The sequence below is a fragment of the Thermoleptolyngbya sp. PKUAC-SCTB121 genome, assembly GCF_016919485.1.
GTDB lineage: Bacteria > Cyanobacteriota > Cyanobacteriia > Elainellales > Elainellaceae > Thermoleptolyngbya > Thermoleptolyngbya sichuanensis.
The window spans coordinates 2,492,501-2,550,171 of record NZ_CP070366.1; the positions used below are offsets into that span (position 1 = coordinate 2,492,501).

General features: G+C 54.3%; 33 protein-coding genes, 2 rRNA genes and 1 CRISPR repeat array (2 of these 36 running past the window's edge). Of the genes, 10 read left to right on the forward strand and 25 right to left on the reverse strand.

Annotated features, from left to right (window positions below):
- Both JTM80_RS10485 and rrf read left to right on the forward strand, forming a co-directional pair.
- Window positions 1-2,505 (forward strand): 23S ribosomal RNA (locus JTM80_RS10485) (it extends 372 nt beyond the left edge of the window).
- Between the two features lie 132 nt (window positions 2,506-2,637).
- Window positions 2,638-2,754: ribosomal RNA gene (rrf, locus tag JTM80_RS10490) — 5S ribosomal RNA — on the forward strand.
- Window positions 2,755-2,822: 68 nt separating this feature from the next.
- Here rrf and JTM80_RS10495 read toward each other — a convergent pair.
- From JTM80_RS10495 to JTM80_RS22995, 12 genes are all read right to left on the reverse strand, one after another.
- A protein-coding gene (locus tag JTM80_RS10495; protein ID WP_205370190.1) for an IS630 family transposase occupies window positions 2,823-3,706 on the reverse strand; the annotation gives its coding sequence in 2 pieces (ribosomal slippage) (window positions 2,823-3,377 and window positions 3,380-3,706; 882 coding nt in all).
- A 66-nt stretch (window positions 3,707-3,772) separates the two neighbouring features.
- A CRISPR array of direct repeats spans window positions 3,773-25,959; the repeat unit is 35 nt; unit sequence GTGCTCAACGCCTTACGGCATCAGAGGTTTGGCAC.
- Window positions 25,960-26,207: 248 nt separating this feature from the next.
- Window positions 26,208-26,501: a CRISPR-associated endonuclease Cas2 gene (gene cas2, locus JTM80_RS10500; protein ID WP_205371142.1), complete on the reverse strand. Its 294-nt coding sequence runs from the start codon at window positions 26,499-26,501 to the stop codon at window positions 26,208-26,210.
- Window positions 26,502-26,510: 9 nt separating this feature from the next.
- On the reverse strand, window positions 26,511-28,187 hold the full coding sequence (locus JTM80_RS10505) for a type I-MYXAN CRISPR-associated endonuclease Cas4/Cas1 (protein ID WP_225906820.1): 1,677 nt from the start codon (window positions 28,185-28,187) through the stop codon (window positions 26,511-26,513).
- A 468-nt stretch (window positions 28,188-28,655) separates the two neighbouring features.
- On the reverse strand, window positions 28,656-29,363 hold the full coding sequence (gene cas5 / locus JTM80_RS10510) for a CRISPR-associated protein Cas5 (protein ID WP_205371144.1): 708 nt from the start codon (window positions 29,361-29,363) through the stop codon (window positions 28,656-28,658).
- On the reverse strand, window positions 29,363-30,223 hold the full coding sequence (gene cas7i / locus JTM80_RS10515; RefSeq protein WP_205371337.1) for a type I-B CRISPR-associated protein Cas7/Cst2/DevR: 861 nt from the start codon (window positions 30,221-30,223) through the stop codon (window positions 29,363-29,365). Before cas7i ends, cas5 begins: the two co-directional genes overlap by 1 nt.
- A gap of 351 nt (window positions 30,224-30,574) precedes the next feature.
- Complete coding sequence (locus JTM80_RS10520) at window positions 30,575-30,961, reverse strand: endonuclease domain-containing protein (protein ID WP_205371146.1); 387 nt, start codon at window positions 30,959-30,961, stop codon at window positions 30,575-30,577.
- 28 nt (window positions 30,962-30,989) lie between these two features.
- Window positions 30,990-32,504 carry a type I-MYXAN CRISPR-associated Cas8a1/Cmx1 gene (gene cas8a1, locus JTM80_RS10525; protein WP_205371148.1) on the reverse strand — a complete coding sequence of 505 codons (1,515 nt, stop codon included), beginning with the start codon at window positions 32,502-32,504 and terminating at the stop codon, window positions 30,990-30,992.
- Window positions 32,505-32,515: 11 nt separating this feature from the next.
- A complete protein-coding gene (cas3, locus tag JTM80_RS10530; RefSeq protein WP_205371149.1) occupies window positions 32,516-34,804 on the reverse strand; it encodes a CRISPR-associated helicase Cas3' in 2,289 nt (762 codons plus the stop codon).
- On the reverse strand, window positions 34,794-35,450 hold the full coding sequence (gene cas6, locus JTM80_RS10535; protein WP_205371150.1) for a type I-MYXAN CRISPR-associated protein Cas6/Cmx6: 657 nt from the start codon (window positions 35,448-35,450) through the stop codon (window positions 34,794-34,796). The genes cas3 and cas6 overlap by 11 nt, the downstream gene beginning before the upstream one ends.
- Window positions 35,451-35,467: 17 nt before the next feature.
- A complete protein-coding gene (locus JTM80_RS10540) occupies window positions 35,468-36,469 on the reverse strand; it encodes a YafY family protein (RefSeq protein WP_205371151.1) in 1,002 nt (333 codons plus the stop codon).
- Window positions 36,470-36,870: 401 nt separating this feature from the next.
- Complete coding sequence (locus JTM80_RS10545) at window positions 36,871-37,824, reverse strand: hypothetical protein (protein WP_205371152.1); 954 nt, start codon at window positions 37,822-37,824, stop codon at window positions 36,871-36,873.
- A gap of 124 nt (window positions 37,825-37,948) precedes the next feature.
- Window positions 37,949-38,083: a hypothetical protein gene (locus JTM80_RS22995; RefSeq protein WP_255548906.1), complete on the reverse strand. Its 135-nt coding sequence runs from the start codon at window positions 38,081-38,083 to the stop codon at window positions 37,949-37,951.
- 1,011 nt (window positions 38,084-39,094) lie between these two features.
- Here JTM80_RS22995 and JTM80_RS10550 point away from each other — a divergent pair.
- Entirely contained in the window at window positions 39,095-39,403 is a 309-nt protein-coding gene (locus JTM80_RS10550; protein WP_172354991.1) for a transposase family protein, read from the forward strand.
- Window positions 39,375-39,830, forward strand: a complete 456-nt coding sequence (locus JTM80_RS10555) for a transposase (protein WP_205371153.1) — start codon at window positions 39,375-39,377, stop codon at window positions 39,828-39,830. The genes JTM80_RS10550 and JTM80_RS10555 overlap by 29 nt, the downstream gene beginning before the upstream one ends.
- Window positions 39,831-39,868: 38 nt before the next feature.
- Here the strand turns inward: JTM80_RS10555 and JTM80_RS10560 are convergent, their stop codons facing one another.
- The 3 genes from JTM80_RS10560 to lipB form a co-directional block, all read right to left on the reverse strand.
- Complete coding sequence (locus JTM80_RS10560) at window positions 39,869-40,282, reverse strand: hypothetical protein (RefSeq protein WP_205371154.1); 414 nt, start codon at window positions 40,280-40,282, stop codon at window positions 39,869-39,871.
- A 467-nt stretch (window positions 40,283-40,749) separates the two neighbouring features.
- Window positions 40,750-42,063, reverse strand: coding sequence for an NF041680 family putative transposase (locus JTM80_RS10565; protein ID WP_205370910.1), 1,314 nt, complete (start codon window positions 42,061-42,063; stop codon window positions 40,750-40,752).
- Between the two features lie 312 nt (window positions 42,064-42,375).
- Window positions 42,376-43,077: a lipoyl(octanoyl) transferase LipB gene (gene lipB, locus JTM80_RS10570; RefSeq protein ID WP_205371155.1), complete on the reverse strand. Its 702-nt coding sequence runs from the start codon at window positions 43,075-43,077 to the stop codon at window positions 42,376-42,378.
- Window positions 43,078-43,241: 164 nt separating this feature from the next.
- Between lipB and hpf the strand changes: the two genes are divergently transcribed.
- Window positions 43,242-43,907, forward strand: a complete 666-nt coding sequence (gene hpf / locus JTM80_RS10575) for a ribosome hibernation-promoting factor, HPF/YfiA family (RefSeq protein ID WP_172354982.1) — start codon at window positions 43,242-43,244, stop codon at window positions 43,905-43,907.
- 1,068 nt (window positions 43,908-44,975) lie between these two features.
- Window positions 44,976-46,421, forward strand: a complete 1,446-nt coding sequence (locus JTM80_RS10580; protein ID WP_172354979.1) for a sugar transferase — start codon at window positions 44,976-44,978, stop codon at window positions 46,419-46,421.
- 247 nt (window positions 46,422-46,668) lie between these two features.
- Here JTM80_RS10580 and JTM80_RS10585 read toward each other — a convergent pair whose 3' ends face one another.
- Window positions 46,669-47,043: a hypothetical protein gene (locus JTM80_RS10585; protein ID WP_205371156.1), complete on the reverse strand. Its 375-nt coding sequence runs from the start codon at window positions 47,041-47,043 to the stop codon at window positions 46,669-46,671.
- Between the two features lie 60 nt (window positions 47,044-47,103).
- Here JTM80_RS10585 and JTM80_RS10590 point away from each other — a divergent pair, with 60 nt between their 5' ends.
- The gene (locus JTM80_RS10590) at window positions 47,104-47,319 is read left to right on the forward strand and encodes a hypothetical protein (protein ID WP_172354975.1); all 216 of its coding nucleotides are present in this window, start codon (window positions 47,104-47,106) and stop codon (window positions 47,317-47,319) included.
- Here JTM80_RS10590 and JTM80_RS23000 read toward each other — a convergent pair.
- The 6 genes from JTM80_RS23000 to JTM80_RS10620 all read right to left on the reverse strand — a co-directional run bounded on the left by JTM80_RS23000 (window position 47,260) and on the right by JTM80_RS10620 (window position 53,158).
- Window positions 47,260-47,769: a hypothetical protein gene (locus tag JTM80_RS23000; RefSeq protein ID WP_205371158.1), complete on the reverse strand. Its 510-nt coding sequence runs from the start codon at window positions 47,767-47,769 to the stop codon at window positions 47,260-47,262. The two genes, JTM80_RS10590 and JTM80_RS23000, sit on opposite strands and share 60 nt — an antisense overlap.
- Window positions 47,770-47,970: 201 nt before the next feature.
- Window positions 47,971-48,957, reverse strand: a complete 987-nt coding sequence (secF, locus tag JTM80_RS10600) for a protein translocase subunit SecF (protein WP_172354973.1) — start codon at window positions 48,955-48,957, stop codon at window positions 47,971-47,973.
- 76 nt (window positions 48,958-49,033) lie between these two features.
- A complete protein-coding gene (secD, locus tag JTM80_RS10605; protein ID WP_172354971.1) occupies window positions 49,034-50,446 on the reverse strand; it encodes a protein translocase subunit SecD in 1,413 nt (470 codons plus the stop codon).
- Between the two features lie 92 nt (window positions 50,447-50,538).
- Complete coding sequence (locus JTM80_RS10610; RefSeq protein ID WP_205371159.1) at window positions 50,539-51,645, reverse strand: glycerate kinase; 1,107 nt, start codon at window positions 51,643-51,645, stop codon at window positions 50,539-50,541.
- A gap of 61 nt (window positions 51,646-51,706) precedes the next feature.
- Window positions 51,707-52,057 carry a DUF565 domain-containing protein gene (locus JTM80_RS10615; protein ID WP_172354967.1) on the reverse strand — a complete coding sequence of 117 codons (351 nt, stop codon included), beginning with the start codon at window positions 52,055-52,057 and terminating at the stop codon, window positions 51,707-51,709.
- Between the two features lie 183 nt (window positions 52,058-52,240).
- A complete protein-coding gene (locus JTM80_RS10620; protein ID WP_172358863.1) occupies window positions 52,241-53,158 on the reverse strand; it encodes an NAD(+) kinase in 918 nt (305 codons plus the stop codon).
- A 573-nt stretch (window positions 53,159-53,731) separates the two neighbouring features.
- On the opposite strand from JTM80_RS10620, the gene JTM80_RS10625 reads away from it, so the two are divergent.
- Genes JTM80_RS10625 through JTM80_RS10635 form a run of 3 tightly spaced genes read left to right on the forward strand, consistent with a single transcriptional unit; the run spans window position 53,732 to window position 55,540 of the window.
- Window positions 53,732-54,481, forward strand: a complete 750-nt coding sequence (locus tag JTM80_RS10625; RefSeq protein WP_255548907.1) for a DUF2993 domain-containing protein — start codon at window positions 53,732-53,734, stop codon at window positions 54,479-54,481.
- 23 nt (window positions 54,482-54,504) lie between these two features.
- On the forward strand, window positions 54,505-55,155 hold the full coding sequence (locus JTM80_RS10630; RefSeq protein WP_205371161.1) for a MotA/TolQ/ExbB proton channel family protein: 651 nt from the start codon (window positions 54,505-54,507) through the stop codon (window positions 55,153-55,155).
- Window positions 55,139-55,540 carry a biopolymer transporter ExbD gene (locus JTM80_RS10635; RefSeq protein WP_172354963.1) on the forward strand — a complete coding sequence of 134 codons (402 nt, stop codon included), beginning with the start codon at window positions 55,139-55,141 and terminating at the stop codon, window positions 55,538-55,540. Before JTM80_RS10630 ends, JTM80_RS10635 begins: the two co-directional genes overlap by 17 nt.
- 34 nt (window positions 55,541-55,574) lie before the next feature.
- Here JTM80_RS10635 and JTM80_RS10640 read toward each other — a convergent pair whose 3' ends face one another.
- The 3 genes from JTM80_RS10640 to JTM80_RS23005 form a co-directional block, all read right to left on the reverse strand.
- A complete protein-coding gene (locus JTM80_RS10640; RefSeq protein WP_172354961.1) occupies window positions 55,575-56,519 on the reverse strand; it encodes a glycosyltransferase family 2 protein in 945 nt (314 codons plus the stop codon).
- A gap of 245 nt (window positions 56,520-56,764) precedes the next feature.
- The gene (locus JTM80_RS10645; protein ID WP_172354959.1) at window positions 56,765-57,298 is read right to left on the reverse strand and encodes a DUF4330 domain-containing protein; all 534 of its coding nucleotides are present in this window, start codon (window positions 57,296-57,298) and stop codon (window positions 56,765-56,767) included.
- Window positions 57,299-57,552: 254 nt separating this feature from the next.
- Window positions 57,553-57,671: the 3' portion of a hypothetical protein gene (locus JTM80_RS23005; RefSeq protein WP_255548908.1), read on the reverse strand. 10 nt of this gene lie beyond the right edge of the window; 119 of the gene's 129 nt are visible here — the last part of the coding sequence; the start codon falls outside the window, past its right edge; its stop codon occupies window positions 57,553-57,555.

Here is a 57,671-nt window from a genome sequence, read left to right on the forward strand (position 1 = left end):
GGATACAAGCTGAATCCCGAGTAGCCCGGAGCACGTGGAATTCCGGGTGAATCATCGAGGACCACCTCGAAAGGCTAAATACTCCTGTGTGACCGATAGTGAACCAGTACCGCGAGGGAACGGTGAAAAGAACCCCGGGAGGGGAGTGAAATAGAACATGAAACCATGAGCCTACAAGCAATCGAAGCCCGATTAAACGGGTGACGGTGTGCCTGTTGAAGAATGAGCCGGCGACTTATAGGGTGTGGCAGATTAAGCCGAAAATGGCGAAGTCACAGCGAAAGCGAGTCTGAAGAGGGCGAGAGTCACACTTTATAGACCCGAACCCGGGTGATCTAACCATGTCCAGGATGAAGCTTGGGTAACACCAAGTGGAGGTCCGAACCGACCGATGTTGAAAAATCGGCGGATGAGGTGTGGTTAGGGGTGAAATGCCAATCGAACCCGGAGCTAGCTGGTTCTCCCCGAAATGTGTTGAGGCGCAGCGGTCGTGATTATAGTCTGGGGGTAAAGCACTGGTTCGGTGCGGGCTGCGAGAGCGGTACCAAATCGAGCCAAACTCTGAATACCAGATGCACACACGGCCAGTGAGACGGTGGGGGATAAGCTTCATCGTCAAGAGGGAAACAGCCCAGACCACCAGCTAAGGTCCCCAAATCACGGTTGAGTGATAAAGGAGGTGGGAGTGCATAGACAACCAGGAGGTTTGCCTAGAAGCAGCCATCCTTAAAAGAGTGCGTAATAGCTCACTGGTCAAGCGCTCCTGCGCCGAAAATGAACGGGGCTAAACCGTGTACCGAAGCTGTGGGATTTGTATACAAATCGGTAGGGGAGCGTTCTGTAGTAGTGAGAAGCATTAGCGAAAGCAGGTGTGGACGAATCAGAAGTGAGAATGTCGGCTTGAGTAGCGCAAACATTGGTGAGAATCCAATGCCCTGAAATCCCAAGGGTTCCTCCGGAAGGCTCGTCCGCGGAGGGTTAGTCGGGACCTAAGGCGAGGCCAAATGGCGTAGTCGATGGACAACGGGTTAACATTCCCGTACCGATAGTGGATTGTGGCGGGGGACGGAGAAGGCTAACACAGCCAGAGGTTGGTTACTGGTTCAAGCGTCCGAGGCGATGAGGAGCGGTGAAAACGTTCCGAGTTGAGGCGTGAGTACGAGGAGATACGTCTCCGAAGTGTGTGATGTCACGCTTCCAAGAAAAGCTCTAAACACGTTAACTGCATATTGCCCGTACCCTAAACCGACACAGGTGGGATGGTTGAGAATACTCAGGGGCGCGAGATAACTCTCTCTAAGGAACTCGGCAAAATGGCCCCGTAACTTCGGAAGAAGGGGTGCCACCGAGAGGTGGTCGCAGTGAAGAGTCCCAGGCGACTGTTTACCAAAAACACAGGTCTCCGCTAAGTCGCAAGACGATGTATGGGGGCTGACGCCTGCCCAGTGCCGGAAGGTTAAGGAAGTCGGTCAGCGCAAGCGAAGCTGGCGACCGAAGCCCCGGTGAACGGCGGCCGTAACTATAACGGTCCTAAGGTAGCGAAATTCCTTGTCGGGTAAGTTCCGACCCGCACGAAAGGCGTAACGATCTGGGAGCTGTCTCGGAGAGAGGCTCGGCGAAATAGGATTGTCTGTGAAGATACGGACTACCTGCACCTGGACAGAAAGACCCTATGAAGCTTTACTGTAGCCTGGTATTGGGTTCGGGCTTTGACTGCGCAGGATAGGTGGGAGACTGTGAAGCAATCCTTGTGGGGGTTGCTGAGTCAACGGTGAGATACCACTCTGTCAGAGCTAGAATTCTAACTGAATGCCGTTATCCGGCTTTGGGACCGTATCAGGTGGGCAGTTTGACTGGGGCGGTCGCCTCCTAAAAGGTAACGGAGGCGCGCAAAGGTTCTCTCAGGCTGGTTGGAAATCAGCCGTAGAGTGTAAAGGCAGAAGAGAGCTTGACTGCGAGAGCTACAACTCGAGCAGGGTGGAAACACGGCCTTAGTGATCCGACGGCGCTGAGTGGAAGGGCCGTCGCTCAACGGATAAAAGTTACTCTAGGGATAACAGGCTGATCTCCCCCAAGAGTTCACATCGACGGGGAGGTTTGGCACCTCGATGTCGGCTCATCGCAACCTGGGGCGGTAGTACGTCCCAAGGGTTGGGCTGTTCGCCCATTAAAGCGGTACGTGAGCTGGGTTCAGAACGTCGTGAGACAGTTCGGTCCATATCCGGTGCAGGCGCAAGAGTATTGAGAGGATTCTTCCTTAGTACGAGAGGACCGGGAAGAACGCACCGCTGGTGTACCTGTTATCGTGCCAACGGTAGACGCAGGGTAGCCAAGTGCGGAGTGGATAACCGCTGAAAGCATCTAAGTGGGAAGCCCACCTCAAGATGAGTACTCTCATGGCAAAAGCCAGTAAGGTCACCCGCAGAACACGGGTTAATAGGCTCTAGATGGAAGTGCAGTGATGTATGAAGTCGAGGAGTACTAACAGACCGAGGGCTTGACCTCTGTTTCGTGTCTTGAATTTAAGTGTGTGTCTAGACGATTTTCTATGCAGCCTTCTGGGTTCCCTCTTTTAGCGGGGTCTTCTGGAAAGAAGATTTCTCGCGTGGAAGAGAGTCTAGACAGCCCAATGAGTTTCCTGGTGCCTATGGCGGTGTGGAACCACGCTCATCCATCCCGAACTGAGTTGTGAAACGCACCTGCGGCGAAGATAGTTGGTGGGTAGCTGCCTGCAAAAATAGCTCGGTGCCAGGGCGATAATACAACCCCCCTCGGATGTAATCACCCGAGGGGGTGTTTGTTTAAATTACCCTGTTATAGCCCTACGCAGTCACGTTAGGGCATTCTCTAAAAGCAGCATCAACACAATCGCGAAAGTTATCAAACTCATCCCAGCGTTGCCGCATCCAATTCTTCAGCACAAACCACCAATGCTCAATCTCGTTCAAGTCTGGGGAATAAGGGGGTAAATACCAAATCTCACACCCTGCTTGAGCCACGATCTCTTCAATGGTTTGAGAATGATGGAAACTGGCATTGTCAATCACAATCACATCTCCCGCTCGCAGTTGGGGGACTAAGCACTCCTCCAACCCCCTCTCCACTAAATCCCGGTTGCACGAGCCAGCAAAGGTCATTGGCGCAAAGAGGCTGTTCTCTCGTAAGGCCGCAATCCAACTGACTCGTTCGGTGCGTTTTCCTGATTTAAGCCCATAGAAGCGGTCTCCAACCTCGCAGTAGCCGTAGGGATACACGTCTCGATGATCAATGCCTGCTTCATCGACATAGACAACCTGATGCGGCAGCTTACTCCTCAAGCGCTCTTGAAACTCCTGTCGCTTCAGGTCGTCTCGTTCCCGATAGCCATAGGTCTTTTTTTTCGACTAAACCCAATCTTTCGCAAGGCTCGACTGATGTCCTGCTGTGTCACATTATCCCCCCACAGGGTTGCCAGTCTCGCTTGGGTCTGATCCCCATGCTGCTTGACAAACTCACGAAAGCGCGACCAGTCGGTAATCTTATGCCGATTTCCTCGCTGAAACCCAGTCATCGCTCGGCAATCTCCCGTTTCTTTTTCCCGTTTCAACCACAGGTCTAAGGTATTGCGACTGATGTTGAACATTCGACAGACATCAACTTTGCGGTGACCTTGTTTCACGGCTTCAATCGCTTTGCAACGCAAGTCGTAGCTGTAGGGGGCGGGCATAGGTGTTCCTAAACTCTCCTGATGGCTCTATGATAACGTCCTAACCCAAATACGTAGTGCTATAGAGTGCTCAATGCCTTACGGCATCAGAGGTTTGGCACGCATCCACCACATCCGTCTCTTCGATCGAGACAATGTGCTCAACGCCTTACGGCATCAGAGGTTTGGCACCACTTTCCCGACGCACTCCGTTACGCTTGGTACTCGCAGTGCTCAACGCCTTACGGCATCAGAGGTTTGGCACTTCACTACTGGCACAGTGACAGTGGTCGATTGGCAGTGCTCAACGCCTTACGGCATCAGAGGTTTGGCACAGGGCTGCAACGGTAAAGATAATCGCCCCCGGATGTGCTCAACGCCTTACGGCATCAGAGGTTTGGCACCACCACAACTATGAGGCTCATGGAATCTTTAATCAGTGCTCAACGCCTTACGGCATCAGAGGTTTGGCACGTAGTTAACGGAGTTCGCAAACGCAGCCTTGTGCTAGTGCTCAACGCCTTACGGCATCAGAGGTTTGGCACAAGTTCTCGCCCATTCCGCATCATGCCTGGGGCGCAGTGCTCAACGCCTTACGGCATCAGAGGTTTGGCACCGGTTAGATGGAGCAAAATGAGTTCAAACTCAATTGAGTGCTCAACGCCTTACGGCATCAGAGGTTTGGCACACTCTGGAGGAACGCGCCAAAGAGCAGGTTCTCTCCAGTGCTCAACGCCTTACGGCATCAGAGGTTTGGCACCCAACCTATCAATAAAAGGATCGTTGTTTGCGCCAAGTGCTCAACGCCTTACGGCATCAGAGGTTTGGCACCTATCGACCCGTTTGGATTGGCAAACCTACTGGCTGTGCTCAACGCCTTACGGCATCAGAGGTTTGGCACGTAACCTTTTCTGGGGCAAAGTAATCGTGGCAATACGTGCTCAACGCCTTACGGCATCAGAGGTTTGGCACCCGCTGTCCCCGCCCAGGATGGAATGCCCAAATCTTTCACGTGCTCAACGCCTTACGGCATCAGAGGTTTGGCACAGTAGAAGCCCCCAGCGTAGTCGTCGGATATATTGTGCTCAACGCCTTACGGCATCAGAGGTTTGGCACGAGTCGGAACTGAGCGCTGACTTCCTCGAACGCTGTACGTGCTCAACGCCTTACGGCATCAGAGGTTTGGCACGCACCTGCACCTGAGAATCGAGTAACACGGATCCAGTGTGCTCAACGCCTTACGGCATCAGAGGTTTGGCACTTCAGCGGTTCGTTTCCCAAGTCAGTCGGTGCCAAGTGCTCAACGCCTTACGGCATCAGAGGTTTGGCACCCACTTGCGTGCTTGCAAGTAGTCGGGTTCAGATAGCCGGTGCTCAACGCCTTACGGCATCAGAGGTTTGGCACCGACTCTCTCTTTGTACGTCGATACATTGATGCTCGTGCTCAACGCCTTACGGCATCAGAGGTTTGGCACTTCGCCCTTGGTCGCCTGATAGTCCTCATACCAGTCCTCGTGCTCAACGCCTTACGGCATCAGAGGTTTGGCACTTGGCAGCGTCTTCAATCTCAGCAAGCACCAAGCGTCCCAAGTGCTCAACGCCTTACGGCATCAGAGGTTTGGCACGGACGCAGACGGTGGAATGGTCGCTGCTGGTGACTTGTGCTCAACGCCTTACGGCATCAGAGGTTTGGCACGCCAGTTTGGGTTGAGTGGTGGTGGTGGTGAGAGCGTACTCAACGCCTTACGGCATCAGAGGTTTGGCACATCATCATATCGGGTACCTCAATCACTACACTCTCACGTGCTCAACGCCTTACGGCATCAGAGGTTTGGCACAAAGATTGATTCCACCTAGATAGCCCAGTACCAATGTGCTCAACGCCTTACGGCATCAGAGGTTTGGCACCCCAGTAATCGCAATCTCCAGGATTCCAGATAGCGGTGCTCCACGCCTTACGGCATCAGAGGTTTGGCACCCAACCTGTAGGTGCATTCTTCGGTAGTATTCACAGTGCTCCACGCCTTACGGCATCAGAGGTTTGGCACTCCGTATCACCCCAAGACGGTTCGCTGGAGTCGCAGTGCTCAACGCCTTACGGCATCAGAGGTTTGGCACGATTCGGGGATTGAAGGGAGCTGAACAGGAAGTGGGTGCTCAACGCCTTACGGCATCAGAGGTTTGGCACAGCACCGTGATCTCTGCGGGGATTTCGGTGAATACGTGCTCAACGCCTTACGGCATCAGAGGTTTGGCACCGTTGAAGGGCGTCGACAATTACGGTGATCGCGGGTGCTCAACGCCTTACGGCATCAGAGGTTTGGCACTGGAGAAGCTGGTGTTGCGATCGCCGGAACCGCCGGTGCTCAACGCCTTACGGCATCAGAGGTTTGGCACACAGATACAGATACAGAAACAGAAACAGATCCAGAAGGTGCTCAACGCCTTACGGCATCAGAGGTTTGGCACCGATCCGAGATCGCACGAGATAGGGTCGCACTTCCGGTGCTCAACGCCTTACGGCATCAGAGGTTTGGCACTACTAAGTTAGATAGGGTAAATAAGTCCTTATTAAGTGCTCAACGCCTTACGGCATCAGAGGTTTGGCACCCCTGTCTTTAATTCGATCGATGACGAGTTTTTGTAGTGCTCAACGCCTTACGGCATCAGAGGTTTGGCACCTTGAGCAACGGCTAAATAGGCGAATCACGACTAGAAGTGCTCAACGCCTTACGGCATCAGAGGTTTGGCACAAGGCGATCGCCCAACGCAAAGGAGTGGCGATCGCGTGCTCAACGCCTTACGGCATCAGAGGTTTGGCACCCGCTACAACTATCAGTGCGGAATGCATATCCATGTGACCAGGAAGTGCTCAACGCCTTACGGCATCAGAGGTTTGGCACTGACACAAATAAACCCTCCAGCGCAAAAGACTCGGTGGTGCTCAACGCCTTACGGCATCAGAGGTTTGGCACTTCTCTTCTTCAGCATGATTTAAATGCTGAATAGTTCGTGCTCAACGCCTTACGGCATCAGAGGTTTGGCACATGTGAGCAACCGGCAGATAACCGTGCATCCGGTTGGGTGCTCAACGCCTTACGGCATCAGAGGTTTGGCACCCGTGATTTGCGCGGCTGCCGAATGCGCCGCTTGCGCGTGCTCAACGCCTTACGGCATCAGAGGTTTGGCACTAAACCAACTTGACGATCTTCAGCAGGATCAAGATAGTGCTCAACGCCTTACGGCATCAGAGGTTTGGCACACCTGGCAAAGAACTCAGCCGGGTGGATTGCGTTTTCGCCGTGCTCAACGCCTTACGGCATCAGAGGTTTGGCACGCTGCCCTCTAAAAAGAACTCCCCCACTTGGTCAGGCAGTGCTCAACGCCTTACGGCATCAGAGGTTTGGCACAAGCTTTGCAGTACCAAACCCAAAAATTGTCAAACTGTGCTCAACGCCTTACGGCATCAGAGGTTTGGCACTTCTAGTCGTGATTCGCCTATTTAGCCGTTGCTCAAGAGTGCTCAACGCCTTACGGCATCAGAGGTTTGGCACGGGGCGATCGCCCCTAGTATCGTCTCAATTTACGAGTGCTCAACGCCTTACGGCATCAGAGGTTTGGCACGTTTTCGCCCACAACAGCGAAAGCGCACGAACAGTAGTGCTCAACGCCTTACGGCATCAGAGGTTTGGCACTTGTAAAATACCTTCATTAATATAAAGTTTGACTGTTTGTGCTCAACGCCTTACGGCATCAGAGGTTTGGCACTCCTGTTTGTCAGCGTCCTTTTGCTGAACGTGCTGCGTGCTCAACGCCTTACGGCATCAGAGGTTTGGCACCGTCTAAAAGAGTGGTTGGACGTGCGGGGGGAAACTTGTGCTCAACGCCTTACGGCATCAGAGGTTTGGCACCCCGCGCTTTTTCTATTCCTAGTTTGAGATGGAGCGTGCTCAACGCCTTACGGCATCAGAGGTTTGGCACATCGTCACGAAATTCGACAAGAGCGCATAATCCGTACGTGCTCAACGCCTTACGGCATCAGAGGTTTGGCACGAGTACTTCCTATCTTTAGGAAGTAAGAATGGATTGTGCTCAACGCCTTACGGCATCAGAGGTTTGGCACTACAGAATCCCGGAGCCATGCGCCGCGTCGCCATCGTGCTCAACGCCTTACGGCATCAGAGGTTTGGCACTCGGGTGTCGGCGCCAACAGCGCGGTTTGTGGCGACGTGCTCAACGCCTTACGGCATCAGAGGTTTGGCACCGCCCTACGGTTACCAGCCTAGGCGGTTCATTCTTGTGCTCAACGCCTTACGGCATCAGAGGTTTGGCACGGGCGAGCTTGCTCCGTAGAGCTGTTCGTCAGTAAATTCGGGGTGCTCAACGCCTTACGGCATCAGAGGTTTGGCACCCGTACTTTAGATAGACATACAGTTCAATAGGGGAAGTGCTCAACGCCTTACGGCATCAGAGGTTTGGCACTAGATAATCTATTAATTCTTTTTTTAAGTTTTTCAAGTGCTCAACGCCTTACGGCATCAGAGGTTTGGCACCTGATGATGACGTGCTTTACCAGGTTGATCTAGAAGCAGTGCTCAACGCCTTACGGCATCAGAGGTTTGGCACTAGGTTTCAGCCAAGGCAGCGGAATAGGTGCGCGAATGTGCTCAACGCCTTACGGCATCAGAGGTTTGGCACTCGAGAAAGAAAACGTGACGGCAAACGCGAGTTATGTGCTCAACGCCTTACGGCATCAGAGGTTTGGCACAGCGCGGGCTGTGTTTAAGTTAACTACCCATTCTTGTGCTCAACGCCTTACGGCATCAGAGGTTTGGCACCGCTAGTGCTGCCAACCTTTCGCCGCGACGATTCGTGCTCAACGCCTTACGGCATCAGAGGTTTGGCACGAGCTTGATCTGAAGTTTCCCCCCGCACGTCCAACGTGCTCAACGCCTTACGGCATCAGAGGTTTGGCACAAACGACCCGCAGAAAAGCTTAATGCAGATCCTGCAAGGTGCTCAACGCCTTACGGCATCAGAGGTTTGGCACTTGGTCTCAGGAACAACCGCAGAAGGACTGACAGGAAGTGCTCAACGCCTTACGGCATCAGAGGTTTGGCACGACCCGGTTGGATTTTGTAGTCGAAAGCGTGTATAGTGTGCTCAACGCCTTACGGCATCAGAGGTTTGGCACCGAAGGCGAGTTGCTCCTCTAGCAGGCTCTGAACGTGCTCAACGCCTTACGGCATCAGAGGTTTGGCACGGCAAACCAAATCAACATCCTGACTGCTCCGGTCAGTGCTCAACGCCTTACGGCATCAGAGGTTTGGCACTGGCAAACACAAACTACGATATTTTTCTATTCAATAAGTGCTCAACGCCTTACGGCATCAGAGGTTTGGCACCGGTTTGTGCAGGTGATTTGTACAGGGCGATCGCCGTGCTCAACGCCTTACGGCATCAGAGGTTTGGCACTTTAGCAGCGGCTTGCGTTTCCTTGGATGCGCGTTGCGTGCTCAACGCCTTACGGCATCAGAGGTTTGGCACTGACAGCCGAACCCAGTCGACAAAGGATTCGCCTTCTATGTGCTCAACGCCTTACGGCATCAGAGGTTTGGCACCGCCTGTGCGAACGCGCTGCTGTTGATCGATGACGGGTGCTCAACGCCTTACGGCATCAGAGGTTTGGCACGCGAGCTATTCTCAAGGCTTCTGAAAGCCTGCCTATGTGCTCAACGCCTTACGGCATCAGAGGTTTGGCACCCTAACCCGTAGGGCGGATCAGCTCGTCCCATCCGGCAGTGCTCAACGCCTTACGGCATCAGAGGTTTGGCACCGTCTAGACCACGCGGCACGTTGAGCGATCGCCCTGCCTCCCAGTGCTCAACGCCTTACGGCATCAGAGGTTTGGCACAGGCGCGGTTTGACGCCTGTGGACAAAGTGCCGCGAGTGCTCAACGCCTTACGGCATCAGAGGTTTGGCACCTGCAATGGTGGCGGCGACCGCTGCTGCTGCTGGACAAGTGCTCAACGCCTTACGGCATCAGAGGTTTGGCACTGTCGCCAGGTCGATTGTGTAGTCTGTCGTGGGGGGTGCTCAACGCCTTACGGCATCAGAGGTTTGGCACCTCTTAGGTAATCTTTCAACCAAGGTAACTGTTCCTGTGCTCAACGCCTTACGGCATCAGAGGTTTGGCACGCGACCCCGACAATTTAGCTTTTGCCTGGACGCCGAGTGCTCAACGCCTTACGGCATCAGAGGTTTGGCACATCGCCAAATCGTTCTTGCCGTTCTTGCTCATGTGTGCTCAACGCCTTACGGCATCAGAGGTTTGGCACTCAACCAAGGGAGTTGCTCCTCATAATTTAATCTTGCGTGCTCAACGCCTTACGGCATCAGAGGTTTGGCACAGCAGTCCAAACTGGCGCATTGCGCCGCCCGCCCGACCGTGCTCAACGCCTTACGGCATCAGAGGTTTGGCACATCCCTTCAAGGACGTCAGGCTGCAAGTGCGTGGCAAGTGCTCAACGCCTTACGGCATCAGAGGTTTGGCACCCTGGATCTACAGTCCTTTCCAGACCAAGCGAGAAAAAGTGCTCAACGCCTTACGGCATCAGAGGTTTGGCACATTAAGAACTGGGACAAGCGTCAATTCTCTTCTGATTGTGCTCAACGCCTTACGGCATCAGAGGTTTGGCACCAACCGTCGTCGATATCGACGGCCAAAACTTCGGGTGCTCAACGCCTTACGGCATCAGAGGTTTGGCACGCTCCGCTTTGGAAAATGAAATATGGAATTTTTTGTAGTGCTCAACGCCTTACGGCATCAGAGGTTTGGCACTTTAGGGTCTAAATCGGCTCTAAGAGAGCCTTTTTTTTGTGCTCAACGCCTTACGGCATCAGAGGTTTGGCACGCTGCTTTCCATTCAACGCACTCCCAGTCGTCAGGGTGCTCAACGCCTTACGGCATCAGAGGTTTGGCACCACTGAGCCCATCCCTCAGGGATTACAGCGTTGCTGTGCTCAACGCCTTACGGCATCAGAGGTTTGGCACGTCCCTGCCACTTTTTGCAGTTGAATCTTGTCTTTGTGCTCAACGCCTTACGGCATCAGAGGTTTGGCACCGCAAACAGCTCAAACTGCCAAGCGGAGCTGTGGTCTAGTGCTCAACGCCTTACGGCATCAGAGGTTTGGCACTCTTTTTGCGAGGCTTGCGAGGCTTGCTGTTTCCAGTGTGCTCAACGCCTTACGGCATCAGAGGTTTGGCACCCAACTATTTGAACGACGAAAAAAACAACCCAACCGGTGCTCAACGCCTTACGGCATCAGAGGTTTGGCACAACCGTCGCCTCCAGTTGCAGCGTCCGACCAGCTTGTGCTCAACGCCTTACGGCATCAGAGGTTTGGCACTCGTGACGAAACTCGGAATAAAATCGGAACCATTTGTGCTCAACGCCTTACGGCATCAGAGGTTTGGCACCCAGTGCCGCCAGGTCAATTCGTCCGCGCACGGGCAGTGCTCAACGCCTTACGGCATCAGAGGTTTGGCACTCTCGCAAACACTTAATTTCCTTCAAATGCTATCAGTGCTCAACGCCTTACGGCATCAGAGGTTTGGCACCGACTCTGGCCGCGAATTATCAGCTTTGACAGGAGTGCTCAACGCCTTACGGCATCAGAGGTTTGGCACATTGCGCCGACCTTGACCAGCGCTCCCGCCAACCCGTGCTCAACGCCTTACGGCATCAGAGGTTTGGCACTCTCCTCCCTCCGGCTACCTTGCTGGCGGGACGGTGTGCTCAACGCCTTACGGCATCAGAGGTTTGGCACGCCCCACCCGGCGAGGGAGCTCCCTCGCTCTCCAAAGGGTGCTCAACGCCTTACGGCATCAGAGGTTTGGCACCTTTTATTTCGATCGCCTTGCCAGGAGTAATACAAGCAAGTGCTCAACGCCTTACGGCATCAGAGGTTTGGCACTTTTGAGCGAGGCATTTCAGCAGCAGCAATAAAAGGTGCTCAACGCCTTACGGCATCAGAGGTTTGGCACTCACGACGCTGCAGCAGTTCGCGGATTTCGTCGGTCTTGTGCTCAACGCCTTACGGCATCAGAGGTTTGGCACCGCACCACTAACCCAGGAAGCTTGTCGCTATACTCGTGCTCAACGCCTTACGGCATCAGAGGTTTGGCACCTCTTCGGTCAAAGATTTCTCGAAGGTGTGCCGGCTGTGCTCAACGCCTTACGGCATCAGAGGTTTGGCACTCCAACTTTTCGTATCCTGGCTTAGCCAGCCAGCCAAGTGCTCAACGCCTTACGGCATCAGAGGTTTGGCACAGGCTCCCGCAGAGCAGCCCGTGCTGCGCTTAAAGTGCTCAACGCCTTACGGCATCAGAGGTTTGGCACCATGAAAAAATCACCGCTTTTAGCAACGCTGTTGTTGTGCTCAACGCCTTACGGCATCAGAGGTTTGGCACCCAAGCCACGGGAAAAAGCCCGCGACGAAGCCAGCCAAGTGCTCAACGCCTTACGGCATCAGAGGTTTGGCACCGTCAGCATGATCTAATGGAAGATGCGTTCTACCAGTGCTCAACGCCTTACGGCATCAGAGGTTTGGCACCCGTAATGTCTTTGCCTTCGTAGGTAAGCGAAAAGTGCTCAACGCCTTACGGCATCAGAGGTTTGGCACCCAACAGCGCAACAGAGGGAAGTGACTACCACAAAGTGCTCAACGCCTTACGGCATCAGAGGTTTGGCACTTGCCAAGCGGTACGGCTGGACTGATGGACTGCCTGAGTGCTCAACGCCTTACGGCATCAGAGGTTTGGCACATCGAGTCCGTTTGCCGCAACGATTCGACAGACTGCGTGTGCTCAACGCCTTACGGCATCAGAGGTTTGGCACGGGCGGCCTTTTGCCGCAAGCGATCGCCCGTCTAAGTGCTCAACGCCTTACGGCATCAGAGGTTTGGCACGTTGATCCCCAGTTCAGCCGCCCGCGCCTGAATTTGTGCTCAACGCCTTACGGCATCAGAGGTTTGGCACATAAAGACTTATTTTACCTATCTAACTTAGTATGAGTGCTCAACGCCTTACGGCATCAGAGGTTTGGCACGATGCGTCTGGCGCCTTCCTCGACCTAATGAAGCGGTGCTCAACGCCTTACGGCATCAGAGGTTTGGCACCGGAGTGGGTGCAGTTGTCGTCAACATAGGGAAATCGGTGCTCAACGCCTTACGGCATCAGAGGTTTGGCACTTCCTCATAATTTAATTTGGTCATTTTGTTTCCCTTTGTGCTCAACGCCTTACGGCATCAGAGGTTTGGCACGTTACCGAAGTAAGGTTAGTTAGCCAATAGGAGGTGTGCTCAACGCCTTACGGCATCAGAGGTTTGGCACGGGTTCGTTTATTTCCCGCAATTTCAACGGCGTAAAAGATATGTGCTCAACGCCTTACGGCATCAGAGGTTTGGCACCAGAGCGATCGCGTCACGCTGGCGGCCAATGAACTGTGCTCAACGCCTTACGGCATCAGAGGTTTGGCACCATATTTGTTTATTTACCATTGAATGCTAGTAAGATGTGCTCAACGCCTTACGGCATCAGAGGTTTGGCACTGGGGGCGGGGGGACGGTCAACGGAAAGACTCCGGAATTTTTCGTGCTCAACGCCTTACGGCATCAGAGGTTTGGCACCCCGCTTAACCCTCCTCCTCCCCAGACTGGGTTTAGTGCTCAACGCCTTACGGCATCAGAGGTTTGGCACCGCCAGCGCGAAAGACTCAATTCACCGAATTCCCGGTGCTCAACGCCTTACGGCATCAGAGGTTTGGCACCCCGGCAATCTTGTGATCGCAGTAGTCGGGATCGATGTGCTCAACGCCTTACGGCATCAGAGGTTTGGCACGCAGGCAGTAGCAACAATCGAATCGCAATGGAAGGGCGGTGCTCAACGCCTTACGGCATCAGAGGTTTGGCACCTTGCGCTTTTGTGTCCTCGATTTCGATTTCTTCTACGTGCTCAACGCCTTACGGCATCAGAGGTTTGGCACAATCTCCTTTAGATAGTCCTTTAACCAAGGGAGTTGCTCCTGTGCTCAACGCCTTACGGCATCAGAGGTTTGGCACAGACTACTAGTGATATCCATAATGACGAACGACCCAAGTGCTCAACGCCTTACGGCATCAGAGGTTTGGCACCCACCCGGCGAGGGAGCTCCCTCGCTCTCCAAAGGGTGCTCAACGCCTTACGGCATCAGAGGTTTGGCACGATCGATCAGGGCTTTTGCGACTATGCGTTTTTCGTGTGCTCAACGCCTTACGGCATCAGAGGTTTGGCACCCTCAATTAGCGGAGCGCAGCCATAGCGGATCGCGTCGTGCTCAACGCCTTACGGCATCAGAGGTTTGGCACATCCCCATTCCTCCTCTGCTTCTTCAATAATGTTTCGTGCTCAACGCCTTACGGCATCAGAGGTTTGGCACATCAGGGAACTGGTGTCCTCTACAGTGGCAACCGTAGGTGCTCAACGCCTTACGGCATCAGAGGTTTGGCACGCCCGAAACCCTAAACTTAAACGTGGGGGGAGCAGTGCTCAACGCCTTACGGCATCAGAGGTTTGGCACGCCCACCCAAAGCCCCCCCAGCTTTCGGGCAAATCGTGCTCAACGCCTTACGGCATCAGAGGTTTGGCACTCTTAGCTGAATAAACCGCGGTCAGAGTAACGAAAGTAGGTGCTCAACGCCTTACGGCATCAGAGGTTTGGCACCTGAGCGTAGGCGCGATCGCCGGATTCCTCCGCTAGTGCTCAACGCCTTACGGCATCAGAGGTTTGGCACAATCGCCCGATTGAACCCAGACTAGCCCCATTCCGGTGCTCAACGCCTTACGGCATCAGAGGTTTGGCACCCTCGATTTGCTGGATTTCTTCGACAGTTCCCACGATCTGTGCTCAACGCCTTACGGCATCAGAGGTTTGGCACCCCCTTAATTTTGAATTCAGGCATGGCAGTGCTTAGTGCTCAACGCCTTACGGCATCAGAGGTTTGGCACGCCTACGTTTACGGTGATCGATACCGAAATCGTCCCGTGCTCAACGCCTTACGGCATCAGAGGTTTGGCACTATTCATGGCGGTGTTGATCTCGGAACCGTTTTCCGCAGTGCTCAACGCCTTACGGCATCAGAGGTTTGGCACCCTATGCCCCCACGACAGACTACGCGATTGACGTAAGTGCTCAACGCCTTACGGCATCAGAGGTTTGGCACTATCTAACGTGACCGGGTGGTACGCTGCACTGCCTTGTGCTCAACGCCTTACGGCATCAGAGGTTTGGCACTTGGTTTGTGACATACTCCCGACGCTCATGCTTCGGTGCTCAACGCCTTACGGCATCAGAGGTTTGGCACTCGTTCTGCTAGTAGCTGTTTTTGTCTTGTGTATCTGTGCTCAACGCCTTACGGCATCAGAGGTTTGGCACTCGACAACCTGCGTCCAGCTTTGTCTAGAGCCGGAAGTGCTCAACGCCTTACGGCATCAGAGGTTTGGCACTCGCCCTACGGTGGAGCGGTGGAAGCCGTCCGCAATGTGCTCAACGCCTTACGGCATCAGAGGTTTGGCACACGAAGTTGCTTCATAAGTCTTTTTCTAACGCTAGTATGTGCTCAACGCCTTACGGCATCAGAGGTTTGGCACCGCAAACGTCTCCCTGGAAATCATTTCGTCATCTCTGCTGTGCTCAACGCCTTACGGCATCAGAGGTTTGGCACGAGGGCGATCGCCGCTTTGATGCCGCCTGCCTTCGTGCTCAACGCCTTACGGCATCAGAGGTTTGGCACGCGGCCCTCCAGGCCTGGGTGGCACGGCGTCCCGGGTGCTCAACGCCTTACGGCATCAGAGGTTTGGCACGAGACCAGAAATTCGCCGTAGTACGCCGTCAATTGCTGACTCGTGCTCAACGCCTTACGGCATCAGAGGTTTGGCACCAGAGGCTGCCCAGTGCGCTTGTCCTCAATCGCCTGTGCTCAACGCCTTACGGCATCAGAGGTTTGGCACGCGGGTGTTGGCATCGACTGAAACGCGCTCATGTCGTGCTCAACGCCTTACGGCATCAGAGGTTTGGCACACTCCCCAGGGCGTACAGACCGTCCTGCCCGTGGCTGTGCTCAACGCCTTACGGCATCAGAGGTTTGGCACCGGCGCTGCCTGCTGGACTACTACCCCTATGCGGTCACGCCGGTGCTCAACGCCTTACGGCATCAGAGGTTTGGCACAGCTCTATTTCCCGAACGTGACCCGCCAGGCTGCGCCGTGCTCAACGCCTTACGGCATCAGAGGTTTGGCACCTCCCCATCCACGACAGGTTGACGCCTAGCTCTTTGTGCTCAACGCCTTACGGCATCAGAGGTTTGGCACAACTCCCGTTTGCTTCCAGGTTCTGCTTTTCCACCAGGGTGCTCAACGCCTTACGGCATCAGAGGTTTGGCACTTGCCGAAAAGGTCGGCAAAATGTCGGTCAAATCCCGGTGCTCAACGCCTTACGGCATCAGAGGTTTGGCACCTTATTCAGCGCGTCCTGCGCCCCGTAGCCTTCCGGCAGTGCTCAACGCCTTACGGCATCAGAGGTTTGGCACCGTCGCGGGCTTTTTCCCGTGGCTTGGCATTCTGGTAGGGTGCTCAACGCCTTACGGCATCAGAGGTTTGGCACTTGGGAAGAACTGCCAGACGGGCGGCTACGGGTGTGCTCAACGCCTTACGGCATCAGAGGTTTGGCACAAACCCTCGTCCCGGCCCTCGTGCTGCCTTGACGGGTGCTCAACGCCTTACGGCATCAGAGGTTTGGCACCGTCATAGATCGATCGCCGGGGCAGTAGCCGCAGCGGTGCTCAACGCCTTACGGCATCAGAGGTTTGGCACGCTTCGGCTTCGGTAAGCCAGTCCTCGATAATGCTGTGCTCAACGCCTTACGGCATCAGAGGTTTGGCACTCAACCGTCGCAAGCTGCCCGGACGCAAGTTCTTTGAGTTCGTGCTCAACGCCTTACGGCATCAGAGGTTTGGCACTTTAACTCCAAGCTGTCAAAGCTAGAATTCAAAGGGTGCTCAACGCCTTACGGCATCAGAGGTTTGGCACGCTTGCTGGTGGGGCGCAAGTTTGGTTTTGAGCTGGTGCTCAACGCCTTACGGCATCAGAGGTTTGGCACGTAAACGCCAAGGTGCTGGTCGATATCGTGCCGTTCGTGCTCAACGCCTTACGGCATCAGAGGTTTGGCACTAGTGTGTATATTATTGCTGCTTTATTTTTACTTTCGTGCTCAACGCCTTACGGCATCAGAGGTTTGGCACTGTCCGTTTTCGTCCGGAGGACGCCAGACAGCCGGGTGCTCAACGCCTTACGGCATCAGAGGTTTGGCACCTATTTTTGACCAGTACAGTGTGGAGCAACTGAACCGGTGCTCAACGCCTTACGGCATCAGAGGTTTGGCACCGGGGAGTTGATACACTCCCCAGTCTCCTCCGGGCAAGCGGTGCTCAACGCCTTACGGCATCAGAGGTTTGGCACCGTTCCCAATCGTGAAAGTAAGGCAAGTTATGACCGTGCTCAACGCCTTACGGCATCAGAGGTTTGGCACCCCGTGGATGCGGCCGCCGGGGCCAGATGCCCCGGGTGCTCAACGCCTTACGGCATCAGAGGTTTGGCACCGCGATCAATTTTGTGCTGGCGCAGCCGCACAAACTCGTGCTCAACGCCTTACGGCATCAGAGGTTTGGCACCGCCCGGTCTACATTGATCTAGTGTGCCGCGGCAGGTGCTCAACGCCTTACGGCATCAGAGGTTTGGCACTGGAAGCAAACGGGAGTTTCCAAGTCGCACTGGCCGATTGTGCTCAACGCCTTACGGCATCAGAGGTTTGGCACACCTTGGAGGTGAGACAGGCGTTAACTAACGCATGTCTATTTCCGTGCTCAACGCCTTACGGCATCAGAGGTTTGGCACGGCTTATAACGAACCCTTTCGCCGGGGCGAATGGCTTTGTGCTCAACGCCTTACGGCATCAGAGGTTTGGCACACCAACCACTTAATTTCTCTACTCAAATGGTATCAGTGCTCAACGCCTTACGGCATCAGAGGTTTGGCACGCCTTTTGCCGCAAGCGATCGCCCGTGTGACAATTGTGCTCAACGCCTTACGGCATCAGAGGTTTGGCACTCAGCGCCATTGCGCGCACGTTTTCCGCCTGCGCCAGGTGCTCAACGCCTTACGGCATCAGAGGTTTGGCACTTTTGGCTTGACGCTGAGTGTAAGCAGCCCCGCCAGGTGCTCAACGCCTTACGGCATCAGAGGTTTGGCACGCGATCGCCCTTGTCGGCAGCACCGGCACGAACACGTGCTCAACGCCTTACGGCATCAGAGGTTTGGCACACCCAAACTGTATCTGTCCGGCTCCCAGAGACGCGGTGCTCAACGCCTTACGGCATCAGAGGTTTGGCACTTGAGGATCAGCACATCCTCAAAGCTCAGCCCATCCTCGTGCTCAACGCCTTACGGCATCAGAGGTTTGGCACGACTTGAGAAAGAGAAAGCGCTGAATAGATTTATTGTGCTCAACGCCTTACGGCATCAGAGGTTTGGCACAAGACCTCCATTATTGTTTGACGCCTGATCCTGATGTGCTCAACGCCTTACGGCATCAGAGGTTTGGCACCGACCCGCAGGTCGCAACTTACGCCGCTGGCGACGAGTGCTCAACGCCTTACGGCATCAGAGGTTTGGCACTCCACCCGCCAGTTGCCACGGGGATCTAGTCCTTGGTGCTCAACGCCTTACGGCATCAGAGGTTTGGCACATGAAGCATTATCAGCCACGCCGTACTGCACCCACTGATCTTGTGCTCAACGCCTTACGGCATCAGAGGTTTGGCACTTGGGACTGCTTGGATTCCTCGACCCAACATCCGGTGCTCAACGCCTTACGGCATCAGAGGTTTGGCACCACCAAAACGACCCCAACGCATTTCAATCAACCAGTGCTCAACGCCTTACGGCATCAGAGGTTTGGCACTGGGAGTGCAGTTCTAGCTGTTTTTGTCTTGTGAAGCTGTGCTCAACGCCTTACGGCATCAGAGGTTTGGCACGCGTTGCGCCGCAAAGTTTTGCCTGGTTTTGAGCTCGTGCTCAACGCCTTACGGCATCAGAGGTTTGGCACTTTTTCGCAGGAGCTTGTGCTGTGCCGCGTTTTCCCAGTGCTCAACGCCTTACGGCATCAGAGGTTTGGCACCTTTTTGAACATAAGCGCGATCGCGCTTATTGGCGTGCTCAACGCCTTACGGCATCAGAGGTTTGGCACGTGCGGTTGCCCCACGTCCTGAACCCCGTTCCAAATGGTGCTCAACGCCTTACGGCATCAGAGGTTTGGCACCTTGCCGGACAACGGCGTCTCCAGCTGCACCAGCAGTGCTCAACGCCTTACGGCATCAGAGGTTTGGCACTACTCGCTCTTTGAACGCGATGTCTTCCCGCTGGCGGTGCTCAACGCCTTACGGCATCAGAGGTTTGGCACGGAGCTGGTCAACTATGCGGTCGGCGTCAACCTGGATGTGCTCAACGCCTTACGGCATCAGAGGTTTGGCACCTGTGTTATTTTAAACTAGGGCACTAGCCTAACCTAGTGTGCTCAACGCCTTACGGCATCAGAGGTTTGGCACTCCTTGGCGCTTGATCCCAGCGTATTAATAAAAGAGTGCTCAACGCCTTACGGCATCAGAGGTTTGGCACGAAGACTGGCAGACTTTGAAAGCCAAATTCAGAACGTGCTCAACGCCTTACGGCATCAGAGGTTTGGCACGCAAGAGTTTGACGTCTTGATTTGATGCAGAACCTGGTGCTCAACGCCTTACGGCATCAGAGGTTTGGCACTAGCCTGGTAGAACCTAAATTCTATCGTGGGATATCTACAACTGTGCTCAACGCCTTACGGCATCAGAGGTTTGGCACCGAGACTATTATGAACAAGGAAACCATAGAAATCTAGCCTGTGCTCAACGCCTTACGGCATCAGAGGTTTGGCACATTTATCTCTATTGATAAAATCTGTTTTACGTATGTGCTCAACGCCTTACGGCATCAGAGGTTTGGCACGGGGCCGTGACAGGAGCGATCGGGGCTGTGGCTGCCCGGTGCTCAACGCCTTACGGCATCAGAGGTTTGGCACTGCAGCCGCGGCAATCGGTTGGGCCGAGCTTTTGAGTGCTCAACGCCTTACGGCATCAGAGGTTTGGCACGACCGATAGCCTAGGATTTCGGGGCTCAGAAAATAGTGCTCAACGCCTTACGGCATCAGAGGTTTGGCACCTCCTTGGCGCTTGATCCCAGCGTATTAATAATAGACTGTGCTCAACGCCTTACGGCATCAGAGGTTTGGCACCCATGCCCACCGTCAATGTGTGCTGAAATCGCATCCGTGCTCAACGCCTTACGGCATCAGAGGTTTGGCACTGATTTGGTGGTTTGAAAAAGAACCGCACTATTCAAGTGCTCAACGCCTTACGGCATCAGAGGTTTGGCACGGGGACTTGTTCAGCTCTTCAAACGCTGCGCCAAATTGTGCTCAACGCCTTACGGCATCAGAGGTTTGGCACTTTTCATTGGCCGGGATTTCCGCCAGCGCCCCCTTTAAAGTGCTCAACGCCTTACGGCATCAGAGGTTTGGCACTGACGCGATCGCAATTGACGAAAACGCCGCCGAAAAGTGCTCAACGCCTTACGGCATCAGAGGTTTGGCACTGAACGGTTGTATTGGGACTGCTTGGATTCCTCGACGTGCTCAACGCCTTACGGCATCAGAGGTTTGGCACGAGCCACGTTCTTATCTCTATCTAGGATAGGTTTAGTGCTCAACGCCTTACGGCATCAGAGGTTTGGCACACTAACTTCTGGCTGCCTTCAACCTTGAAGATCAGTCGTGCTCAACGCCTTACGGCATCAGAGGTTTGGCACGTGCCCTCGATTTCGATTTCGATTTTGATTTTCTTCGTGCTCAACGCCTTACGGCATCAGAGGTTTGGCACTTGAGTTCCAGCGGCGGGCTGGCGAAAAGGGCGGGGTGTGCTCAACGCCTTACGGCATCAGAGGTTTGGCACTGGACAAGGATGAACGCCAATGGCACTAGCCCCGCCAGGTGCTCAACGCCTTACGGCATCAGAGGTTTGGCACCTCTGCTGCAATGGCGATCGCCACGCCAATAAAAAGTGCTCAACGCCTTACGGCATCAGAGGTTTGGCACAAAACATGACCAAAGCGGACGAATGGCTTCGCCAGGTGCTCAACGCCTTACGGCATCAGAGGTTTGGCACCTCTGCTGCAATGGCGATCGCCACGCCAATAAAAAGTGCTCAACGCCTTACGGCATCAGAGGTTTGGCACAAAACATGACCAAAGCGGACGAATGGCTTCAAATCGTGCTCAACGCCTTACGGCATCAGAGGTTTGGCACAGGACGCTGACAAACAGGATTTGCAAAAATCCTTTGTGCTCAACGCCTTACGGCATCAGAGGTTTGGCACGTTATTGGATCTGTGTTTGATGTAAAATCTACATCGTGCTCAACGCCTTACGGCATCAGAGGTTTGGCACCAGAATCCCTGCACCTAGTGGACTGCCGATCGGCTGTGCTCAACGCCTTACGGCATCAGAGGTTTGGCACCTGTCCGACCCTAGGCATCCAGTAGAGGAAGTTGCGTGCTCAACGCCTTACGGCATCAGAGGTTTGGCACGGCGAGTTGCTCCTCTAGCAGGCTCCGGATCATTGTGTGCTCAACGCCTTACGGCATCAGAGGTTTGGCACAGTAGCGGCCGGAGCTAATCTGTCAGCCCCTACCGCGTGCTCAACGCCTTACGGCATCAGAGGTTTGGCACAATCAAACGGAGCGAAACGATTATGGCAAGCGCAATGTGCTCAACGCCTTACGGCATCAGAGGTTTGGCACGCATCCTCGACGCTTGCGCCGCCCCCGAAGCAAATGTGCTCAACGCCTTACGGCATCAGAGGTTTGGCACCTCGCCACCTTAATCGACATTGCGACCCGCAACGAGTGCTCAACGCCTTACGGCATCAGAGGTTTGGCACCGATCAAGTCTGCAAAACTGACTGGGAGAGTCCGGGAATGTGCTCAACGCCTTACGGCATCAGAGGTTTGGCACCACTAACAATCATGGCGATCGCACTTCCAACCATGTGCTCAACGCCTTACGGCATCAGAGGTTTGGCACTCTTCATTCTCGGCGTCCATCATCAATCCTTTAATCAGTGCTCAACGCCTTACGGCATCAGAGGTTTGGCACCACAGTCATCAAGCGATCGCCCAGTTTGCCGGTAGCGCGTGCTCAACGCCTTACGGCATCAGAGGTTTGGCACGCTGCGGCTGAAGGGGTTGGCGACGCCGGTAACAGGTGCTCAACGCCTTACGGCATCAGAGGTTTGGCACTTTTTTGCTTTTAGAGAAAGTATCGTATGAACAGGTTAGTGCTCAACGCCTTACGGCATCAGAGGTTTGGCACGCGATCGCCCTTGCCAGCAAAGCCGACCCGCCCAGTGCTCAACGCCTTACGGCATCAGAGGTTTGGCACTCACGATTCCGCAGGCCTTGGACGCAGTGCTGGATGTGCTCAACGCCTTACGGCATCAGAGGTTTGGCACTCTGTCCGCACCACGCAAGGACGAGAACAGGCAAGTGCTCAACGCCTTACGGCATCAGAGGTTTGGCACCCGGGGAGGGAATCGCCAAGATTACCAACGTCATGGGTGCTCAACGCCTTACGGCATCAGAGGTTTGGCACTTGGCACCTTTTCTCGGTTTGCAAAGAACTCTCGCAGGTGTGGCGGGTGCTCAACGCCTTACGGCATCAGAGGTTTGGCACTTGAGCTTGTAAACAAAAACGTTGTAGTCCTGGATGTGCTCAACGCCTTACGGCATCAGAGGTTTGGCACCACTGAAGGCAGTTCCACTAAATCGCTCTCCTAGTGTGCTCAACGCCTTACGGCATCAGAGGTTTGGCACGGCATTCAAGGCTTTCAAGGCTTTCAACCTTTCCATGTGCTCAACGCCTTACGGCATCAGAGGTTTGGCACCAAGGGCGGCTCGATCGGCAGATCTTAGAGAGCTGGTGCTCAACGCCTTACGGCATCAGAGGTTTGGCACCCATCCTTGCTGTTGTGGTGTCCAACAGGAATAGGGTGCTCAACGCCTTACGGCATCAGAGGTTTGGCACACAGGGACAGGCAGTGATGACCGCGATCGCTTGGAGTGCTCAACGCCTTACGGCATCAGAGGTTTGGCACGTTCCGTCGTATTCCTGCGCTCCGTTGTAGCTCCAGGAGCGTGCTCAACGCCTTACGGCATCAGAGGTTTGGCACCGATCGCCAAAGCAACAGAGCAGCTTCGCCGCGCGAAGTGCTCAACGCCTTACGGCATCAGAGGTTTGGCACCCACCCGGCGAGGGAGCTCCCTCGCTCTCCAAAGGGTGCTCAACGCCTTACGGCATCAGAGGTTTGGCACGTCTGTAAGGGCGTAGACCCTAGCGGCGCGCCCTGCACCGTGCTCAACGCCTTACGGCATCAGAGGTTTGGCACAAACACCCACTCCCCTATCCCGTAGTAGCGCTGGAGTGCTCAACGCCTTACGGCATCAGAGGTTTGGCACAGCCATAGCAGTCCCATCCGTAACGGAGGTTGCGACCATCAAGTGCTCAACGCCTTACGGCATCAGAGGTTTGGCACTGGCGATCGCCCGGCGGGCCGGGTTCACCAAGGTCAAGGGCAGTGCTCAACGCCTTACGGCATCAGAGGTTTGGCACGGCGATCGCCAGTCGAATAATATTTTTCTCATGCGCGTGCTCAACGCCTTACGGCATCAGAGGTTTGGCACAGCAAGAAAATTCATTGCCCAGTAAACGACCTTTGTGCTCAACGCCTTACGGCATCAGAGGTTTGGCACCGCTGTTTTGATTTTGGCGATCGCCGCCGCGCTGGTGTGCTCAACGCCTTACGGCATCAGAGGTTTGGCACTACTGCGGACAAGCCCTTCCCGAACGGCGGTAGATAGCGTGCTCAACGCCTTACGGCATCAGAGGTTTGGCACGCGTCCCATTATGACGAGCTTGCGGACAATGTCCGCGTGCTCAACGCCTTACGGCATCAGAGGTTTGGCACCGCGCTATGCAGCGAACAGATCCAGCAGCCTATCAGGTGCTCAACGCCTTACGGCATCAGAGGTTTGGCACCCAATTTTTATGATGATTTAGAAGCTGTAGGTATTGTGCTCAACGCCTTACGGCATCAGAGGTTTGGCACAGGTCGATCTCGCCGACCACGCGTCGCACGTCGTCGTGCTCAACGCCTTACGGCATCAGAGGTTTGGCACGTCAGCATGATCTAATGGAAGATGCGTTCTACCAGTGCTCAACGCCTTACGGCATCAGAGGTTTGGCACATGGCTGCGACAACAGGATGGAGGCAAATCGCTTTCGTGCTCAACGCCTTACGGCATCAGAGGTTTGGCACCCAGCAAGCCCAGGGCGCGAATCCCCTACCTGAAGTGCTCAACGCCTTACGGCATCAGAGGTTTGGCACGATCGAGGTTTGGGAACCGCGGATTGACCTGGACACGTGCTCAACGCCTTACGGCATCAGAGGTTTGGCACGACGCTGAACCAGCAGCGAACGCGTCCAAGTTCGGGGTGCTCAACGCCTTACGGCATCAGAGGTTTGGCACAGTGGATGCGATCGCCGCTGGCGTGACCGGAAAAGAGGGGTGCTCAACGCCTTACGGCATCAGAGGTTTGGCACTGTGGCACAAAATGGGGCGATCGCGCAAAACGGGCGTCGTGCTCAACGCCTTACGGCATCAGAGGTTTGGCACTTCTCCTTGTCCACGATCAGGAAAGCAGTTCTGTCGTGCTCAACGCCTTACGGCATCAGAGGTTTGGCACACCAATGCCCGTCGCCGCCACCGTCAGCGTCGGAGCGTGCTCAACGCCTTACGGCATCAGAGGTTTGGCACATGGTTGGAACAATCTGGATTCCATCTGACCCCGCGGTGCTCAACGCCTTACGGCATCAGAGGTTTGGCACTTTGGGATCTGGATTGAACGCCAAAACAGGCAGTCCGTCCTGTGCTCAACGCCTTACGGCATCAGAGGTTTGGCACCGGGCGATCGCGCTGAGCGAGTGGCAGGTACCTAAGTGCTCAACGCCTTACGGCATCAGAGGTTTGGCACCGGAGGACAGAGATCAGCGAGTCATTGCAGGCATTCCGGGGTGCTCAACGCCTTACGGCATCAGAGGTTTGGCACGTTCCGAGATCAACACCGCCATGAATAACTTTAAGTTGCGTGTGCTCAACGCCTTACGGCATCAGAGGTTTGGCACTCGCAGCGGCCCGAACTTTTCCAGACTGGTGCGGATGTGCTCAACGCCTTACGGCATCAGAGGTTTGGCACGAGCCAGCGCGCTACAAGTGCCTATGGGGTGGGCGAGGGTGCTCAACGCCTTACGGCATCAGAGGTTTGGCACAGCTAAAAAAAATAACAGACTTACACCTAACGACTGTGTGCTCAACGCCTTACGGCATCAGAGGTTTGGCACAGCTTGTTGCTTTACACTAGCAGACTCATTAACTGGTGCTCAACGCCTTACGGCATCAGAGGTTTGGCACCGGACATTCAGAACGGAGTCAACGTCAGCAGCAGCTAGTGCTCAACGCCTTACGGCATCAGAGGTTTGGCACGCTGGTCGATATCGTGCCGTTCACGCTGGATATTCGTGCTCAACGCCTTACGGCATCAGAGGTTTGGCACGACTCGCAAGAAGAACAACAGGAACAGAAAGAAGTTCGTGCTCAACGCCTTACGGCATCAGAGGTTTGGCACTGACCGCGGATAATCCGGCTTTTTCGCCCCTAACCAAGTGCTCAACGCCTTACGGCATCAGAGGTTTGGCACTGTCTAAGGGTGCCCTAACGGGTTCCCACTTTGGTTTGTGCTCAACGCCTTACGGCATCAGAGGTTTGGCACGCTTGGCCTTTCTCCTATCACCACCGTCCTACAGTGGTGCTCAACGCCTTACGGCATCAGAGGTTTGGCACATCTTCTCTGCCAGAGCCAGAGTTTCGCTCAGCGAGTGCTCAACGCCTTACGGCATCAGAGGTTTGGCACCGTGAAGCGGAATAAATCCCACTCCAATAGCGGAAGTGCTCAACGCCTTACGGCATCAGAGGTTTGGCACGCCGGATGCTGAAACTCTTGTCTAGCAAGCATCGCCAGCCAGTTTTGCAAGCATTGAATCAGCATTAGGACAACCTACTCATATACTCCTATTCTAGCCATCACTCAAACTCTAGACCAGCCGTTTTTCATGGGATTGGAGGCATACAAGGATCTGTTCAGACTTGGCATATCTTTCAGTCCAGCTTAAGACAAGGCTTTTAGCCGATAGACTGCCATGCTTCTGATTAACACGCACCGATCCTTGCATCAGAAAACACGGTGACAATCATGGCGGACTGTCCAGGCTTCAGGGCGATTGCATGACTGAATTCGTTCAACGCAGCGATCGCACAGTCCAGCAATGAGCAAGCTATCCTCCGGTGTCAAGATTTTCTCAAGCTCCCATCGCAGCTTTTCCCGATCGCGCTGCGTGAGGCGACAGCGAAAAATGGAATATTGCAAACTTTCGCCATAGCCCTTGAGCAACTGAAACGCTTTCCGCCAGCGCTTTGGGTCACGAATGTCGTAGCAAATCATGTAGTAGTTTTTGCTTTCTGCCATACTGCCCCCTTAGCGGATTACGAGTTGACCGAACAAACCGCCCTCACCAGACCATTCTTTCTCCAGCAGGCGCACCTCTAGCTCCAGCAAGCGACGATAGGTGAGGGAATAGCCAAGCGCTGGGTGCTTCCAGCTTTCCTCCTTACGCCGCTCATAGAGGTCTATGAACTTGCGCCGCCCGCTGTCACTCAGCCAAACTCTTTCTCCACGGATGTCAAAATCTACCTGAGCATCCCACTGGTTGCGGTTAATCGACCCCATCACCGCCAAATCGACAATCGGCACCCGAAAGATTTCCATGAGATCCAGCGCCAGCGGTGGAGCCTGTGTTCGTGGCTGGTGATAAAACCCAAGTGCTGGCTCCAAACCCACGATCAGGATGGCATTGACCACATCCTTGAGCAGCAGCGCATAGCCAAAGCTGATCAACGCATTAAAACGATCTTTGGGTGGGCGGCGGTTTCGGCTAACAAAGTGAAACTCTGGCGGTGCATTTTGTGACAGCATAGACGGCAGCGCTTGCCAGTAAAGAGAGGCCACATTGCCTTCTAGACCCAGCAGAGACTCTAGCGAAGTCGCCTGGGGCACTTGCTTCAACACCCGCTGCATTTGCTCAATTGCAGCATCAAGCGAATCCGTTTCTGTTCCAGAACCCCGCCTGCCGCGCATCAGAAACTTGCGCTGGCTTTCGCCACGACACATCACCAGCTTACGGGCCAACTCCAGGCAAAAGTCGGGATTGCTGAGCGCCCGATACTGTCGAATGCGTCGCTGGATGCTGCCCTGCCGTGTGTCCAGGCTGCCCAGATAGCGCCCACCCCCAGAAATGAAATGCACTCCAATTTCCTGCTCTGCACAGAAGTAAAGTGCTTGGGTAGACACCTGGGCAAAGCTGTGGACTACCAATTGACCCACTTGACGACCAGGCAAAGTAACTGGCGGCTTTTCACGGGGAGAAATCTTAAGCTGCTCACCGCTTTTGCCAACGCAGGTGCCCGCCTCTGTCACATGGATGATTTCTCGGTCATCATCCTCTGGGAATAGCCGAACCGGATTCCGCTCTGGGTCTTGAGTAAAGCGGGTTTCTTCAGGTAAGCACACAGGCACAAGTGAGCAGCGCACACATAGCCGTTCGTTAGTCGTAACAGGTGGGCGCTCAGTCGATTGGCGCAGTTCCCAAGCGCGTCGCACTGCGTCTCGAACCTCCTGCCGCCCGGCATCTGTCAGGGGCACCTTCACTACCACATTGTCAGCATGGTATCGGATGCGCCCTTCCTGAATCGAAATACCCAAAGCCGCCTCAATCAGGCAGGCATAGGCCAGGATTTGGATGCGATCGCTCTCCCACGCTTGGGCCTTACCCTCCCGGTCACGATAGCAGCGTCCGCGCTTGTGTTCGTAGGGAATGGTCTGCCCGTCGCGGGTGCGGAGGGCATCCACCTTACCCCGCAGACCTAGCTCGGCATTTTCTAGCACCAGTTCTTCCCAATCTTCGCTTTCGTTACGCTCTAACTCAGCATGCAGGCGACGACCTTCAAACACAGCGGAATCTTGGGTGTAGAGTTCTTCGACTTCTTCCAGATAAAACAACCGAGGGCAGTAGGCAAGCGCATGAAGCGCATTCACACGCAGCGTTTCTCGTTCGGTAGAATGAGCCGTCATCACATTTGCGATAGATTCAGACATGACTTTGAAATTCCGTGTGGATGATCGATTTCAGGTGTCAATCATCACAACATTCCGAATTCTATTCATTTCGGGATTCATCAGCCCGCGAATTTACGGCTTTTTCTGAAGAAATACGCCTGTATTTCAGCGCTTTTTGCGAGTTCATCTGCACTGTTCAAAAGGTGTTAACTCAGGCAGATCAAGACTATCTGTTCGTTATCCCATGCGCGTGCGAGTGGGCAATTGTCTACGACATCTTTAGCTTTCCACTTCGTCAACAAACACCTACCCCAAACAGAGGACAAACCTGGGCAAAACAAGATCTACTGACATTGTTGTAGGAAAGGTATAGTCCTCTATTGGGCGGTTATTTGGATGAAACCAGTAAAAGGCGATCGCCCCTCAAAAAATCGCCTGGCGGCATCTGAGGTGTTGAGGGGGATAGATTATCTAATTCAGTTGTCAAGGTTCAGAAACCTGGCACAGCTAAAGCTGTGAATTGCGAGGCGCTCGCTTGCTTTTGCTTTTGGTTACTGGAGCTTGGAGTTTAGGAATTGTGACCCAGCACTCTTCATGAAACTCGTTGCTCCAGCTAAACCGCTGGAACGTACCCTGCCCGGTTTGGCGATTGATCCAAATCGGTAGACTAATCAAGCCTCGGTTATCTTTGGTTAACCATCGTATTGGACCATCAGCCTCACGATAGACTCGAATGCCGTTGACTATCGCCCAGGATTCTCCCAAACTCAAGCCACCAAAGCGGGTGATCTGGGATGGAGTGGAAAGGGCGATCGCCACTCGGTCAGCTAGCTTAACTGTTCCCGCTTCCTCACTGGAATCAATTCGAACAACTGCCTGTAAATCCGTGAGCAATTCATGATGATTGGGCTTGGAAAACCGACTGGTAGAGTAAATCCCTTCACCAAACTTTTGAACCCGTTTCTTGTGATCAGTTCCACCATTGTCGAATTTATGATGCCGCTGCTTCCTCAGAATTCGAGAAATCGGCGGATCGTCGCCAATAATGCCAATGGCTAACTTTACTCCCCGATGTTTATCCATATCGATTTCCCCTACCAGGGACAGTAGGAAGCCATAGACGGTAGAGGGAGGTGGGTAGCGATAGGTTTCCTTAAAGTCCCGTGCAAAGCTGCGGGGAAAGCTAGTGCAGGGACAATCTAGGTAAAGCTGCATTAGGCAGGCACCTCCGTTTTCAGCAGTTCCTTAGCTGCAGCGATCGCCTCTTTCACGCCTCGATAAACCCTAACACCCAAAGACTCTAGCTGCTTACCATAGGGGGTATCGGCAATTTCGCCACCAACAAGAATTTCATCAGCCTTTACGTCACCAACCTCTACCAGCCGCACCAAGCGGGGACAGCCCACCGACTCACCAACTCGCTTGAAGACATCCATAATCCAAGGGCTAGGATCATCGGTAACACGAATGACGATGGACTCCGGGCGGAAGTCATACAAAAATCGAGCATGGTTACCACCCACATGACGCACAGCGCCAATGGAATCCAGTGCGAGTAGCGCGCGTTCTGGCTTCTTCAAACTCTCTGGAGTGAGGGCGACTGTGTATTGGTAAGCCGTGCAGTGAACCTCAGTGCTGTGGATCGACGTTTTGCCCTTTTCACCCCCTTTAGAACCAAAGGCAACATCACCCCAGTAGGGATCAAGACTGATGGCGCGGCTAACTTCTAGGGCACCCCGCCGCTTGGTTGTGGCATCTTCGTTGTCTTTGCCCTTCTTGGCATCCATGTAACCAAATAAATCATCGTCAATGTATTCTTCGGGGCTGAACTGTTCCTTCTTAAAGCTGTACCTATCAGCGTCAGAATTGAATGTACGGTTAGTTTCAGCCTCACAGTGATTTTGAAAATACTCCCGCAATCCCCAGCGAATTGCCTCTGCACTCACGGTGGTGTACTGGTCATTGCCGCGCGTGATTTTTTGCAGCGTTGACAGGGTGCTGCCATCTCCTTCACCTCGGTTGTTGGCAGCCACAGCAGTCGCAGTGACAATGGTGGCAAATAAATGCTTGGTCATGATTTGAGTCTCCTTGAAATTAAGTGTTTGGGGGTTGGTACTATGGTTAAATGCCCTCATCCCCTAGCTCCTTCTCTCAACGTTGAGAGAAAGGGAACCGAACCGGAAAAAGTCTTGCAGTTTCCTCCTTCCCTAAACCTGGGCTATTTGCCAGCCACTGGCTCAGGTTGCCTCCCTAATGTTTCCTTGTCTCAGAACAGTTAATGGAAATTAAGTTTGACACTCCCCTTCTCTCGAAATCGGGAGAAGGGGTTGGGGAATGAGGGATAGCAAACACGACAAAGGTTTCACCAAGCTTCTGTGTAGTGGATAGTAAGGCTGGGAGGGGGCAAGATTGACATAACAGATATTTTACTTGGGTGGCGATCGACTCAATGCTTCCTGATAAATCACATCCAGTACCGAGTTCAAATCATCAAGAACCTGCTGGTTCTCAAATCGGATCACTCGATAGCCGTAAGCTGCCATCTCCTGTGTTCTGGCAGCATCATAGTCCGCTCGATGAGTATGGATCCCTCCATCTAACTCAATCACTAACTTGCACGCTGGACAATAAAAATCAGCAATGAAGTTGCCAACAGGATGTTGACGACGAAAACGCAAGCCATGCAGCTTTTTATTTCTCAGTACCTCCCATAAGCGAGATTCTGCTGGGGTTTGGTGTTTTCTGAGATGCTTGGTGGCCTGCTCAATATTTGGCGTAGTGCCACGAATGCGGTTGAACGTCTTCTTTACCATGTCAAGCCTTGATTGGTAATGGTAGGTTTTACACACTTATCGAAAACATCTCAGCCTCATCTCCTTCTGGTTCAGCAGAAGATTCAATTGGAACTTCTGCTCCATCAAGGGCATCTCCTTTCTTGCTGGTGTAGGTGGCAATCGCTAGCAGCACGAGATCCCGTGCCCGTCGCCAGTTTTCCTCCCGGTGTACCCAGTGAAAAATCTGAGGTCCCTTATCACGTGCCGCTTTGCTACGAAACTGGCTCAAGAAATCCACCAATGCTGTGGCAAATTCCTGCTGTGTGCTAGGACGTTGAAATCGATAGATGACCTTATCCGTCACTTGCCCATAATCCAAGGAACGACCTTGTTTTTGAGCTTGCTGAATCTGTCCGGACAGGTATTTGCTAAACGCGCCCTGCACCACATCAAACAGCACTTGTTCTTCCGCATTCAAGTATTCAGTCATTGTTACCAATCCTTTGCGTTCATAGACTTCGTTACGTTTACGAAACTCAAAAAAGCCTGCATACCAGGGTTTGCCAGCAATCAAGTTGTCACAAATCCAAGGCAGTATTTTAGACACAGCCAGCCAGGTTTCTCCGTTTTCGGTTTGTCGAACGAGTGCTGGAAAGACCTGCCGTGCTACTTCATACAAATGCAGCACTTCATCAGTGACCTGCACGCGATACACCGCCTGTTTCAGGTAAGATTGCTGAGCATCCCAAACCTGCTTGCCCAATTGATAAACTTCGCAGTAGTTCACCCGAAACTGTTGGGCTTCTTCCACAACTTTCTCTTGCAACAGAAAGTGCAAGGCAGATTCTCCGGCACCACTGCTGCAAAAGTCTCGATAGGTGCGCCCTGGCATGGCTCGACGACTGTTGACCCAGTGCGTCAAGTTTTGAACATCAGGAATGACCAATGCTGACCGTCCTGACAGTTTGCCTCCAACAGTTTGAGGTGGCAATTTGTAGTAGCCGCAGGCAAGGGGCAGAAACAGCAAGGCCAGAAAACCTTCGGGGGATTCCTGATAAGGTCCATTGACATAGCATTCCACCAAGCCGGGTAAATGATTCCCCTTTAGTGCAATTTCTTTCTTGAAGGCACCCTTATTGTTAAAGGCATCCTTCATCTCACTGGTGTAATAGCAGCTTAACAATGGCTTCACATTAATCTGAATTTCTGGCTGATCTGGATCAATCAAGAATGTGCGGGTTATAGAAGCACTATCTAGTTTTCGCTGTTGTGAGTGCTGGAGAAAGGTCGATAACAGACCCTGAGTGAAGGTATATTGTCCCTGCTCATCTAGCTTGAGGGCAGGAACTTCCAGATAACCTTGATTATTAATCCGATAGGTTTGATCAAGTAGCCATTTCACAACGGCTTGATCACTCCCTTCCCATTGCAGTTCAACTGCCTCATTGGTGATCTCCCATTTCAATGGCGCTTGGTCACGTTGGTTTTCCAGTTCGGATAGCGCTAGGGCTAACCCTGCAACCCCTGCCCGATGGGGTAAGAGAAAGTTTGGATCAAAGATTGATAAGGTAAATTGACTCAAAATCTCACCTCCTACTTGAGTTCAAACGCACCGAATTCTGGATCATAGCCCCACTGATCCTTGGGGGCGATGAGATACCCCTTCTTGTGGCGCGGCCAACCTTTGATGTTCTTGTTGGGTAAGGGAACGGTATATCGGGGCAGTTCACTCGATTTGAGCTGGGCAATTTCTGCCTGATCCTGTTCGAGCAGTGCGGTTACGGTATGGCGCGCTTCACGCAAGGGCGCAGGGTACGTTTTCCATTTGCCATCTAGCCAGACAAAGTGATTTTTCGGTGTGCCTTGAATGTTAAGTTTCTCCAGCCAGACAGCCAGTTGTGCCTGATTGACTTCACCAGAAAACCCTCGCACCAGCTTCAAGCCTTCATCTAGCTTATCTGCGCTGTAGGGAAAACCTACCTTGCTGTAGGGAAAACCTACCTTGTCGTCGGGGTAAAAGAGCGCATCCAACGCATGACCACAGTACTGGCGGTTGAGCCGCCCCAACCGCTGGATTAAACCTGCGGGGTCGGCAATTTGAGTCACCAGGAGTGTTGCGGACAAGTCCAGTGACATTTCTGCTACTTGCGTGGTGACCGCCAGGACGGGCTGATTTTGTTTGAAGGCATCCACGACTGCCCGATGGTGTTCGACGCGATCGCCATAGCGAAAGCGACTGTGGTAGAGCAGGGGTCGAAGTCCCCAAGCTTTGGCTTGCTGATAGACAGCGATCGCCGTATTCACCCGGTTGCACACCCACAGAACTTTACCGCCGTTAGCCAGTTCCTGCTTGACACGCTCCCAGTCCGGCTGTGCTCGCTCATGGAACCGGTAGCGGAGCAGGTGTTCAATATCCTGGGGGCCCTGGATAATCTCAATAGGCTCTCCCACTGCCTTCCGAATTGCCTCCACCTGCGCCGGTAAAAACGAGGCAGACATGAGTAAAATTGGCGCTTTAACGACGTTGAGAAATCGCAGCAAAGCTCCGAATAATGCGTCATCGTAGCAGTGGACTTCATCAAAGACAAAGGCAGCATTGGTGATCGCTGGAAAGCAATACAACGGGCGGCGATTGCATTGCAGTAATCCCAAGACCGTATCAACGGTGCAAACATTGACCTTTGCTCCCCAAGCTTTGAACGAGTCTAGCTTCTGTGCAGCCTCGTTAATTTCTCCATCGCCATTTTCCACTTCCTCACCCGTGCAGGCCAGCTCCAAATCAACGGCTGAGCGAGAGTGCAAAAGCTCTGCTTCCACTTGGTTGTGCACATAGTCCAGAAAGCCCTCTGTGCTAGTACCCGTTGTTGGGTAACAAAAGAACAACTTGCGTCCAATGGCATGGCGCTGTGCCCAGTTGTAAGCTCCCAGGGTTTTACCCGTGCCACATCCTGCCCGCGCCATCGTCACCCGCATAGACTTTTCCTTTAGATCAACCTGGAACTGCCGCAGCGGATTATTGCCTCGCCGTGCGTCAATGACCCGCTGGAGATCAGCTTCTGTCAGGGTATTCGCCAATTCTTCTTGAACCCATTGCTGAATGTTGATCGCAACCTGTGCTGACGCTGAACCAATTGCATCGCCTGCTACAAGTAATGCTTTGATCACCGCTAGGAATGTAGTATCTGGCTCCCAATCCGCCAACGCATTGAGGACTGCCTGACGTTTTTCTCGCTTGATTTCGTGAATCTCCCATCGCTGCGAGAACCGAAAGGGGGGAATTTCTCGAGGTAGCCCCAGTGTTCTGACTCCATAGCGAATCAGCTTGCGGAAGTAAGGATGATGAACATACCAGTAGAGGCAGGTATCTCCAGTGCCTTCTCGAACTTCCCCCAGTTCACTGGTGTCTCGACCCTGCTTACCACCTAGCTTGAGGTGATGCCCACCCGCAGCGGCGATCGCCGTCATCAAGTCAGCATTTGGACACTGACTCAGCCAATCTCGAAACTCCCAGGCTAGCAATACAGAAGCCACTTCATGACGAATCATCTGCGGATATTGCAGTGGGTTGCGCCGATATTGGGCAGGCAGTGAGGTCAGATCATTTCTCACAACCATCTGGAAGTGGTCATTGGCTTTGCCCCAGTCATGTAGATAAGCCGCCAATTGCGCAGTAGCTCGCAGGGTTTCAAAATCACGGCTTAATCCAAACTGCTGGAGCAAATTTGGGCCTAAGGTATCAACCAGGGTTGTCACTGACTCTACAACTGCTGCCGTGTGGCCGACCAGATGATGGGTTCCTTTCCAGTCAGGATTTCCTGGTAGCGAGGATTTTGCTAGAAGAATATCTGGTTCTAGCTTCGGTGGTGTGGAATTAGGCGGCATCTAAACCCTCCTTCACTGGGTAAAACCAACCGCAGCCAAAATGCTGCCGTCCACCTAATCCGTGCCATTGCAGCTTCAACGAGTCCTCAGCACTCAGGTTCTCAACAACTACGCTGTAGCCCACGACTTTTTTGCCCTTAATTTGTAAGCTGCGCCTAGCCAAATCACCATTGGCATCACTGGGAATAAACGCTTTCCCACTAATTTCCAATTGTTTTAACCCCTTTTGGCAGGACTCTAGAAAATATCGAGGTACGTCCGCATGGTCAATAGCACTCAGCTTAAACGTCACCAGTCGCGCAGCTAGCACTTCACTGGGCTCCGGTAGAGTAATTCGTGGGCGCACCAGCCGAATCAGATGTCCACGAATATCCAACACCTGATTTTGCAAGCTCCGATACCAGATTTGAACCTGTTCCGATGGACATCTCAACCGAAAGCGAGAGTATCGATTCAGATAGATCATGCCGACCCGATCCGGTATCCCTGGAATGCTGGATAGTCGAACCTCAGGTGGTAAATCACCAAGGCATGACCGCTCTTCAGCTCCTTGCAGCAATTGCTTAACTGCAGAATAGAAGGCATACCCATGATCTGCAGGCAATGTTTTGCCAATGATTGCGAATTGAATTTCTAGAAAGTTCACGTTTTTTCTCCCTCAAACTACTCTTTCGTTGTTCCGTTGCATTGGTTTAAGAATTTTGAATAATTGCAGTTCATCTGTTCTACCTCCTCCCGCACCAACTTCACCAACTCTGGCGGCTCTAGCACCTTTGCGCCCTTGCCATAACCCAGCACCCATCGCTTCAGGTCATTCAGCCCACGCACCACCATTCGCAGGGTCAGCGAGCCGTCCGGGTGTTCCTGAATCGCCTGCGTCGGATGCCAGCGGCGCTCACGAATATACGGAGCCGTCGGTGCATCAAACCAAATCGCCACAGGCAGGGGCACCCCACCCGCCTCATGTTGAAAAATCATCTCCAGGTGGTCTTTGGCATCAAAGCTGGGGTCAGGTACAAAGGTTTTGCCCAACACTTGAAGCCGCTTAATCCGGTCTACTCGAAACCAGCGAATCTCCTGACGTTTGTGGCAATAGCCAATCACGTAGGGATTGGTGCCCCGGTAGATGTGCAGTACATAGGGGTCGAGCTTGCGGTCTGAGGTGGCATTACGCCCAGCGGTGTAGTAGGTCATCTCCACCGTTTTGTGGGTTTGGCAGGCTTCTTCAAGCTGATGCCAAATGTCCGGGTCGAGGTTGATTTCTGCTCCGGAGCGAAACAAGATGCGTTCTTCAGCCACCTGCTGGAGATCGACCCAGGTTTGTTCAGGCAACCGCTCGGCTAACCGGGCGATCGCCGACCGAAGATCCTGAGCATAGGCAGACCCACCATACACCTCCAGCATCCTGGCTCCCAGTGTCAGCGCAAACAGTTCTCCCTTTGATAAGGTGATGGTCGGCAGCCGCCATGCCGAGTCGGTGTAATGAAATCCCTTGGACTTGCTGAACTCCAGTGGTGCACCGTAGCGATCGCGCAAGAAAGCAATATCGTTCCGCACTGTGCGCTCACTCACCTCCAGCCGCTGCGCCAGCATTTCCGCCGTCCAGCGCTGCCCAGACCGCAGACATTCATCCAGTTGTAGGAGCCGCTCCAGATGGCGAGACATGGCAACTTCCAGCGTTCTATAGGTATCTTAGGTTGCCAACCCTGCAAAAAGGCTTCCGGGTTGCGAGAAAGCAATAAACAGTTTGGGACAGTTTGCTGTTAGCTAGATGGGGCAAAGATGTTCAGGAAGGGTGCAGGTGATATCGCCTTACATGGGCTGTGCACATACTCTCGGCAAAATCTCTTATAGAGTTCCCCTTAGATGGACAAGAGTTACCAAAGAATTTGCCCTTGACCTCAGCATTTTGCGGAAGCTGTAGGCTAGCAGAAAGCTGAGTTGATGGAGCGATCGCCCCATTCTAGACAGAAGTGAGGTGGGAGGGCGATCGCCCTGTTGTTTTTCAGCGTGTCCTTGAGTCGTCGCTGCCCTAAGCCGCAGCACAAGCTAGGTTTCCTCTCCTCTCAAAATTGCTGGCTTTGCACAAACCTTGAGAGTGTTGCACGAACCTGTCCTGACAAGTCATTTCCCTTGACATCTCGACTTCTCAATTCGACAAGTACAAGATCTCCTGAAACGTCTACTACGTCCACAATTGAGCCGCCAGGGATTAGCTCAACGCCTGGAGAGTTCAAGAGCGACCGAATTCTGTTAGCATCTTGAGCCTTCGCTGCTGCTGCCAATGCCTCCATCATTGACTTGTTAAACACAGGAACCGGATCGTCGGGCGCTGGGCTGCCAGGACGAACTGCAAGATAGTGAATTGTTCGCATTGCCGTCAGCAATGTCCGGCAAATTGGGGTCGTCTTCAACGATTCCTCGTATCGACAGCGATTAGAGACGAAAACCTTGGGGTCTACTCCGTCTAAGGCCGCTGGGAACTTCTCGCTGGCGGCCGTTAGCTCATCCAGAGACTGGCAAACACGAATTGCAGGGTCAAGATCCTCAACTTGATCTGCCATCGGCGACACTCTCGCGGCAGCCTGCATCGCAGCTTCACAGTCGTTCGTGCGCTGAGCGGCGCTTTGAGTTGTTTGTGCATTTTGGTGTGCGTATTTCCGATTCCTTAAATATTCAGAAACCTTTGCCTGGGCAGTTTGGTAATTTGGGTGAGACGCTGGAACCGCCTGCATCAGATCAATTGCTTGCTGCCACGTCTTCAGTACAGTATTCCATTCGTCGTGGGTCTTCGCCGTTTGCGTCAGGGTTGCAGCTTCCATAGCCTTGTTGACTGCATCCCGAAAAGGATCGCTTTGTGCAGCATTTTGTTCAGCATTTAGAGACTGGCTTGGCGCTTCTGCTGAAGGCTCTGCAACTGGACGGGACTGGCAACCGAGGGCGATCGCCGCCAAGCTCATCGCCAAAATTATTTTACCTGCTCGCATAAATCTGGGTTGGACTAGCCTTATCTGGTTCATAGTTTGGTACTAGCAAAGTCAACATTGAAGTGCATAAATGGGCGATCGCGGCTAGATCAGAAACACCCATGTCGCTATCGCGGCCGTTCACTCGCTGCTCTTTTGACTGGAAAGCTGGTCAAAATCACTTGTAAGGGTTGTCGCTATCGCCCGCCTGGCCGTTTACTCGCTGCCCGCCCACCGCAGCGTCGTCCACTGGCATCCAGTTGCCAAGGATGGTCGCAGTTGCCACTGCCACTGCTGCCACCACTGCTGCCATTCGTTTGTGAATAAGATGAGCTTCTCAGATCCCGACTGTTGCTACTGCCACTGCTGCCATTCTGTCTATCGCCCCTGCCAGGCTCCTCAAACCCTTGTGGGCCACGGTTCAGCACGTAGCCACTCCATTGGTCTGGCGCATAACGTCGCACCATATTTAATCCAGAGATCCAATGGTCGTCTGAACCCCGTACTTCAGCAGTTGGTTGGGTATAACGGTGGACTGGAGTTGTGGGGGATAGGCGGATGGTTCGCGCACGCTGTGTATCACTGTGGATTGGGGGTGTAGGGGGTAGAGCCTGGCAAAGCTCTGTTAGGTCAAGCATTCGTCCAGAGCTAGTGATCATGAAGCAGGATGGATATTCTTGGGCGATCGCCTGGTCTACTGTGGCTGGAATCACTGTTAGCAGAGAGGTGAGGTGAATTAAGCTAATTGTCCAAGGAACTGAAGATTGCATAGCCAATGATAAGCAGTTGAGTGTGGTTGGATTTAAGGTGATGTCCGAGAGGGGTGCTCAAACCATCGTCAGCAGATCAAACATGGGCATTGATTCTGGTGAAGTGGCCGCTGCAACTGGCAGACATCGCAATTTCAACAAGCTATGGGTATCTTAGGTAGCCAACCCTGCAAAAAAGCTTCCGAGTTGCAGGGAGGGCGCTGGTCTGCTAAGAAGTGATGTGTAAAATAGACCTCCTGCGTGAATGGGAGGGAATGTGCCAGTTAGGGATAAAAGCTTGCAAAGATGGATAGGCGCATGGCAGAACTAAATCCAAGGAGGAAATGCCATGCCTTATCAAGCCTTGCAAAGCCTGTCTGCTGGAGAGTTTAAGCGATTCTGTGGTGTCAACTGGGAAACCTTTGGCGAGATGGTCGAGGTGTTACGTCCCCAACTAAGTAGCCCCAACTAAGTAGTAAGTAGATAGACCAGATTAAAAAACAGATCCTGAACCCTGCGCCGCCCGCGCAGCAGGCGGCGCAGGGTCTTTGGGTTTTATATTTTTATATTTATTAATGTCCACCTACTTAGAACGACAGGGAAAGCGGGGCGGACAAAACAAACTGAGCGTGGAAGAGCAATTGCTAGTGGCATTGGAATATTGGCGGGAATACCGCAGCCAGTTTCACATTGGCGCGAGTTGGGGCCTGCATGAAACCCCAGTCGGACGCATCATCAGGAAAGTGGAAGACATCTTGATCAAGTGCGGCAAGTTTCGCTTGCCCAGCCAACGGCAGTGGTACCAGCCTGGATGGGAATGGAAAGTGTTTATCGTAGACGCAGGTGAAGTTGAAATTGAACGTCCAAAAAAAACAGAAACGTGACTACAGTGGCAAGCAGAAGAGCCATAGCCTGAAGGCGCAACTGTTGGTGGATTTTGAGAACGGGCAGGTGATTGCGACTGCAATCGACAAAGGCAAGACGCATGACTTCAAGCTGCTCAAACGAAGTCGCCTGCCCTGGGTATCGTCGCAGTTATGTTTAGCTGACCGCGGGTATCAAGGGTTTGCCAAGCGTCATGCTGGAGCTTGTACGCCCACCCAAAAGCCGCGCAACCAACCGTTAGCCGAGGACGAGAAGCAACACAATCGGGCATTAGCGAGACTGCGGGTGAAAGTAGAGCATGTGATTCGTCGCTTCAAGATCTTTCGCATCTTCTCAGGGCGCTATCGCAGCCGGAGACGACGCTTTGGCTTGCGCTTGAACTTGATTGCAGGGTTGCTCAACTACGAACTGGCACACGCTTCCTGATTCATGCAGGAGGTCTAATGCCTCAAGCGGCTGATGAGCTACAGGTACTCTGCCAGAAAATCGAGAGCATCAGTGGCATCTGCACCGAAGGGGTCATCTTCCCAGCAGGGGGCAGGCAACAGCAGCGCCAGATTCGCCAGCACGTCCGCTTCGATTTCATCCAGATTTTTCACCGAAAACCAGTCCTCTAACGCCTTCAGGTCGCGATCACGCAGAGGAGCCAGCGTTGGCGTTTCAACAGGCGGGACGATCGGCAATTCAGGCAGAGGTGCAAGCGTGCTTCCTGGCTCTACCCTTGCCAGCGCTACGTCTCCATCGGGCAGTCGCAGGGCGGGAGTTGTGCCCACAGCCTGCCGACGAGCCACGCGCTTGCGGGTAAGGGCACGCGCACTAAACTCCAACAGTTCTGCCAGAGACGGGTCGGCGTTGTCGTGAGGAGAGGTGAGGAACATGGAGGGTGTGTGGGAGGGGGGAGGGAAGAGGAGAAACGGCGAAGAAGTGTAGGCTGATCTGGTGCGCGTGTGGGTCTGTGTATGCTTGGCGGGTGGTGAAGTTGGGGTGCAACGAGCTAGCGCGATCGCGCTCTGTTTGACCGGGCTATGCAACCGGAACCCGCAAGCAGGCTATGCAACTGGGAACAGCGTTTCAGCAGGAACAGCGCGACTGGGAACAGCGTTTAACTTAGTCTGTCGAGATTCCGAACCCAGGCCAACCGACCTTATGCTGAAATGCCTGCATAATGTCCTGAAAATCAGGCAATGTGAGCCTGCGGGCACTTCAGAAGTATTGGGTTTGCAGATTAAAGACTTTAGTTTGGACTAACTGGCATCACAATAATGCTCAACAGGATGCCATAAAGAATCTGCTCAACCGTTCATAACAGTTGAACTTAAGGAATTGGATACAATCCTGCTCGCAGTTAAGCTGCTGTTGCAACCGGACTGTTCAGGGATTGTTCGGATGTCTTGCGTTTCGAGGCTCGTTTTTTGACCATCGGATAGCAGGGACGAGGAGTTGGCTTGTGCCCCTTGCCTCGTCCTGGCGATTTACCACGAGGTTTAGGCGCAGGAGCAGGGGTGCCAATCGCTGCCAAAATGCCTGCAAACGCTTGTGCGACCCGACCCGGAGTCAACGTTTCTTGCGGTGCCTGCCAGGGCAAGGGGTGGTCAGTACAGTCCTTTCGCGCTAACCACAACTGCCAACTGAGCAACGGCATCAGGCTGCTCCACTGTTCGGTTGCCGATACAGAACTGAACTGGGGATGTGTCCAATATAGCCTCTGCTTGGCAAAGCGATACCAGTGTTCAATGGCAAAGCGACGGAGGTAGTGCAACCACAGGGTTTCTAACGGAGGCATCTGCTCACCCAGCCAAACTAACCACAAAGGAGCCAAGCGTCGCGTGCTGCTCTGTGTCTCCAGCACCTCCACGCGCAACACTTCCATTGCCCGTTTGGGGTATTTGCGGAAATGGTATGCACTCCAACGACTGACCCGCACTCGTCCCCAGTTGGGATCATCGACTTCAACGGTTTCGACCGGGACACTCCAAGTGTCAGGGTCATTGAGTTTCATCTTATGTCCATGCTTGGCAGGTGCGCCTCGCCCTCGATACGCTGGGGGCGCGCCATAGACACATCGATTGGATGTAACCCGCAGCAGCAAGTCTGCCTCAATCCCTGCCGTTTGGTTGACAAAACTGGCATTGCCGTACCCTCGGTCGTAGATCGCCAACGGACGCACCGCTAACTGCCGAGTCACTTGTTTGAGTTGGAATGCCGCTTTACTGGCGGGTGTTTCAAAGCTGGTGATGCGCTCATGCCGCAATGGTAATGCCCAACTGCCCCTGTCTTCAGCAATCCAGGCTAAGGTACTGTAGTTTTGTCCGGCTATCGGGGCATGTCCTGTTCTGCCTGATAAGGTGCGGTCTTTCAAACGCCTGGCAGCAGGACGGTTCCACCGACTCGCATCACCTGCCAACAACGGTTGCTGCTGAGTCGGTATCTGCTGCACCAACAGCTTCAGCACCTTTGAGCGGGGTAGGCGGCTATCGCGCAACGCTTCATAGGGGCTCGACCACTGGCGACGAAAGACAGGACTCTGCGATAGCCTCACAAACGACACGATGCACGCACTCACTAACACGGCATCCATCAGATCAAACAGGGCATCTCTGGCGTTTCCCAAGCTGGCATACAACGTTTGGCGAAATTGCTGAAGTTCGTTGAAAATCATGGGGTCAATGTTGGTTGTACTTCATTGACCTTACGGCAGTCGGTGCTTCTCATTGACTGCCTTCCTCTTCACCATTAGTCCAAACTAAAGTTAAAGACTGGCAGAGTGCGATCGCCCAGGTGAATTGATTGAACTGTGACTAAGCAGATCCTGAGTATCAGAATCAACCAGAATCAACAGATTCTTGAATCCAGCGATATGGCAAAAGCTACTATTGCTTAAACCAGATCTTGGCTTCAGCAATGCTGCGGAAATTTGAGAAACACCCCGTTTCTTGAAGATACGAAAAAATCCGGAAAGTTGCCAATTTATTTACAGATCGTTCACGGTTATGCAATAGGGCTGGAGCGTCACTTCAAAGACCTCGGCAAAAGACTGGGCGATCGCCCCTTGCACCTCCGCCACGGTAATCTCTGGAATCCAGTCGGCCAGGCAACCCACGGGGCGATCGCCGATGCCGCAGGGCACGATCGCCCCAAAGCCACGCATCTCCGGGCAAACATTTAGCGAAAAGCCGTGCATCGTCACCCAGCGGCTCACCTTCACGCCAATTGCGCCGACCTTGCGCCCGCCCACCCACACGCCCGTCAGCCCGTCGATCCGGTCGCCTGCCAGCCCAAACGGGGCGATCGCCCGGATCACTACCTCCTCCAACTGCCGCAAATACCAGTGCAAATCCTGCCGATAGCGCCGCAGGTTCAAAATCGGATAACCCACCAGTTGCCCCGGCCCGTGATACGTCACCTCGCCACCGCGCTCGACCCGGTGAATCTCTGCATCCGTCCGCTCAAGATCAAACTTCACAAAATCCAGCGTTGCCCCCTGCCCCAGCGTGTAGACGGGTGGATGCTCCAGCAAGATCAGCAGGTCTGGGGAATCGGGCTGCCGGATCAGGCGATTTAAGTGCGATCGCTGCCATTCCCAGGCTGTTTTGTAAGGCACAAGTCCCGCTTCCCAAAGCCAGCAAATATGGCTGGATGGTTGATTTACCCGTTGCTCCACCAAAGGACTCATCCCGCCCAAAAGCGACAGTCTGCACCTGCCAACAAATCAAGAATCATCACAGCTTGCAAAGCATTATGTAACGAATCCGTCGTCCAGAATACAAGGTGCTAGGGTGAAAATATACCCACTACAACAGGGTAATTGAATACCCACCATTAAGGGGAGGAAGCTCTATGAAGCTTGTCATCCAGGGCAAAAACATTGAGATCACCGATGCGCTCCATGAATACGTTCGTCAGAAAGTTGAAAAGGCAGTGAGTCATTTCCAAAACCTGACGACCGAAGTGGATGTATGTTTGTCGGTGGCTCGCAACCCCCGGATTAACCCTCGACAAACGGCTGAGGTGACGATCTATGCAAACGGCGCTGTTGTCCGCGCAGAAGAAAGCAGCGAAAACCTCTACGCCAGCATCGACCTCGTGGCGGACAAGATTAGCCGCCAGCTCCGCAAGTTCAAAGAAAAGCGGAAAACACACACCCCCATACGCACGGCTGAGGTGTTGCCCTATCAACCCGTTGATGCCGACTTGCTCGCCAACCGCGAACCCGAACTGCCCTCGGAGGTGGTGCGAAGCAAGTATTTTGCCATGCCGCCGATGACTATTGAGCAGGCGCTAGAACAGCTTGAACTAGTAGATCACGATTTTTACATGTTTCTTAACGCCGAGACGGGCGAAATCAACGTGATTTACGAGCGCAACCACGGCGGCTATGGCGTGATTCAGCCGCGCCGCACCAATGGCCACCACCCTGCTGAAAATGGCAATGGCAAAGCGGCTCAAAATGGCACCAAAGCCTACACGCCTTCAACTACTGCTTCGGTTCATAAGGGAACCTAGACCGCAGGGCGCGTTGGTTCATGCCATTCGTTTAAGTCAGTTACGTCAATCAGTTACAGCGGCTTACACAGCAGCTTATACAGCAGCTTAAAAGTTGCTGACCGCTCTTAACTGATTGCTCTAATCGCTTTTAACAGGAAAAACGGGAGTCCAGCAGTTTCGCTTGGCTCCCGTTTTAGGTTTTAGCAAAACTTACGCCCCTGAAGCCGCCAGCCCTGCCCTCACCAAGCTCCTGAAAACGCAATACGGGGTCGTATCGATTCGGGTTCTGCAATTTTGAATGGTCAGTCAAGCGTCTGTAGGGCTTTTGGCGATTCCATTCATAGCGCCCTTGGGGAGAGCTAATGCCGCTTGGGGTATGAGAGGGTCGATTTAATACATCGAGCACCAAGCTTCCGTATCAGATTTCATTTTGATTCTTTAATTTCACGTCTTTAGAAAGCGGATACGTATACATAGCCAGCCTAAGTGTATAGAAGCACTTCATGATGCCTCCATGAAAGCACCATGAATTTTCCATAAAGACCTGGGGGCAGGATTATCAGACCCTTTGGCGATTCAGCCAATCTACGCTCTACAAAGTAAATTCATACACGGGTCAGTAATGATAAAGATTTAATGGACTGACCGGATACCGCTTTCTATCCGTAGTTACACGGTTTAAGTTGTACGTATACGCAGTGAAGTCTTAAAAACTTTAAGAAGTAAGTTTATCTACTGCCTGATGTTGAGGCGAGTGGTTTCACTGACTCATGTACAGGCGGTTTCTGAGGTGTTTCTAGTTTGTCAGTCTCTTTGAGGGCAATTAAGGATCTGGCTCATTTCAGGCTATGGGCTGCTTTAGGGTGTGTTGAAAGGGGGTGTCGAAACATATTTTAGCTGGAGTCTAGTTCTGTTCCGCTGATTCGGTTGTTGGTTCGTCGGCAGAGTTTCTCTTGCATCAGAGTTCAAGCTTGTTGCTTGATCAACCTTGGTTTCACCCCCCGGTTTTAGGGGCATGACTGATCATCTGGTCTTGGATGCATGTGTTTCGGTTACGTTTGAGTGTTAGCTGGAGATTCAAAAGAGATGGTTTCCATAAAATCCCTCTCGCTCGGTTCGGCATCTAGAACCCTGTCCGACTTGCGATCGCCCGCCTTTACTCAACTCCGCAGAGGTGTGGCAATTGGCTGGGTGCGGATGCTCAGTTTGCTCGTGTCGGATGGCGCTGCGATTTTACTGGCTTGGGGGCTGGCGGTTTCTCTAGGAACCGAGTTGGACTCCCCTTGGAGTAGTTTAGGCCGCTACTCCTTCTTGCCGCTCATTCTGGCGGTCAAGCTGGGAGTCATGATTTCGCGAGGGCTGTACGGTTCGGGGCTGCCCCGTCGAGACTACCTGGGAGTTGTCAAAGCGCTTTCACTGGCGGAAGGGTTGCTGCTGCTGATTGCCTTCCTCTATGAGCCAGATCGGTATGTCTCGCGCTCGACGTTTCTGATTTCCTGGTTCCTGAGTGTGGCGTTTGTATGTAGCGGTCGGTTCTTGATTGACCGGGGCACTGAGATCGTTCGTAAGCGCGGTGCAGCCTGCTATCCGGTATTTTTAATCTGTGATGATGATGAGCAGCAGCGAAATATTCAATTGATTGAAAAAGAAAGTCGTTATCGTCTGATGGGGGTGGCGAGTGCCCGCGCCCTCGACCGACGCAATCGAGATGAAACAATCCGACGAGTCCGAGAGCTTGGCATTGCGGAGCTGTTTGTTTCTTGGACTTCGATTCAAAACCGACTCCACCTCTGTTGGCATTTTCAAACGGCGGGCATTACGCTTCGTATCTTGCCGGGTGAAATTGCCTCTTCGTTTCCCAAGTCGCAGTTTCGGATGATGGGTGAGTTGCCGACGCTGACGCTGGAAGCGCCAGTTCTGGTCGGTAGTGATTTTTGGATTAAGCGGTTCTTTGATTTCTGGGGTGCGGCGATCGCCATTCTGGTGTTCTCTCCGCTCTACGTTGCGATCGCCCTGCTGATTCGGATGGATTCTCCGGGGCCCATCTTCTTCCGGCAAACCCGCGTCGGTCTACATGGCAACAAGTTCAAGGTCTGGAAGTTCCGCACAATGGTGCAGAATGCGGCTCAACTTCAGGCCGTGCTAGAGGCGCAGAACGAGATGAAGGACGGCGTGCTGTTTAAGATGAAGGACGACCCCCGGATTACGCGAATCGGCAAGTTCCTGCGTCGCTACAGCTTGGATGAGCTACCGCAACTGTTCAATGTGCTGGTGGGTGAGATGAGCTTCGTGGGGCCGCGCCCTCTGCCTGTGCGAGATGTTGAGCGCTTTCAAGAGCGCCACTTCATTCGGCAAGAGGTGCTGCCTGGGATTACGGGACTGTGGCAGGTTTCGGGGCGTTCGGATATTACCGATTTCGAGAAGGCCGTGCAGCTTGACTTGATCTACATCACCAACTGGTCGCTCTGGCTTGACTTAAAGATTCTGCTGAAGACGGTTCAGGTGGTGATTGGCAAGAGCGGCGCTTATTAAGCCCTCTCCTAGAGCAGAAGAGGGATTTCGAACCTCTCTTGCTCCCCTTCTCTCCACCTGGGAGAAGGGGTTGGGGGGTGAGGGCAGATTGAACGTTGTACATCGCGTCTATACAAAGCGAGGGGGCACAATGCTCTCTCGCTTCTTCTTATAACGGCTTTCCTAAGATTATGGCTCTCCTGAGATTATGGCTCTCCTGAGATTATGGTTCTCCTAAGATTATGATTCTTCTGCAGCGCTTAACCGTTTATTCGCTAGCGAGTAAATAAACCGCACCCTGTTTGTCTCCGTCGATCACAATGCTCTCAAACATCAGTCGTCCCTGCACGATTCGCCGCTCTCCAGATTGCACCGTTGAGTCTGGCGAGAGAACCCAGATGCTGCCTGTGTTGTCTTGCAGTTCATACAGCAGCGCATCTACAAGCGGAGCGCGATCGCCCACCACGCCCGACACTCGAACGGGCACGCTAAAAACAAACGGCATCTGCTGCACCGAGCGAATCGAAACCGGAATGCCTACCCAACTGAGGGCCGCAAATCGCAGCGGCGTGAACAGCAGCACTGCGAGTACAATGCCTAGCAGACCTGCCAGAAGATAGGAGAGCGATCGCCGTTGAGTCACGGTTGGGGCATGTTGGAGGGTTGGAGGGCGAGAGCCATTGGAGCTTTGGAGTATTGAAGCATGAGACCGCTGATATCCAATGATCCGATTTCCAAAGCAACCATGCGAGCCACGGGCATTGTGCTGGTATTTGTAGGCGGGCTGCTGCTGCTGCAAGCGTGGAATGAAGTGCAGACATTGGGGCGGCGCAGCCGAACCTTCTGGCAGGATGTGGTTTTAGGGAGCGCGTTTGCGGCGCTGGGGGTGTGGCTGATCGTGTGGGGGGTGTTGCGCTAGTGGCTTGGTCACTGAGGACCCGGCTTGAAACGACTGACACACCCTACGCCACAGGGGATGCCTCGGCCCCCGCTGGCGAATTTCTAGAACGCGCTCACTCAGGCGACGGCGGTAGTCGGTGGGAATGTCAAACAGGAGCGTATAGCTTTGCCACAGCAGGGTTGAAACCGCGAGGCTAGCGCAGAGAATCAGCCCTGTGGCAGCCAGTGGATGGTAGATCAGCCCGTAGCGCACGGCAGTCCAGGTGAAATATTGCCGCCAGAGCGCAATTTCATCGCGCAGGTGCCACAAGGAGAGCGGCACAACCGCCAGCCACAACAGCCCTAGCCACCGCCAGCGCATGTTCATCCAGTGCTGATGCAGTCGCTCCACTTCAGCCTGAAAGTCCGAATCCGTGGGAAAGGGATCTGGCTGGGCCGCAGGTTTTTTCCAAATCGGTATGGGCCACATAGAAGCTACGTCTGAGAAGCTACATCAAAAAAGCCATTTCCAAAAAGCCATTTCAAAGCCATTAGGACTTACGCAGTTGGACAATTTCTCGCGGGCGCAGCCTGCGAGAAATTGTCCAAAACCCGACAAGTTTAATCGCAAGTGCGTAAGTCCTAGCCATATCTAAGTAAAACTGCGTCGGTGCTTAGATGCCCTTGGTGGTCAGGCATCTTCTGGGCTGGGAGTAATGTCAAGCGGGCCGTCGGCAACGGGTTCTGGCTGGGCGATCGCCCGTCCCGTCCGCTCTCGCCAAAAGGCCAGCAGCGTACTGGCGATAAAAATACTGGAATAAGCACCCGCTACGAATCCCACAATCAGCGCCAGGGCAAAGTATTTCAGCGTTTCTCCGCCAAACAGGAAGATCGCCACCAGACTCAAGATTGTGGTCAATGTCGTGTTGATGGAGCGGGTCAGGGTTTGGTTTACCGCCTCGTCCACAATGTCATTGATGTGGCGGCCCGGGCTTTCCTTGATGCGCTCCCGAATGCGATCGTAAATTACCACCGTATCATTCACCGAAAAGCCCACAATCGTCAGCAGCGCCACAATAAACAGGCTATCCACTTCCAGCCCTGACACCAGCCCCAGGATCGAAAACAGCCCCAGCGTCACCAGCACATCGTGCAGCAGTGCCACAATCGCAAACAGAGCATAGTCGAACTGGAACCGCAGGCTGAGGTAGACCATAATGCCCGCGAAGGCCGCCAGCAGCGCCAGCAGCCCCGATGTGAAAATCTGCCGACCGAGCGTGGGTCCCACGGTGTCAATCTGGGTTGCAGCAGGGTCAAATTTGCCCAGCTTGGCCTCCAGGGCTTGCAGGAGTTCGGTTCGCTGTTCCACATTCAGCGTCGAAGTGCGAATCAGCAGGGCATCTTGCTCGGTTCCTAATACCTGGATGCTGCTGTTTGCTAGTCCCTGTTCTGCCAGAACAGACCGCACCGTTGCTGGATCGATGGGCTGCTCACAGGTTTTCTCGCGGGCGCAGGCCAGCTCTAGCTGGAGCCGGGAGCCGCCCACAAAGTCGAGGCTAGGCCGCAGCGGCGCACCAAAGTTTTGCCAGGAGATCAACATCGCTGCCAGTCCACTGAGGATGAACGCGGCGGAGATCGCCCACCAGAGGTTGCGCTGTTTGATGACGTGCAGTTTCATGGAGTTGCCTTTGCCAGACGTGCGGCAGAAATGAACGGCAGAGCGGAGCCTTGTTTCGAGAAATGCTCAAACCTTCTCAGGTCGAAGAGGGACGAGCCGAGGGGGAATTGGAAACGCCGGGGCTAAAGTAGCTGGGCTTCCGCAGGCTGGGAACCGACAGCGCAGTGAGTAGCAGCGTGCGGGTACAGGTCAGCGCGGTAAACATGCTGACGACCACGCCAATTGCCAGCGTTAGGGCGAAGCCTTTGACCAGGCCCACCCCTAGCCAAAACAGGGCAGCACAGGCAATCAGTGTGGTGACGTTGCTGTCCAAAATGCTGGAAAAAGCGCGATAGAAGCCAGATTCCACGGAGCGGTAGAGGGTTTTGCCAGACCGCAATTCTTCGCGGGTGCGCTCGAAGATCAGCACGTTGGCATCCACCGCCATGCCGATGCTGAGGATAAACCCGGCAATCCCCGGCAGCGTGAGTGTGACGTTGAGTAGATTGAACAGCGCCAGGGTCAGCAGCGCGTAGACGACCAAAGCAATATCAGCTAGCAGACCCGGCAGGCGGTAATACACCACCATAAAGATGAGGACGAGAATGAGGCCGGCGATCGCCGCATAGATACTCCGCTGAATGCTGTCGCGGCCCAGAGTTGCGCCGACAGTGCGGTTTTCGACAATTTCCACCGGCACAGGCAGCGCCCCACTCCGCAGTTGCAGCGCCAATTCCCCGGCCCGCTGTGCGTCAAAGCCGCCGCTGATGCTGGCGCGGCCGCCGACGATGCCCGTTTCGGCATATTTCACGTCTACGGTGGGAGCGCTGAGCAGATCGTCATCTAGGAAAATGCCCAGGCTGCGGCCTGTGCCCGCTACGGCTTTGGTCATTTCGGCAAATTTCTGACCGCCCTCCTCGTTAAATTCCAGCCCCACTTCCCAAGCGTTGCCGCTGATGGGCTGGGCGTAGGCATTTCGTAGCATGTCGCCCGTTAGCCCTACTTTGTCGAACAAGCTGGCGATCGCCTGGTTGCTGCGCTCGATGGCGGCTCGGTTTTCGGCCAGTTCTGCCGGGTCTGCGTTGTTGATTTCTAGATTCGCCTGCTGCACGAGCAAGCCTTGCAGCACTTGATATTCTGCCCGAAGCTGGGCCTCTGTACCTTGGCGCTGCTGGCGAAAATCGAGCTGGGCCGTGTCGCCCAACACTCGCTCTGCCTGGGCCGGATCGCTCACGCCCGGAAGCTGCACCAAAAGCTGCGTGTCTCCCACGGTCTGCACCAGCGCCTCCGATACGCCCAGCCCGTTGACCCGGCGCTCCACCACCGCCCGCACGCTCTCCATCTTCTCTGGTGTGATTTCGGGGACTTCTGCCGTCGGGCTGACTTGGAGCGTCAACTGTGATCCGCCCCGCAAATCCAGACCCAAATTCAGCGGTCGCTGGGTTAGCAAAACCGCCGCGGCGATCGCCAACAGTAAAATCAACGCCAGGAGAGAACGCTGTCTGCCCATGCTTTGTAGCTCATACGACAATCGCTATGATAGCCGGATTTGGGAAGTGTTGGGGCGTTAGCGCCTTGGGGTGGAACTGTGAAAATCGAGGATCATGCTGTCCCGTCATTCCCTCTGCTCTTCCAAACGCGATCCACTTGCCGATCTGCCCGCACCTCCACCACCCAATCCACTTGCTCAGAATCCCGCAGCAGGGGCGGGTAAAATAGCGCAGGATGGAGCGATCGCCAGAAATATTCCACAAACTGGTCGATTTCGGCATCGCTCATGCCGGGGCGGCCAGCGGCGGCCATGCGGTGTTCGGCTTGCTTTCGCCACTGCTGGCTGAGGCGATAATCATCGGGGCGCAGCACAATCAGCCCATCCAGTAGGTTCCACAGGGGCAGATAGTCCGCCAGACGAGTGTTGCAGTCGCGGGCAAAGGCTCGGTCGGCGGCGGTGAGAATGGGCAGCGGCGCGTCGTCGAAGGCGGCTGAGTCGATGGGTCGCAGCCCGACAAACCAGCCTTCAAACAGCACCAGGTCTGCACCGGAAACTGGCTCTGGCGCGGTGCGATCGCCCTGGCCCTGGTGCAGCGATTTGTCGAACCGGGGCAGCAGCACGGGACTTTTGCCCTGTCGCAGGGCTTGGAGCGTCTGAATTCCCAGATCTACATCGTGCGTGCCGGGGGGGCCGCGCCAGCGCAATCGCGGATCGGCCTGCTGCAACTGCTGGCGATCGCCCCAGGTTTTATACAAATCATCAATCGATAAACAAACAACCCGCAGCCCGTCCGCCGCCAAAATGCCGCGTAGCAGCCGCGCCAGGGTCGATTTGCCCGTGCCCTGCCCGCCCAAGATGCCCTGAATCAGAGGTCGCGAGTGCAATCGCCAGCACTGCTTGAGCCATTCTGCCAGCGGCAGCCACAGACCCCACAGCAGATCTAGGGGCACTACGTCCCAGCCGAGTTCATCCTGGCAAAGGGGGGCGATCGCCCGATACGCCTGTCGAAATTGTTCGGCTTGGGCGATCATCCAGTCGTCTAGCTGGGCATCGGCAAGCCCAAACTGCTCAGGTCGCCAGCCCCGTGCCAGCCAATCTGCCCTTAGCAACGAAACTGCTAACGAAACGGCTGCGGACGAATCAGAACCCTGCCCAGGAAACGGTTCGTCAGCGAGTTGCGCCAGGAGGGTCTGAAATGGAGCGTTCTGAGTTGCCACAAGTTGCTGTAAGTTGCCACAATGCGTCTTGCCGAACCGCTTGTCGAACTTCTGCTGCGCCTCAGCTTCCCAGCTTGAAGGCTTCCAAAAACAGTCCGTAGGTCAGCCCTATTTTCATGGCGTTTAGCATCTCTGACACGATGGACGGGCGCGGACGGCCGTTGACAAGCTGCGATCGCCGCTGCCAATACACAAAGCGACTAATCGCCTCCGTTATCGCCACCATCAAGGCTGACACCAAAATGTCCAACTCTGAAGTCGCTCCGGCTGTGGTGGCCACCGCCCCCGCCAGAAAATTTCCCAGCAGCAAACTCATCACTACCAGCGAAATCCGCCGCCAGGGATTGAGCAGCCATTGGTCAAACTGGCCCAGCGTACCGTTGAGGAGGCGAGTCAGGCGAGTGTCCTGCATTTCTGGAGATGGGGATTAGGAGTTGGGGATTAAGGCACGATGTGCAACTTTCAATCTGCCCTCATCCCCTGACCCCTTCTCCCAGGTCGGGAGAAGGGGAGCAAGAGAAGCTTGAAGTCCCTCTCCCGCCCTGGGAGAGGGATTTAGGGTGAGGGGGATCGGCAAAGTTGCACATTGCGTGGATTAAGGCAGCTCGACGGAGGTGGGTTTGGCGACATGGGGCAGGCCCCAGCCCAGTTTCTCGCGGAGGACGTGGAAAAATTCCGGTGGCTTTAGCCGCACAAACTTGGCAGGATAGGGCGATCGCTGCACGCGCACCCGGTCTTCAGGACACACGTAGCAGCCTGCGTTGCCGTCCACGACCATCACTAGGCGATCAGGATTAGCTGCGTAGATTGTAACGGGTTCTGTGGCAGAAAAAACCAGGGCGCGAGAGGCCAGCGAATGCGGGCAGATCGGCACCAACTGCATCACGGCTACGTCGGGCGTGATCACCGGGCCGCCTGCCGACAGCGCGTAGGCGGTAGACCCCGTGGGGGTAGAGAGAATAATGCCGTCGGCGGCGATATCGACGGGCGCGTGGCGGCCCACTTCCACCTCGAAGTGGCACATGCTGGTTAGCGGCTCTCGATGCAGCACCATCTCGTTCAAACAGAGCGCCTCCCAGGCCAGCACGTCCTTTTGAAACAACTGAACCGTCAGCATCAGGCGCTCTTCGATATCGTAATCCTGCGCCAAAATCGCCTCAATTGCCTGAGGAAGCTGGTTCAAATAGGTTTCGGTCAAGAAGCCCATGTGCCCCGTGTTGATGGCCAGCAGCGGGATGCCGTGGGGAGCCACCTGCCGAAACGCTGCCAGCACGGTTCCATCTCCGCCCAGCACCACCGCCAGCGCCATGTCTTCGTCAAACCCGGTGGGGGCGAGACTGGCGATCGGCGTATGGCACATGGGCCGGTTCGGCTTGGAATATCCCAGGATGCCGCCCATTCCGGTTGCTAGGTGTACCTCCCAGCCATAGCCTGCAATTTTCTCGTTCAGTTCTTCCGCAATGCGGCAGGCCACAGGTTTGATGTCGTTGTAGATAATCCCGATTTTGGGCACACTCAGCGTCCGGTTCTGGTGGTTGGGCAGTCGTCGAGGGAAAGGGTCGCACGAGGGTCGGGTCGGCGAATTTGGCGATCGCCCTCCAGACTGGCTCCGCAGCAGCGATGCAGCTTGAACTCCGGCAACACGCATTTGCAAGAGCGACCAAGAGCGACCAAAAGAGAGCTAGCCAAGACAGAGTTAGCCGAGACAGAGTTAGCCGAGATAGAGAGCCGAGACAAAGCTGCGCTCCAGGCTGACCCATCATTCCCTTACTATTTAGATTATGTCCAACCGTAGAAGTTTGCACGCTGCTGCTCAAGAGTTGGCAGGGGATGGGGCGATCGCCCCCCAATACAGATTGATAATCCCAGCTAATGACCCCCTGCGGGTTCTCCAATCTCCCCAATTCTGCTTTGAGTTGCGACTTTTGTGAATACTTGTTACAAGTGAGGTGGCTTCGTTACAAATTCGTTACAAGAATTGAACGATCCGCTGCGAATGCCTCCCACCCCTCTACTGCTGGATACCCTTTTAACAAAGCCTATGTTTGGCGGTTTTACTGGTTTCACACGCCCACTCAATACTGACATGGGTGAGCAGGTGCTGAATGCGGTTGCAAACCAGTCCATCCGCCACCTGTTCACGAGCAGCGAAGCCATCGATGTGCAGATCCGCTGCTTTCCCTCCAGCAAGCTGTTGCAAGGCAGCATCGACAGCTTCAAGATGCAGGGCCGTAACCTGGTGATTCGGCGCGATTTCCACGTCGAAGAAATGTCGTTTACTACGGATGCAGTGTCGATTGACCCGGCCTCGGCGCTGAGCGGGCAACTCCGCCTCAAGCAGCCGACGCAGGCCGTGGCGCAGGTAATCCTCACAGAAGAGGGGATTAACAAGGCTTTTGACGCTGATTTGGTGCGCCAGCATTTGGTGAATGTAGAGATGGAGGCGCTGACGAATCTGTCGGGCGGCGAACCCGTATCTTTTCGGGATGTCCACATTACCCTGATGCCCGAAAACCAGGTGCATATTGGGGCAAAGGTAGATTTGCCAAACCGGAAGGATCTGCCGATTAGCCTGCGGTCTATGATCGCCGTTGAAAAGCGCCGACAGATCCGCTTTCAGAATGCGGAGTTTGATCCAGAGGGTGTGCCAGACGAGGGGCGATCGCTCTCTAAAATCGTCAGCCTCGCCTTTGCTGAGGTGCTAGACGGCATGGTGGATTTAGATCGGTTTGATCTGGACGGCGTGATGGTGCGGATCAATCGTCTGGAAACCCACGGCAAAAAACTGGTGTTTACCGGGTATGCTCAAATAGACCACTTTCCCGGTTCTCGGTAAAGTCGCCTTTTTTGCCCCGTTTCATGTCAATTCCTAACCTACTTTCCACGGGCGGCCTGGTGATGGTGCCGCTGCTAGGGCTATCGATCTTGGCGATGGCGCTAGTGCTAGAGCGGCTAGTGTTCTGGTGGCAGTTGACCCGCCAGCAAGATCGCGTCATCCAAGACACGTTGGCCCTCTATCGCCGCAGCCCCCGCGCCGCGTTTCAAAAGCTAGAGCAGCACGCCAACTTGCCCATGGCCCGCATTTTCCTGGCGGCGCTGGAGCTAGAGCAGGCCACACCGGACGAGTTTCGGCTGGCGCTAGAGAGCGCGGCCCAAGCGGAGCTGCCCTTGCTACGACGGTTCAACACAGTCTTCGACACGGTGATCAGCGTTGCGCCGCTGCTAGGGCTGTTGGGCACGATTCTGGGGTTGATCCAATCCTTTAGCTCGCTGCGGCTGGGCGACCTCGGCGGTACGCAGACCGCAGGGGTAACGGCGGGCATCAGCGAGGCGCTCATCTCCACCGCCGCTGGGCTGATTGTGGCGATTATCACGCTGCTGTTTGCCAACACGTTTCGCGGCCTATATCAGCGGCAGGTAGCGCTGATTCAGGAATACGGCGGCCAGTTGGAACTGCTACACCGCCGCCGTCAGGAATATCGGAGTCCCCCCTATGCGCCTACCCAGTGAGCCAGATCCGCCGCCGTCGATCAACATCGTGCCGATGATCGATGTGATTTTTGCGATTCTCACCTTCTTTGTCCTGTCTACGCTGTTTCTGACGCGCTCCGAGGGGTTGCCTGTGAACCTGCCAGGGGCGGCGACGGCAGAGCTTCAACCCCAGGAGCAAACCGTCGTCACCATTGACGCTAGCGGAAACCTGTTGCTAAACCAACAGCCGATTACGCTAGACGCGCTGGATGCAGCGGTGCGCCAGCGGACGGACGGGGGCAATTCGCCGCTGGTGGTGATTAATGCCGATAAGGCTGTACCCCACGGTCAGGTGGTGGCGGTGATGGATCGGCTGCGGGCAATTCCGAATGTGCGGTTGGCGATCGCCACGGAACGACCCTAGCAATTTTGGATTTTTGGATTTTGAATTTTGGATTTCAGGCTTTGGAGGCGAGGAACTCATCGTAGGCGGCGTAAACGCCCTGGACGTTGTACCAGTTGAGGAAGACGCGGGCGATTTCGAGCGCAAGCTGCGGTTTGCCCCGATCGATTAGCCATTGCAGCAGGGGCGCGAGGGTGCGCTCGTTGAGCCGGCCACCGAGAGACAGCACGCCCCACAGGACGCGGTGTAGCCAGGTCATCTGGATCATCAGGCGCACGTCCCAAGTGGGGTGCTTTTGGTAGAACAACACGCCCATGCGGCCGCGCTGAATTTCTTTGTCAATTAGGTTGGGAATTTGGCTGAGGGCGAAGGGTGGATGCCAGTGATAGCCGACGGCCGCCGGACATTTCACGAGGGTCAGCCCCAGGTTTTTCAGGCGAACGCCCAGTTCCAGGTCTTCCCATCCGTAGAGCTGAAAGCGCGTGTCAAACAGCCCTGCTTGCTCTAGCCAGTGACGGGCGATCGCCACGTTTCCAGTGGCAAAGTATGCCGCCGAAAAATCCGTCACCTTGAACGGTTCAGCGGTTGGGTCGTCGAAATTGCAGGTATTGATCACGCGGCCGTAGGTAAAGAGGCGATCGCTCCCCAGCCGCTTTGTGCCTTCCACCAGCGCCGCCGCGTGGGCCTGCAAGAAGACCTCTGTCACCACTAGATCGCTGTCGATAAAGATAATCGTGTCGCCCGTTGCTTTTTCCACGCCCAGATTACGAGCCGCAGCCGGCCCCTGGTGATCTTGCAGAAACAGGCGGACGTGTGGCAATGCTGCGGCGTTTGCCCGGAGCCAGCCGACGGTTTCATCCGTCGAGCCGTCGTCTACGACGACGACTTCATAGCCTTCGATGGGGCTGTTGGGCGGAATGACCTGCTGTTCGAGCGATCGCAGGCATTTTTCCAGAATCGGCTTGCGGTTGTAAGTCGGAATAACAACGCTAAAGAACACGCTTTCCCTCGGACAAGTTCTGAATCAGGCGGTGCAATCTCGGCGCAATCTCCATTCTCCGATTTTGGATTTGCGATTGGATTTGCGATTTTGGACTGCCAGTCAAGCTTTTGCTAGGCTTCCAGCAATTTCCTTCGCAGCGCCACCTGGGAGAATTGGACATCAGCCCCAGCAGCCTACGGCCGCCAGCACGTCATTCCGAGCTTAGCGCAGATGCCAGGCGACCTGTCCCAAATGGAGGACGCTTATTCCTGAATTCGCACACCGACCACAGGTGCATTGAATCGGAAGGTTTGTCCCTCCAGTTCCAGCGGCGTGCCCACTTTCACCTTGTTGTTGCCCAGCACTGGCCCATCGTCCGTCATTTGGGCATCTCCCGCCAGAGTAATCATCATGTCTAGGGTGAAGTCCAACTCTGGGCGCGGATCGGGCAGCGAAATCACCGTGCCATCGGGCTGGGGAACCGCCACCGAGCGGGGAAGTTGCTTTACGCCCACCACGTCCAGTTCGCCATAGGGCTGGTTACGGATGATCACATTGACCTTTTTGCTCTCTTGCAAGGATTGCACCAGCGCCGCCGGATCGCTGACCGTTAGCCCACGCACAATGGTATCCACCTGCACGGGCTTGGTCTGTACGCCAAGCTGCGCCACCGAGGAACCCGAAGTTCCTGGCACTAGAAAAACTGCCACCGCTACCAGCAGCATCACCAGCGCCGCGCCTAAATCGAGGATATTGACCTTGCCAAACAACCGTCCCTTTGAGTCCAGAATAGCCATGTCTGAAGCGTTCTAGCCGACGCAATACCAGGTTTAACCCAATTCCTGCACCACTGCAATGCAGCGGACTATGAAAGAGTAGCACGACGGGATGACGGTGGTGCAGTCCGTCCATTAGAGGGGAAAAATATTTGGGCAGTCGAGGGACTTAAGACCTTTTTGGATGATTTGCGGGCATCAACCCGCTACGAATAGTCTGCCTGTATTTCGACGGTTGGGAGCATCTGCTTCCCTTTGTGCTGCACAGTCTGGCGCTACACATCTCGCCCAGCACCACTTGCCCAGTACCAACTGAGCCGCCATACTGAGCCGCCATACTGAGCGTTGCTGCTGCTGGCGCAGGACAATTGACGGGGGCGATCGCATCCAGTAC

Coding starts and splice junctions, on each gene's coding strand:
- JTM80_RS10580 (WP_172354979.1), top strand. CDS start 44,976: ATGGTTTCCATAAAATCCCTCTCGCTCGGTTCGGCATCTAGAACCCTG.
- cas2 (WP_205371142.1), bottom strand. CDS start 26,501: ATGGCAGAAAGCAAAAACTACTACATGATTTGCTACGACATTCGTGAC.
- JTM80_RS10550 (WP_172354991.1), top strand. CDS start 39,095: ATGTCCACCTACTTAGAACGACAGGGAAAGCGGGGCGGACAAAACAAA.
- secF (WP_172354973.1), bottom strand. CDS start 48,957: ATGAAACTGCACGTCATCAAACAGCGCAACCTCTGGTGGGCGATCTCC.
- JTM80_RS10540 (WP_205371151.1), bottom strand. CDS start 36,469: ATGTCTCGCCATCTGGAGCGGCTCCTACAACTGGATGAATGTCTGCGG.
- secD (WP_172354971.1), bottom strand. CDS start 50,446: ATGGGCAGACAGCGTTCTCTCCTGGCGTTGATTTTACTGTTGGCGATC.
- cas7i (WP_205371337.1), bottom strand. CDS start 30,223: ATGACCAAGCATTTATTTGCCACCATTGTCACTGCGACTGCTGTGGCT.
- JTM80_RS10560 (WP_205371154.1), bottom strand. CDS start 40,282: ATGTTCCTCACCTCTCCTCACGACAACGCCGACCCGTCTCTGGCAGAA.
- JTM80_RS10630 (WP_205371161.1), top strand. CDS start 54,505: ATGTCAATTCCTAACCTACTTTCCACGGGCGGCCTGGTGATGGTGCCG.
- cas3 (WP_205371149.1), bottom strand. CDS start 34,804: ATGCCGCCTAATTCCACACCACCGAAGCTAGAACCAGATATTCTTCTA.
- JTM80_RS10565 (WP_205370910.1), bottom strand. CDS start 42,063: ATGATTTTCAACGAACTTCAGCAATTTCGCCAAACGTTGTATGCCAGC.
- hpf (WP_172354982.1), top strand. CDS start 43,242: ATGAAGCTTGTCATCCAGGGCAAAAACATTGAGATCACCGATGCGCTC.
- JTM80_RS10625 (WP_255548907.1), top strand. CDS start 53,732: ATGGGTGAGCAGGTGCTGAATGCGGTTGCAAACCAGTCCATCCGCCAC.
- JTM80_RS10520 (WP_205371146.1), bottom strand. CDS start 30,961: ATGGTAAAGAAGACGTTCAACCGCATTCGTGGCACTACGCCAAATATT.
- JTM80_RS10635 (WP_172354963.1), top strand. CDS start 55,139: ATGCGCCTACCCAGTGAGCCAGATCCGCCGCCGTCGATCAACATCGTG.
- JTM80_RS10615 (WP_172354967.1), bottom strand. CDS start 52,057: ATGCAGGACACTCGCCTGACTCGCCTCCTCAACGGTACGCTGGGCCAG.
- JTM80_RS22995 (WP_255548906.1), bottom strand. CDS start 38,083: ATGGCAGCAGTGGTGGCAGCAGTGGCAGTGGCAACTGCGACCATCCTT.
- JTM80_RS10545 (WP_205371152.1), bottom strand. CDS start 37,824: ATGAACCAGATAAGGCTAGTCCAACCCAGATTTATGCGAGCAGGTAAA.
- lipB (WP_205371155.1), bottom strand. CDS start 43,077: ATGAGTCCTTTGGTGGAGCAACGGGTAAATCAACCATCCAGCCATATT.
- JTM80_RS10645 (WP_172354959.1), bottom strand. CDS start 57,298: ATGGCTATTCTGGACTCAAAGGGACGGTTGTTTGGCAAGGTCAATATC.
- cas5 (WP_205371144.1), bottom strand. CDS start 29,363: ATGCAGCTTTACCTAGATTGTCCCTGCACTAGCTTTCCCCGCAGCTTT.
- JTM80_RS10505 (WP_225906820.1), bottom strand. CDS start 28,187: ATGTCTGAATCTATCGCAAATGTGATGACGGCTCATTCTACCGAACGA.
- JTM80_RS23000 (WP_205371158.1), bottom strand. CDS start 47,769: ATGTGGCCCATACCGATTTGGAAAAAACCTGCGGCCCAGCCAGATCCC.
- JTM80_RS10590 (WP_172354975.1), top strand. CDS start 47,104: ATGAGACCGCTGATATCCAATGATCCGATTTCCAAAGCAACCATGCGA.